Annotated in this window: 41 protein-coding genes (1 of these 41 running past the window's edge); 20 read left to right on the top strand and 21 right to left on the bottom strand. The window is 65.6% G+C overall.

Annotated features, from left to right (window positions below):
* The first annotated feature begins 395 nt into the window (after positions 1–395).
* A complete protein-coding gene (locus HV675_RS16585) occupies positions 396–845 on the top strand; it encodes a YciI family protein (RefSeq protein WP_175112011.1) in 450 nt (149 codons plus the stop codon).
* A gap of 281 nt (positions 846–1,126) precedes the next feature.
* Here HV675_RS16585 and HV675_RS16580 read toward each other — a convergent pair whose 3' ends face one another.
* From HV675_RS16580 to HV675_RS16555, 6 genes are all read right to left on the bottom strand, one after another.
* On the bottom strand, positions 1,127–3,034 hold the full coding sequence (locus HV675_RS16580) for a tetratricopeptide repeat protein (protein WP_175112010.1): 1,908 nt from the start codon (positions 3,032–3,034) through the stop codon (positions 1,127–1,129).
* A 224-nt stretch (positions 3,035–3,258) separates the two neighbouring features.
* Positions 3,259–4,455: a cytochrome P450 gene (locus HV675_RS16575; RefSeq protein WP_175112009.1), complete on the bottom strand. Its 1,197-nt coding sequence runs from the start codon at positions 4,453–4,455 to the stop codon at positions 3,259–3,261.
* 188 nt (positions 4,456–4,643) lie between these two features.
* Positions 4,644–5,861: an MFS transporter gene (locus HV675_RS16570; protein ID WP_175112008.1), complete on the bottom strand. Its 1,218-nt coding sequence runs from the start codon at positions 5,859–5,861 to the stop codon at positions 4,644–4,646.
* A gap of 267 nt (positions 5,862–6,128) precedes the next feature.
* The gene (locus HV675_RS16565) at positions 6,129–6,485 is read right to left on the bottom strand and encodes a superinfection immunity protein (protein WP_175112007.1); all 357 of its coding nucleotides are present in this window, start codon (positions 6,483–6,485) and stop codon (positions 6,129–6,131) included.
* Positions 6,486–6,691: 206 nt separating this feature from the next.
* On the bottom strand, positions 6,692–8,047 hold the full coding sequence (locus HV675_RS16560; RefSeq protein ID WP_175112006.1) for a TAXI family TRAP transporter solute-binding subunit: 1,356 nt from the start codon (positions 8,045–8,047) through the stop codon (positions 6,692–6,694).
* A 159-nt stretch (positions 8,048–8,206) separates the two neighbouring features.
* Positions 8,207–9,031 carry an alpha/beta fold hydrolase gene (locus tag HV675_RS16555; protein WP_175112005.1) on the bottom strand — a complete coding sequence of 275 codons (825 nt, stop codon included), beginning with the start codon at positions 9,029–9,031 and terminating at the stop codon, positions 8,207–8,209.
* Positions 9,032–9,404: 373 nt separating this feature from the next.
* On the opposite strand from HV675_RS16555, the gene HV675_RS16550 reads away from it, so the two are divergent.
* Positions 9,405–9,665 (top strand): hypothetical protein, encoded by a 261-nt coding sequence (locus HV675_RS16550; protein WP_175112016.1) that lies wholly within the window; start codon positions 9,405–9,407, stop codon positions 9,663–9,665.
* A 141-nt stretch (positions 9,666–9,806) separates the two neighbouring features.
* Here HV675_RS16550 and HV675_RS16545 read toward each other — a convergent pair whose 3' ends face one another.
* Together HV675_RS16545 and HV675_RS16540 are read right to left on the bottom strand one after the other, a co-directional pair.
* Positions 9,807–10,169, bottom strand: a complete 363-nt coding sequence (locus HV675_RS16545; RefSeq protein WP_175112004.1) for a hypothetical protein — start codon at positions 10,167–10,169, stop codon at positions 9,807–9,809.
* 230 nt (positions 10,170–10,399) lie between these two features.
* Positions 10,400–11,803 carry a dienelactone hydrolase family protein gene (locus tag HV675_RS16540; RefSeq protein WP_175112003.1) on the bottom strand — a complete coding sequence of 468 codons (1,404 nt, stop codon included), beginning with the start codon at positions 11,801–11,803 and terminating at the stop codon, positions 10,400–10,402.
* A gap of 724 nt (positions 11,804–12,527) precedes the next feature.
* On the opposite strand from HV675_RS16540, the gene HV675_RS16535 reads away from it, so the two are divergent.
* Positions 12,528–12,986, top strand: a complete 459-nt coding sequence (locus HV675_RS16535; protein WP_175112002.1) for a GNAT family N-acetyltransferase — start codon at positions 12,528–12,530, stop codon at positions 12,984–12,986.
* A 98-nt stretch (positions 12,987–13,084) separates the two neighbouring features.
* Here the strand turns inward: HV675_RS16535 and HV675_RS16530 are convergent, their stop codons facing one another.
* The 3 genes from HV675_RS16530 to HV675_RS16520 all read right to left on the bottom strand — a co-directional run bounded on the left by HV675_RS16530 (position 13,085) and on the right by HV675_RS16520 (position 15,742).
* Positions 13,085–13,963, bottom strand: a complete 879-nt coding sequence (locus HV675_RS16530) for an alpha/beta fold hydrolase (protein WP_175112001.1) — start codon at positions 13,961–13,963, stop codon at positions 13,085–13,087.
* A 491-nt stretch (positions 13,964–14,454) separates the two neighbouring features.
* Positions 14,455–14,772, bottom strand: a complete 318-nt coding sequence (locus HV675_RS16525) for a TFIIB-type zinc ribbon-containing protein (RefSeq protein ID WP_175112000.1) — start codon at positions 14,770–14,772, stop codon at positions 14,455–14,457.
* Positions 14,773–14,947: 175 nt separating this feature from the next.
* The gene (locus HV675_RS16520) at positions 14,948–15,742 is read right to left on the bottom strand and encodes a TerC family protein (RefSeq protein WP_175111999.1); all 795 of its coding nucleotides are present in this window, start codon (positions 15,740–15,742) and stop codon (positions 14,948–14,950) included.
* A gap of 151 nt (positions 15,743–15,893) precedes the next feature.
* Here HV675_RS16520 and HV675_RS16515 point away from each other — a divergent pair, with 151 nt between their 5' ends.
* The gene (locus HV675_RS16515; RefSeq protein WP_175111998.1) at positions 15,894–16,775 is read left to right on the top strand and encodes a LysR family transcriptional regulator; all 882 of its coding nucleotides are present in this window, start codon (positions 15,894–15,896) and stop codon (positions 16,773–16,775) included.
* 298 nt (positions 16,776–17,073) lie between these two features.
* Here the strand turns inward: HV675_RS16515 and HV675_RS16510 are convergent, their stop codons facing one another.
* Complete coding sequence (locus HV675_RS16510) at positions 17,074–17,643, bottom strand: TerB family tellurite resistance protein (RefSeq protein WP_246270322.1); 570 nt, start codon at positions 17,641–17,643, stop codon at positions 17,074–17,076.
* Between the two features lie 77 nt (positions 17,644–17,720).
* Here HV675_RS16510 and HV675_RS16505 point away from each other — a divergent pair, with 77 nt between their 5' ends.
* A complete protein-coding gene (locus tag HV675_RS16505; RefSeq protein ID WP_175111997.1) occupies positions 17,721–17,942 on the top strand; it encodes a hypothetical protein in 222 nt (73 codons plus the stop codon).
* Between the two features lie 239 nt (positions 17,943–18,181).
* On the opposite strand, the gene HV675_RS16500 is transcribed toward HV675_RS16505, so the two are convergent.
* From HV675_RS16500 to HV675_RS16470, 7 genes are read right to left on the bottom strand one after another with little or no spacing between them, the layout of a single operon-like run.
* Positions 18,182–18,916 (bottom strand): hypothetical protein, encoded by a 735-nt coding sequence (locus tag HV675_RS16500; protein WP_175111996.1) that lies wholly within the window; start codon positions 18,914–18,916, stop codon positions 18,182–18,184.
* A 45-nt stretch (positions 18,917–18,961) separates the two neighbouring features.
* A complete protein-coding gene (locus HV675_RS16495) occupies positions 18,962–20,050 on the bottom strand; it encodes an asparaginase domain-containing protein (RefSeq protein ID WP_175111995.1) in 1,089 nt (362 codons plus the stop codon).
* Between the two features lie 57 nt (positions 20,051–20,107).
* Positions 20,108–20,917: a formyl transferase gene (locus HV675_RS16490; protein ID WP_175111994.1), complete on the bottom strand. Its 810-nt coding sequence runs from the start codon at positions 20,915–20,917 to the stop codon at positions 20,108–20,110.
* Between the two features lie 2 nt (positions 20,918–20,919).
* On the bottom strand, positions 20,920–21,153 hold the full coding sequence (locus tag HV675_RS16485) for an MbtH family protein (protein ID WP_175111993.1): 234 nt from the start codon (positions 21,151–21,153) through the stop codon (positions 20,920–20,922).
* Entirely contained in the window at positions 21,153–24,437 is a 3,285-nt protein-coding gene (locus HV675_RS16480) for a non-ribosomal peptide synthetase (protein WP_175111992.1), read from the bottom strand. Before HV675_RS16480 ends, HV675_RS16485 begins: the two co-directional genes overlap by 1 nt.
* Positions 24,434–31,213 (bottom strand): non-ribosomal peptide synthetase, encoded by a 6,780-nt coding sequence (locus HV675_RS16475; protein WP_175111991.1) that lies wholly within the window; start codon positions 31,211–31,213, stop codon positions 24,434–24,436. The genes HV675_RS16480 and HV675_RS16475 overlap by 4 nt, the downstream gene beginning before the upstream one ends.
* A 36-nt stretch (positions 31,214–31,249) precedes the next feature.
* Positions 31,250–31,780 carry a hypothetical protein gene (locus HV675_RS16470; protein ID WP_175111990.1) on the bottom strand — a complete coding sequence of 177 codons (531 nt, stop codon included), beginning with the start codon at positions 31,778–31,780 and terminating at the stop codon, positions 31,250–31,252.
* Between the two features lie 572 nt (positions 31,781–32,352).
* Here HV675_RS16470 and sbnA point away from each other — a divergent pair.
* From sbnA to groL, 4 genes are all read left to right on the top strand, one after another.
* Positions 32,353–33,354 (top strand): 2,3-diaminopropionate biosynthesis protein SbnA, encoded by a 1,002-nt coding sequence (sbnA, locus tag HV675_RS16465; protein WP_175111989.1) that lies wholly within the window; start codon positions 32,353–32,355, stop codon positions 33,352–33,354.
* Complete coding sequence (gene sbnB, locus HV675_RS16460) at positions 33,347–34,417, top strand: 2,3-diaminopropionate biosynthesis protein SbnB (protein WP_175111988.1); 1,071 nt, start codon at positions 33,347–33,349, stop codon at positions 34,415–34,417. The genes sbnA and sbnB overlap by 8 nt, the downstream gene beginning before the upstream one ends.
* Positions 34,418–35,156: 739 nt before the next feature.
* On the top strand, positions 35,157–35,447 hold the full coding sequence (gene groES, locus HV675_RS16455; RefSeq protein WP_175111987.1) for a co-chaperone GroES: 291 nt from the start codon (positions 35,157–35,159) through the stop codon (positions 35,445–35,447).
* 43 nt (positions 35,448–35,490) lie between these two features.
* Positions 35,491–37,131: a chaperonin GroEL gene (groL, locus tag HV675_RS16450; RefSeq protein ID WP_175111986.1), complete on the top strand. Its 1,641-nt coding sequence runs from the start codon at positions 35,491–35,493 to the stop codon at positions 37,129–37,131.
* 218 nt (positions 37,132–37,349) lie between these two features.
* Here groL and thiD read toward each other — a convergent pair whose 3' ends face one another.
* Positions 37,350–38,216, bottom strand: coding sequence for a bifunctional hydroxymethylpyrimidine kinase/phosphomethylpyrimidine kinase (gene thiD, locus HV675_RS16445; protein WP_175111985.1), 867 nt, complete (start codon positions 38,214–38,216; stop codon positions 37,350–37,352).
* A gap of 264 nt (positions 38,217–38,480) precedes the next feature.
* Between thiD and HV675_RS16440 the strand changes: the two genes are divergently transcribed.
* The 9 genes from HV675_RS16440 to HV675_RS16400 all read left to right on the top strand — a co-directional run bounded on the left by HV675_RS16440 (position 38,481) and on the right by HV675_RS16400 (position 46,562).
* On the top strand, positions 38,481–38,651 hold the full coding sequence (locus tag HV675_RS16440) for a rubredoxin (protein WP_008342674.1): 171 nt from the start codon (positions 38,481–38,483) through the stop codon (positions 38,649–38,651).
* A gap of 255 nt (positions 38,652–38,906) precedes the next feature.
* On the top strand, positions 38,907–40,592 hold the full coding sequence (locus tag HV675_RS32500) for a FimL-related protein (RefSeq protein ID WP_343056792.1): 1,686 nt from the start codon (positions 38,907–38,909) through the stop codon (positions 40,590–40,592).
* Between the two features lie 177 nt (positions 40,593–40,769).
* Entirely contained in the window at positions 40,770–41,348 is a 579-nt protein-coding gene (locus HV675_RS16430) for a YqgE/AlgH family protein (RefSeq protein WP_175111984.1), read from the top strand.
* Complete coding sequence (ruvX, locus tag HV675_RS16425; RefSeq protein WP_175111983.1) at positions 41,345–41,776, top strand: Holliday junction resolvase RuvX; 432 nt, start codon at positions 41,345–41,347, stop codon at positions 41,774–41,776. The genes HV675_RS16430 and ruvX overlap by 4 nt, the downstream gene beginning before the upstream one ends.
* Positions 41,773–42,318: a bifunctional pyr operon transcriptional regulator/uracil phosphoribosyltransferase PyrR gene (pyrR, locus tag HV675_RS16420; RefSeq protein ID WP_175111982.1), complete on the top strand. Its 546-nt coding sequence runs from the start codon at positions 41,773–41,775 to the stop codon at positions 42,316–42,318. Before ruvX ends, pyrR begins: the two co-directional genes overlap by 4 nt.
* Positions 42,319–42,515: 197 nt before the next feature.
* Entirely contained in the window at positions 42,516–43,547 is a 1,032-nt protein-coding gene (locus tag HV675_RS16415) for an aspartate carbamoyltransferase catalytic subunit (protein WP_175111981.1), read from the top strand.
* 92 nt (positions 43,548–43,639) lie between these two features.
* Complete coding sequence (locus HV675_RS16410) at positions 43,640–44,917, top strand: dihydroorotase (protein ID WP_175111980.1); 1,278 nt, start codon at positions 43,640–43,642, stop codon at positions 44,915–44,917.
* Positions 44,918–44,944: 27 nt separating this feature from the next.
* Positions 44,945–45,796, top strand: a complete 852-nt coding sequence (locus HV675_RS16405; RefSeq protein WP_175111979.1) for a lysophospholipid acyltransferase family protein — start codon at positions 44,945–44,947, stop codon at positions 45,794–45,796.
* A 139-nt stretch (positions 45,797–45,935) separates the two neighbouring features.
* On the top strand, positions 45,936–46,562 hold the full coding sequence (locus HV675_RS16400; RefSeq protein WP_175111978.1) for a phosphatase PAP2 family protein: 627 nt from the start codon (positions 45,936–45,938) through the stop codon (positions 46,560–46,562).
* A gap of 24 nt (positions 46,563–46,586) precedes the next feature.
* Here HV675_RS16400 and HV675_RS16395 read toward each other — a convergent pair whose 3' ends face one another.
* On the bottom strand, positions 46,587–47,441 hold the full coding sequence (locus tag HV675_RS16395) for a symmetrical bis(5'-nucleosyl)-tetraphosphatase (RefSeq protein ID WP_175111977.1): 855 nt from the start codon (positions 47,439–47,441) through the stop codon (positions 46,587–46,589).
* Positions 47,442–47,801: 360 nt separating this feature from the next.
* Here HV675_RS16395 and rfbB point away from each other — a divergent pair, with 360 nt between their 5' ends.
* Complete coding sequence (rfbB, locus tag HV675_RS16390) at positions 47,802–48,866, top strand: dTDP-glucose 4,6-dehydratase (RefSeq protein ID WP_175111976.1); 1,065 nt, start codon at positions 47,802–47,804, stop codon at positions 48,864–48,866.
* Positions 48,867–48,904: 38 nt separating this feature from the next.
* Positions 48,905–49,327: the beginning of a glucose-1-phosphate thymidylyltransferase RfbA gene (rfbA, locus tag HV675_RS16385; protein ID WP_175112014.1), read on the top strand. Its footprint extends 471 nt past the window's final position; 423 of the gene's 894 nt are visible here — the first part of the coding sequence; it begins with the start codon at positions 48,905–48,907; its stop codon lies off the right edge, out of view.

Raw genomic sequence — 49,327 nt, 5'->3', positions numbered from 1 at the left:
CGCTGTGCCGGCACGCGGCTCGCGTGCACGGCTGCGCGGAGCGTGGCGCTTGCGGCGTTTGCGGCGCTCGCACGCGCATCGGGCGCGGCCAGGCGGCCCGCGCGGAGTCGATACCCATTTGTGTGGCTCCCTGTCGGTTCGAGCGCATCAACCTCGTGCGCCGCGTCTGTCCTTGAACGTGCGGGCCGGCGAAATCCGTCGCTGATTGGCGCGCGGCCCACGCTACCCGCCGGATTGTCGCGCGTTGTCGCGCGACATGTCGATTTCGGCGAAGCTCGTTCGTCGCAGTAATGAAAGCATGCGGCGCGGTGCGCGACCCGGTTGGAGGCCCCGACCCGGCTCCGGCATCGCGCCGATGCCGCGCCACCGCAACCCACTCGTCAAGGAGGACGAACATGCGCGTCATGGTGATGGTGAAAGCAACGCAGGAATCAGAGGCGGGCAAGCTCCCCAGCACCGCGTTGCTGGCGGCGATGGGCCGCTTCAACGAGGAACTGGTGAAGGCCGGCGTGATGGTGGCGGGCGAGGGCTTGCAGCCGAGCGCGCGCGGCAGGCGCGTGCGCTTTGCGGGCAGCGCGCGCAGCGTCAGCGACGGACCGTTCGCGCAGGTCGGCGAGCTCGTCGCGGGGTTCTGGCTCTGGCAGGTCGCGTCGATGGACGAAGCAGTCGAATGGGTCAAGCGCTGCCCGAACCCGATGGAGAGCGAATCGGAGATCGAGATCCGGCCGCTTTTCGAAGCCGCGGATTTCGGCGATGCGATGACGCCCGAGCTGCGCGAGCAGGAAGCGCGGCTGCGCGACGCGGCGGAGCGCAACGCGCACGGCGAGCGCTCCGGCGGTCGATAGGCGAGCGGCATGTGGTGCGCCGCGGGCGACGCCCCGGGTGACGCGCGAGGGCGACGTGCAGGGGCGACGTGCAGGAGCGACATGCAGGGCGACGTGCAGGGGCGACATGCAGGGGCGACATGCAGGGGCGACATGCAGGGGCGACATGCAGGGGCGACATGCAGGGGCGACATGCAGGGGCGACGTGCAGGAGCGACATGCAGCGTCGACTTGCGGTCGATGCGCCGGGCGACATGCAATGCGCTGCGTGCATGCACAACCCGCGGCGCCGCGCCCGGCAATCAGCGCTGTTCGAGGGCCGCCCGCATCGCCTCGACCACCTGCGCCCAGTTGCCCGGTTCTGTCTGCCGGAACGCGCGCACGTTTTCCGGATACCACGACGACGCGCGACCGCTGCGCTCGCGCGTCCAGCGCCATTCGTTGTCGGTGGCCGGCAGCATCACCCAGCACGGCTTGCCGAGCGCGCCGGCCAGATGCGCGAGCGCCGTATCGACGCAGATCAGCAGATCGAGTTGCGCGACGACCGCCGCCGTGTCCGCGAAGTCCGTCAGGTCCGCGGCGAGCGGCAGGATCGGCCGGTCGGCCGGCGCGAAGCGCGCTTCGTCCTCGCCCGCGCCTTTTTGCAGGCTGACGAAGTGGGTATCGGCAAGCGTCCACAGCGGCGCGAGCGTGTCGAGCGACGGCAGCGAGCGCTTGTGGTCGTTGACGTGCTTCGGGTTGCCTTTCCAGACTAGACCGATCTTGCGGCCGGCAAGGCCCGCGAGCCGGCCGCGCCAGGCGTCGACGAGGGCGGCGTCGGCGGTGATGAACTGCGCGGGCGGTGGTGTTCTGTTGTGCAGCAGGCCCGGCACGCTCAGCAGGAAGGTCCAGTAGTCGTACGAACCTTGCGCGACCGCGGTGTGCGTATCGAGCACCGCATCGATGCCGTCGACGCTCGCGAACAGCCGGCTCAACGCCGGCGGACACGCGAAGGCGAGGTGCGCGACGCCTTGATCTTTCAACAACCGGATATAGCGGCCGAACTGCAGCGCGTCGCCGAAGCCCTGTTCGCGCCAGATCAGCAAGGACTTGCCGTTGAGCGGCTCGCCTTGCCAGCGCGGGCAGGCGACATCCGGCGTTCGCGCGCGCTTTTGCGTATCGCTGCGCGCGTGACGCGCTTCATAAAGTGGCCAGCCTTCTTCGTAGCGTTGTTCCTGCAGCAGCAGCGTGGCGAGGCCGAATTTCGCGGACGCGAGTTCAGGCGCGCTGCCGAGCGCGCGGCGATACGCGGCCTCGGCTTCGTCGATGCGGCCCTGCCGGTACAGCGCGATGCCGAGCGTGTGCAGCGCGTGGGGATCGTCGTCGCGAAACGCGAGCGCGGTGCGGCAGGCTGCCTCGGCATCGACGTTGCGATCGGATTCGATCAGCGTGCCCGCGAGGCTCGTATGCAGCTCGGGCAGATGCGGCGCGAGCCGCAGCGCCTGCCGCAGCGATGCCTCCGCTTCATCGAAGCGTCTGAGCAGATTCAGCAGCGAGCCGAGATGGTGATGCGCCTGCACGAGGTCAGGCTGCGCGACGAGCGCGGCCCGATACATGACTTCGGCTTCCTGCAGCCGTTCGCGGTCGATCAGCAGTTTGCCGAGATTGAAATACGCTTCGCCGTACTCGGGATTGCCGGCTAGCGCCTGCACATACGCGGCCTGTGCTTCATCGAGGCGGCGCGCTTCGTGCAGCAGCGCGCCGAGGTTGTTGTGCGCGGTCGCGAGATTCGGGCGCAGCTCGATGGTCCTGCGATAGGCCGCCTCCGCTTCCGGCAGACGGCCGGCGCGATGCAGCAGCAGCCCGAGGTTGTAGTGCGCCTCGACGTAGTCCGCGCGGCACGCGATGGCCGCGCGAAAGCTCGCTTCCGCTTCGGCGACGCGTCCGGCACGCCGCTCGAGGCTGCCGAGATTGCAGTGCGCTTCCGCGAAATCGGGATTGTCTTCGAGCGCACGCCGCCAGAAGCGTTCGGCGTCTTCCAGTTGCTCGAGATTTTGCGCGCATACGCCCGCCAGATTGAACGCCGCCGCGCGCGTCGGGCTCGCTGCGGCGTGCTGGAGGATCGGTTGCAGCGCCGAGAGTGCGTCGGCGAAACGCTGGTTCGAGAACAGCAGGGCGGCAGCCTGCAGGTATTGCGCGTCGGTGCGCGGCGAATCGGAAGACGGCGTCATAAGCGAGCGGGCGTGGCGCGAAGGAAAGGCCCTTGAAAGGGCGTGAGGACGGATTATCGCCTGTGTGCCTTTCTGGTGCCTTCCGCTAGCGGTTTTTGTCGGTGCCGGTGCTGTTTCGATGCCAACGCCAACGCCAACACCGGTCGCCCTTGCCGCCGATGGACGGCGCGCCGCGCGCCACCCGCGTTCACACCTGCTATGCGCGCGTATCACGCGCGCCGCCATTACCAGTGCGCGGTCAACGATTCCACGCCGCGCAGGCTGCTGCGGCCATTCCATTGCAGATTGTCGAGCCCGCTGAGCGTCAGGCGCGGCAGCCGCGTCAGCAGTACGCCAAGCGCGGTCTCCAGTTCCAGCATGGCGAGGCGATAACCGAGACAGTGGTGCACGCCGCCGCCGAACGTGATCACGCGCGTGAGCTCGCGATCGATATCGAGCTGATCGGGACGATCGAACTTCGCCGGGTCGCGGTTCGCCGCGCCGAGCGACAGGTAGACGATGGTGTTCTTCGGCACCGCAATGCCGGCGATTTCCATGTCTTCGCTCGCGGTGCGGCCCGACGCCTGCGCGGAGCCGTCATAGCGCAGGCATTCGAGGATCGCATTGGGCAGCTTCGTCATGTCCTGCTTGAGCGCATCGAACTGCTGCGGATGCCGCTGCAGCGCGATCAGCGCGTTGCCGATCATGTTCGATGTGGTTTCGTGACCGCCGAGGTAGAGCAGGATGACATTCGCGACAATTTCATCGTGCGTGAGCGTATCGCCGTTTTCCTCGACGGTGAGCAGCATCGAGATCAGATCGGTGCCGGTCTGCTCGCGGCGCGCTTCGACCACCTCGGAGAAGTAACGCTCGAGTGTCAGGTATGCGTCGTTGGAGGTGGCGAGCTGCGCCGCATCGACCGGCGCGGTGTCGAGCATCTTCGCCACATGCGCAATCGCACGGCCGAGTTTTTCAGCGTGCTCGACCGGCACATTCAGCATCCGGCAGATGATTTCAATCGGAAACTGCTTCGCGTAGACGGACATGATGTCCGCCGTGCCGCCGCTTTCGAACCGGTCGATGAGGCGCTGCGCGCTCGCCTGTGCGATGTCGCGCAGCGTTTCGATTTGCCTTGCGTTGAATGCTTTCATCATCAGCCCGCGCAGGCGGGTATGCACGGGCGGGTTCATCAGCAGGAACATGCGGCTGAAGCCCCGCAGCACCGGCTGGCGCGCCCCCTCTTCGCCGTAGCGCACGCGCACGGAATTTTCGAAATTGTGGACCATGCGCCGGTCGTGCAGCACCTTGTCGACAATATCGTAATGGCCGGAAATCATCGAATCCGTCCCGATCGGCACGAGCGGCCCTTCCGCGCGCAGCGCTTCAAAGACGGGGTAGGGGTCGGCAACGAACGATGGCGTGGCGAGGTCGGCAAGTTTCATGAGCGCGGGCGATGACGGTCGCAGAACAGGTGGAGCACCACCGATACAGACGAGAACGTTCGATCGCGCGGCCTATTCCCTGTTTTCCCCGTTTCGTCTGCTTCTCCTGTTTCCTCTGTTTCGCACGGAAGATCCATCGAGCCCGGCCCGGCCGCGCACGAGCGGCAGCGGCACGGCGCTCATGAATGTCATTCGCGCAGCGCATTGCCGTCGAAGCGCGCGAGATGCTTGCCGCGCAACAGAATACCGAGCGCGACGATGACGAGCGCGATGGTCGCCGCCGCGAACAGCAGCGTTGCGTGCCGGATATCGGTGCGCTGCGTCGCAATGCCGAGACCGATGATCGGCAGCGAAATCGCGACATAGAGCACGACGAAGTATGCCGACGTGACGGCCGCCCGTGCATCCGCCGGGCTGCGCGCGGTGAGTTCGCCGAGCCCGGCGCGAAAGCTCGCGCCCTGGCCCAGACCGGCGAGCACGGTGCCCGCGAGCAATGCGCTGCTGGCGCTGGCGGCGGCGCTGAGCGCGACGAGCAGCAGGCCCGCGATCAGACCGATGCAACCGGCGGGCTGTCTCCAGCGCGGGGCGAACCGGCTTTGAACGGTCTGGCCGAGCGCGGATGAAGCGAACAGCAGAAACACGACGAGGCCGATTGCGACATTGCTGTGAAAACCGAGCGCGCTGCGCATCAGCTGCGGCGCGACCGCGGCGAAAAAGCCGACCACCACGAAGCCCGCGAAACCCGACAGTGCGGCCGGCACGAACACGCCGCGCACCGGTTTGGGCAAGCCGATACGTTGCATGCGCAACTTTGCATGGGCCGCGACGCGCGCGGTTTCGGGCACGCTGCGCACCGCGAGCAGCGCGATGCCGACGAGCACGAGATGCACCGCGTAAGGCATGCGCAGCGGCGCGGGCAGATACTCGACGATCAGGCCGCCGGCCACCGGGCCGCAGCCAAGGCCGAGCATATTGGATGCGGTCGCCGCGAGCGTCGCCGCATTGCGCCACGCGGCCGGTGCGGCTTCGATCACCGCGACGGTCGCGGTGCCGGTGAAGATGCCGGCCGAGACGCCGGATAGCAGGCGCCCCGCCATCAGCCCGGGCAGACTGCTGCTCGCAAGAAACACAATCGCCGACGCGGCGGACGCGAGCAGCCCATAGGTGAGCATCCGTTTGCGGCCCAGCTGATCCGACCAGTTGCCGACCAGCAGCAACGCAGCCAGCACGCCGAACGCATACGACGCGTAGATCACGGTGATGGTGGTGGGGGTGAAACCGTACGCGGCCACATAGTAGCGATAGACCGCGGTGGGAAGCGTCGTGCCCATCATGTTGATGACGAACGCGAGCGCGACAAGCAGGAAAGCGGTGGACGTGCGCGGCGTGCCGGAAGCGGTTTGCATCGAATACCAGTCTGTTTGAAAGACAAGGCATTCGATTATCGTCAAGGAATCGATTCCCTGCTGGGCGCCGCACATGAAGCTTGCGAGTTTTAAGGAATGGCGGGTGGCGCGAGCGCAAAAGAAAAGCGGAGAAAAACAAAAACGGCCGGGAGGACTGGCGTCCCGGCCGTGCATCGTATGAGTGAAACCTGGCTTTCGCCGCGCGCGATACCGCGGCGTGCAACCAACGGTGTGCGTGTCGCGTATCGCCCGTGACAGCCCAACGCGTTACTTGAACGTGCAGTTACTGCGCGGCTTCACACGGCGCCCTTCGGCAATCCGCGCTTCGACCAGCGCTGCCTGAAACGGCGCGCAACCTTGCACGTGCGCGATCAGCTTGTCCACGGTGCCACGCGCGATCAGCACGCGGCTCGACCGCGCGATGTGCGTCAGATGGTTCGCGCCATCCGGCGCGCGTGCCGCGCGCAGCGCCGCGAACCAGCCGATTACTGTCCAGCCGAGAAATACGTTGATCAGCGTGATGGCGAACGCATTGCTATGTTCGCGCGCATCCGCTTCGAGGGACGGCACCAGATAAACGACCAGCGCGCCGATCAGTCCAATCGCTTCGACATATTTCACCATTGCCCACCTCATCCTTCCGGTTGATGTTCCTGTGCGCGGCTTTTAAGCGGACGCAACAGCGTTCAATGCAATGTAGGGCAGTTCGGTGCGGCAACGATAGCGAGGTGAGCGCAAATCACAATCGCGGATTCGCGAACAATCCGGCTGCACGGCTGCACGGCTGCACGTTGTGTGGCCGGGCGGTGCGCGCAAGAAACGGAAAACGGCTAGTGAACGGACGACGGGCCGGCGTGCGCGGCAATTTGCCCGATCCGGCTGCGCACGACGGCGATTGCCTGCTTCAATGCGTAAACATCCTGAAAGTAACGCTGCGGCAGCCGGATTTGCCCGGCATGCGCGTCGATGCTTTCGATCTCGTCGCGCCATTGCGCGATTTGCGCGGCGGATGGCTGAGTGGTTTTCCAGATTTCGTCTTCGAGCGACTTCAGCTCGCGATACCAGACGACGAGGCGCTTCTTGATGCGCGACTCGAGCATGCGCGGCAGCGCCTGCAGCAGACCGACCAGCAGGGCGAGAAACGGCACGAGGATCAGCAGGCGGCGTTCGATGAAGCTCGCCAGCCAGAACGGCAGGTAGCGCTGCAGAAACGGCGGCCCGGACTTGAAGTAGCGCGCGCTTTCGTCGGTGACCGGAAATTCGGCGGTGTTCAGATTCGGAAACGCGCCGACCGGCGTGAAATAGTCTTCGCCGCCATGCACGGTCTTCGCTACTTCCAGCAACACGGACACGAGCGCCGGATGCAGCGAGTCTTTCGCGACCAGTTGCGCGGTCGCGGCAAGCAGCGTGACGTCGGCCGGCGGAAGATCGTTCGCGATGCTCGTCGAGCCGCGCGGATACACAATCTTCGCGAGCGATGGGAATTTCTGCACCAGCGCGTCGGCTTGGACGAAGTTCATCAGCTTCAGGTTGCTGTTCAGCAGCGTTTGCTGCATCGGCGCATCGGGACGGCCGATAAAGAACGCCGCATCGAGCGTGCCGTTTTCGAGGCTGCGGTATGCCTCGTTCGCGTCCATTTCGACGAGCGTCGAGTTGCTGCCCGTGACTTCGGCGAAGCCGAGCAGCACCTGCGCGACATGCAGCAGTCCGCTGCCCGGCACGCCGATCGAGATGCGCTTGCCGCGCAACTGCGAGAGCCGGTCGATCGTCGCGGCGCCGCGGTAGAACACCCAGATCGGTTCGTACGACACCGCGGCGATAGTCTGCAGATCGTCCGTATCCTTCGGACGGACCGTGCCTGACTGGATAAAGCCGACCTGGTATTCGCTCGACGGGTCCGTGAGCCGCTGATAGTTTTCGACCGAACCCGACGACGCGCGGATATCGAGTGTGATGCCCTTGCGTTTGAGCAGCGGTGCGTAACGATCGGCAAAGCCGCGATAGATGCCGCCGTCCGCACCGGTCGTGATCACGATCCGGCTATGGAACGCGGGCTCGGCGATCGACCACGCGGCCCAGACCAGCGCGCCAAGTGCGAGCAGCGCGACGACGATCATCAACCGGCGGCGCGCAGGCGTGTTTTCTGCGGATTGAATGCGGTGCAACGCGGAGTCGCGTTTTGTCATTGTGACTTCCCGGTGTCGGCGTATGCGCTATGTGATGCCGCGTTCTTGTGCCTGCGGCGAAGATCATAACGTATCGCGTTGCCGGGATTGCACGGCGGCGTTTGCGCCGCGGGTTCGCATGGCGCGTCGCTGCGACGCCCCGCACGCGCACCCGCACGGTCACGTAAAGAAGCCGATCAGTGCGTGCGCTACCGCTTGCGGATTGTTCTCGGTCGGAATATGGCCCGCGGCGGCAATTCGTACGAGCGTCGTGTGCGGAATCTCGCGCACGAAACGCTCCGCGTACTCGACCTTTTGAAACGCGTCGTCCTCGCCCCACACCAGCAGCTTCGGCACGGCCGATGCGCGCAGCGCCGGCACGAGCTCGAGCGTGTAGCGCGCATCGGCCGCGCGTGCGAGCGCGAGCCACGAGCGGGCGACGCGCGGGTCGGTCCACGGCTCCAGGTACTCGGCGATTTCCTGCTCCGACGCGGGGCGCGCGAGCGCCGCGATCACCGATGTGCGGCGAGCGGCGAGGATGTCGCCGGCGGTGGTGGCGGCGGCGACCGCGGGGTCGCGATAGCGCGCGACGCTCGGCGCCGGCCATGAATCGAACATCACGCCGTTCACGAGCGCAAGGCGGCTCACATCGATCTGGCCGTCGACCAGCAACTGTTGCGCAATGCCGCCGCCGATGTCATGCCCGGCGACGTACACCGGGCCATCGATAGCGAGCGCGTGCAGAAAGCGCACGACCCATGCGGCAAGCGCCGGCACCGTCGCGTGTTCGACGTCGAGCTCGCCGGACGAGCGCCCGAGCCCCGGCAGGTCCACGGCGATCGGCCGCAGCCCGGCCGCCGCGAGGTCTTCGAGCACCGGCTGCCAGACGCGGCTCCAGTAGGTGCCGTGCAACAGCACGACGGCGGGCCTTGCGCTGTTCGTGTCCGCGCCGGCGGTCAGATAGCTGGCGGCAACGCCGTCCACGTCGACAGATTTCCGTTCCATGTGCCCAAGCCTCCTTTGCGATGGCGCAACGTGTATCGAACGAACCGCTTCACGCAGCCGGCGCCGAGCCCGATCGCACGACCAGTTTGGTGACGGCTGGTGAGGCCATGGTTCGATGTGGTGCGACAGCCCAACTATAGTCAATTGTTGACATCAATGACAAGAATGAACTTTCGATGCCGGCCGCGCCGGATGCGGGCGTTCCGCGCCGCGGCAAGGCCGCGCGGTGCTGCGACGATGGATTGATGGGGAACCCGCTAACAGTCATTTGCTCCATGACGTCATAAAGCATCGCGAAGCAACGCATGCCGACAGACAATTCGGCGTTTTGCTGTGTCAGAAACGAGCCCCATTTGAGGTTAGACTGTCCCTTATGAACAAGTGCCGTTACTGCGACAAAATTCGTGACGAATGGGATTGCCACGGCCCGGAATGCCGCGCGGCGATCGCCAAGGCGCTACGCAGGCAGCGTCAGGGTTTGCCGATGGTGCCGAAGGTGATTCGTAACGAAATTCCCGCTGGCGCGAGCGCCGGCGAGGTCATCGCGCGGCTGTCGCATCAGCGGTTGCGTGCGCGCCGCGGCAATGAAGAGCGGCGCGAACGCAAGGAAATCGACCCGCCCGACGCGGATTGATCGGCGCGTGTCACGCGCGGCGGCTGCCGGCCATGCACGCTTTGCCTGCGCCGCGCCGCTCGACGATCGACCGCTGCGCATAATTTACCGGTCGACCGTCATCTATTGGAATGTGGCTTGCGCGCGCAACGCGCCGGCCGGTCACTTTTTCGTCGCGTCGAGCTCTCGGGTTTGCCCGGTTGCGATCTGTTCGGCAATCTGCCGCATTTGCAGCGTGTGCAAGTCGTCGCTGCGCGGCACTACGTCGGTCGTCTGATCGATCGCGCGATCCTGCGAGGTAGTCGCATACACAATGAGTTCGGCGCCCGCATCGCCGGTGTACGCGCTGCTGACGGCCCGAAACATGGTTTGCGCTTTCCGCTTGAATGTGGATAGGGACGGGCCGTTCGTTGCGGTGGCGGCGGATCGATCCGGCGACGTCGCGGCGATATCCGGCGTGGCCAGCGATAGCGCCAGCATGGCGGCCACGACGGCGCATGGGGCGATGAGGTCGAGCTTTATCATGCATCCTCGGCAAGGTAAGCGGCTGCGGCTCGCGCTTCTGACACGCGCTGCCTGACGGTGTGACGATGATCAGTTTCAATGATTCCCATGCCGGAAGGTCAAGCGGTTTACATCTGATTTTTCTGCCAGACACGCACGATATTTGCTGCGCCACTCGGCAGAGTGCGCGCTTACGGCCGTCGGGGTGCAATACCGCGCGCATCGGTCAGCGCCTGCGCTGAACTTCGGCGTTACTTGCCGCGCCAGACGACGTCGTTGTCGACCGCATACAGCCTGCAATCTTCGTGTCCGTTTGCGCACTGAACGAGTGCGCTATTGATCGGGTCGACTCCCGATGACACACCCCACGCGCCGTCTGGCGCGATCGCGAATGCGCGCGGCCGGCGCATCGCGAGAAACCTGCTGTATGCAATGCGGCCTTGCGCATTCAGATAGGGAACGGCGCCTGTCGCCGCGAGCGGCGCGAACCGCGTGGCCGGCGGCGCGGCGGCGAGCCGCGGCCAGACGACGGTGTTGTCCACCGCATACAACTGGCAATACTGCGCGGTCTGCCAGCAGCGCTTGAGTGCCGCATCGGATGGATCGAAACCGCCCGACGCCCATGAGCCGTTGGTCATACCGATCGCAATCGCGCGCGGCAGCGGTGCGGCAAGAAAGCCGCGGTAAAGTTTTTCCTTCTGATCGTCGTTCAGGTACGGAATGGCGCTCAGGTCGTTCAGATCCGCATAGGTAGTGGCGGCCGGCGCGTGACCGGGCAGGTACTGCGGGTCGGTTTCGGCAGCGGGCATGCCGATGCTGCGCAGGAATGCATCGGCCTTTTGCACCCACAGCGGCAGGCCCGCGCCCGATGCGGTCATCGCATGCGCGTCTTTCTGGAACGCGCCATAGTCGACCAGTTCCGCGCGGCCGCCCGCCGCCGTGTATTGCGCGTACATCTGCCGCCACGTCGCGGTCGCGAAAGTCTGATCGTTGTCGCCGTAGAACCAGATCGAGCGCAAGTGCGTGTGCGCGCCCAGTTGCGCGGCGCCGCGGATCAGGCTCGCGTCAGGCGTCTCGCAGTCGGATTCTTTCACGCCGCCTGCGAAATCGAGCAGCCCCTTCACATCGGATAGCTGGGCGGCGGTCAGCGTGCCGAAAGCAAGCGTGTTCCAGCCGCCCATGCTCTTGCCCGCGACGACGATATGCGATGCGTCGACGCCCGGCTGCTGTTTGACGAAATCGAGCACCTTCCGGATGTCGTGCGCCGCGTCGAGCCCGCTGCCGGTAACGTCGCAGCCATGCGGACGCAGGTAGCCGCCCGAGCCGGCGTAGCCGCGCATCATCGGCATCGCGACCGCATAGCCGCGCGACAGGAAGTAGTAAGGGATGAACGGGTCCGCGACGCGCGGCGCGCTCGCCGGATCGTGCGACGCGCCGTGATTGATCAGCGCGAGCGGAAACGGTCCGCCGCGCGACGGCATATAAAGCGTCACTTGCAGACGCACCGGCGGCGATGTGTCGACCGGCACGGTCAGCACGCGTTCGTTCAGCGGCGCGGCGGGCGTGTTGAGCGCGTCGTCCGACGATGCCGCACAGGCGGTGTGTACGACGGCCAGTGCCGCGCACAGAAGAAAGGCGTTGAGGGGTCGCGTCATCGGGCGACGCATTGCAGTGTTTTCAGGTTCGGTTGCGTTCGATCCGGGGCTATCGCGATTGATCCGGAAGGGAATTGGAAGCGGTTCGCCGCAAAGGCGCGCGAATGCCTCCGGGAGCGGACGATCGCTCCGAACACGTATATCGGCGGGTTGGGGCGAAACTTGAAACCGGACGAGCTTTTTCTGGCGCGTGGCGGTGATGGTTGCGCGTTCAACCGTCACGCGTGGCATGACGCTGCACGCCGGCGCATGCGTGCGCGCACGCGGCTGCGGCTATGCCTGCCGGAGCCGCCGGTCCGGCCGGTCTCGCGATCGACGGATCAACGCCGGTGTGAGCGGTGTCGCAACACAAGCAGATGCAGCGCGACGCTGACGACGATGGCCAGTGAACCGATCGTTTCGAGCAGAGCGGACATCATGGTCTCCTGAAGTCGGGAAGGCGGCCGGCAAACTGACAAACGGGCCGCCACCGGCCAGCGCGTTCATCGCGCCGGCCAGCAGTCCCGCGCCGGAAACCAGAAGAAATGAATGCATCTCGTCGATGCTATCGACGAAGTTTCGCACTCACAATCTGGCATTTCCAATGCTAGACTTCGGCAAAACCGAAGCGGCCAGGAACCGCGAGGAACCGACCGACGAACCGGCAATCAGCCGGCTGGCAAGTTGGCAAACGCAGCGCGCGTCAGCGCGAATCGTGAATACGTGCATCGGGGAGAAGCATCGAATGGACGTGCGTGCGCTGGAAGAAGCGGATCTCGAACTCGTCTGCCGGCATCGCGAACAGATGTTTCGCGAGGCAGGTCGCGACGACGCGGTGCTGCAATCCATGACCGTGCACTTTCGCGAGTGGCTGCGGCCGCGTTTGCGCGATCGCAGCTACTTCGGCTATGTGCTGAGCGACGCGCATCAGCCGGTCGCGGGCATCGGCCTGATGCTGATCGACTGGCCGCCGCATCCGTCGCATCCGGTTTCGGACCGGCGCGGATATGTGCTGAACGTCTATGTCGAACCTGCGTACCGCAGACGCGGACTCGCGCGCGAACTGATGCAGCTGGCCGAAGCGGAATTCGCAAGACGCGGCATGCAGTTCGCGATTCTTCACGCAACCGACGCCGGCCGCGATCTGTACGCGGGCCTCGGCTGGAGCGCGACCACCGAGATGGCCAAGCCGATTGCCGGTTAAGGCGCGGTGCGCTCGCTGCCGCGTGTGCTCGCCGGGCTCATTGGGCTATCGCGGTTTTTGCGTTTGCGTCGCCGAATGGTTGCCCCTGCAACGAACGCTTACGCGTGTGACATGTGTTCGATCAGAAACCCGCTGACGACTTCGAGAAACTGCTCGGGCTCTTCCGAGAACATGAGGTGGCCGGCATGATCGAATTCGACGAAGCGCGCGCCCGGTATGCCGCGTGCGATCGCGCGGCTCGCGCGCGGCGGGCAGACCCAGTCGTGACGCCCGGCGATCGCCAGCGTCGGCGCCGCGATGCGATTGAGCTCCGCACGCAGATCGTAGGACGGTGCGATCGTGTGCATGAAATGCCGCATCATGTCGATGTCCGGCGTGGTCGAGGTGAATATGCGCGCGAAAACATCCGGATGCGACGGCGCAGTGTGCAGCGGCCCGACCCGTTTGATGAAATCGTCGATGATCTGCGGCGTGAGATCGCCGCTGCCGATGCGCGCCATTATCGCGAGCGCCTCAGGGTCGCCGCGCGATGCGAGCGTCGGCGCCGGGTTGCCCGGGTCGTCCGGAAGCGCACGCATGGCCGGCGAACTGGCACACAGAATCAGGCCCTGCACGAGCGCGGGGTGACGCAACGCCGTATGCATCGCGACAAAGCCGCCCGCGGAGTGTCCGAGCACGAACGCGCGCTCGATATCGAGCAGATCGCATAGCGCGGCGATGTCGTCGGCCATCTGCTCGAGCGTGCACGACGCGAGCGCCGGCCGGCCCGAGCGCCCCTGGCCGCGCAGGTCGACGTAGATCACCTGCGCCTCGTCGCGTAGCGGGCCGAGCCCGTCGCGCAGGTACGCATGATCGAAGCCGAGGCCGCCGTGCAGTGCGATGACGGTCGGCTTGTCGACAAGACCCGCGGCCGACGTCCGTTGGCCGGTGCCTTCGATGTCGAAGTAGAGATGGGTGTCGTTCAGCTTTACGCGCATGGAGGAAGTCCTTGAAGGGGAAAACGCCGCGACCGGTGCGATGGCGTGGGGCGCCGCCGCGGCCAGTACGGTTGCGTCAGTCGGGACTTAGGGCGCGAAAACCGCGGGGCGGTTCCGGCGCGCGGCGTGAAGATCGAAAGTTTAATGTTTGGGGGTGCTACACCCTCGCTGCAAGGCGGTTGCAATGTCGGCTGCAACGCCTGCTGCAACTCGATCCATGCACGCAACGCAGGCCGAACCGGCAGGCGGCGCGCGACGAAACGCCTGACACGCGGCGACGGCGCGGCGCAGCGGCGGCGACGGGCCGTTTGCGATCCGCGGCGTGCGATTTTCGGCGTGCATGATGCGCCGTAAGCCGAAAAAAAAGGCCGGCAAATGCCGGCCAAATAGCTCTAGCCTTGTCCATGGGCCTGGCGGCTAGAGCCAGAGGGGCTTGCTACGATCGCATGGGCGCCCGCTTGTCGTGCAGTGCGCGGTCGCGCCATGCGCCGTCAGTCGAAATCGAAGATGTCGAAGAGCGAACGCTTCTTCCTGTACCCGCCGTGCTCGTGACGGTAGTCGCCACGATGCCGTTCGTCGTAGCGGCGCTCGCCGTCGTAGTGCGGCCGGGCGCGCTGAAGCTCGTGCGCGTCGTCGTTGCGCGAGCGCGCGTCGGCGCGAGCCGGCGGCGCATCGCCGACCTGCGCGACGAGCTTGTCGAGTTCGCCGCGATCGAGCCAGACGCCGCGGCAATCCGGGCAGTAGTCGATCTCGATCGACTGGCGCTCGGTCATCAGCAGGTCAGGCGTTTTGCAGACAGGGCACTTCATGGCTTGGCTCCTTCATTTCCAGTACCGCTTGCGATGTGTTCAATGTAGCGCGCGGCGTGCTGCGGAAAAATCTGGTTTAACCGAGGTTTGACTTCGTCTATTCCGCACCTCGGCGGGCGTCGACCGTCGACCGCCGACGGTCGCGCTTTCGGGCGGATCGCGCCGCGGCTGCGGGTTATCGTCCGGTGCGCCGCACGTCATGTTCGCCATCGCGCTTGACGTCGCTCGTGTCCGCGCTGCGCCGCGACTTTGCGCGGCGCGCGAGCATGTTCATCCCTTCGACGAAAGCCGAGAACGCCATCGCCGCATAGATGTAGCCCTTCGGCACATGGGTGCCGAAACCTTCGGCCATCAGCGCCATGCCGATCACGAGCAGGAACGCGAGCGCGAGCATCACGATGGTCGGATTGCGTTCGATAAAGCGCGACAGCGGCCCGGCGGCGAACAGCATGGCGGTGACCGCGGCGATCACGGCGATGAACATGATCGGCACGTGTTCGGTCATGCCGACCGCGGTGATGATGCTGTCGACCGAAAACACGAGGTCGAGCAGCAGAATCTGGCTGATCGCGGCCCACGCGGTCAGCGTGCCGGCCGCGCTTGCGGTTCCTTGCGCGGCGCCGTCATGCGCGACGTGATGGTGCATCTCGCGCGTCGCCTTCCAGACGAGGAACAGGCCGCCTGCAATCAGGATCACATCGCGCCAGGAGAACGCGTGGCCGAACAGATCGAAGGCGGGTTCGGTCAGGCGTGCGATCCATGCGACCGTTGCGAGCAGTCCGAGCCGCAGCACGAGCGCAAGCAGAATGCCGAGGCGCCGCGCGCGGTCGCGCTGCGCCGGCGGCAGCTTGTTGCTGAGGATCGAGATGAAGATCAGGTTGTCGATGCCCAGCACGACTTCCATCACGACGAGCGTGACGAGCGCGGCCCACACGGCGGGGTCGGCGGCAAGAGCGAGCAGGTAGTCCATAACGGTTCGCAGTCTGAAGAAAGGGTGGGTAGCGAGGTGCGCGCGCCGGGGTGGGTTCGGGTGCGTCAGGATCCATCATCGGCTACTTTGAGATTCGAAGAAATCAGACATAATCGGAAATCGACATCGGTTTTTCCGAAGCGAGGTCCGTATGCTGAACTTTCGCCATCTGTACTACTTTTGGGTCGTGGTGAAGGAGGGCGGTTTTGCCCGTGCGGCGGAGCGTCTCGATATGGCGGTGCAGACGATCAGCGCGCAGGTCCGCGAGCTCGAAAAGTCGATGGGCCGCCAGCTGCTGAAGCCGGCGGGGCGCGGCGTGACGATGACCGAAGCCGGGCAGACCGCGTTCGGGCACGCGGAGCAGATTTTTCACCTCGGCGCGACGCTCGTCGACGAGGTACGCGAGGCGGCGAACGAGCCGGCTGCGCGTCTTGCGGTGGGTTTGTCGGACGGCATCTCCAAGCTTGCCGCGCATGCGCTGCTCGCGCCGGTGCTCGATACACCCGCGCTGCGGCTGCTGTGCCACGAGGGCGAACACGGCGAGCTGCTCGCGGAGCTCGCGCAGCATCGGCTCGATCTGGTGCTCGCGTGCCAGCCCGCGCCGCATAACTCCGACCTGCGTGTATTCAGCGAGCGCATCGCCGAATCGCCGGTCGACTGGTACGGGCCGGCTGCGCTCGTGCGCAAATCGGGCCGGGCGCACTTTCCGGCGTGCCTCGCGGAACTGCCGGTGCTGTTGCCGACCGGCCACGCCGCGCTGCGCGCGCGCCTCGAGCGCTGGTTCGAGTCGGCGGGGGTGCGGCCGAAGGTGGTCGGCGAGTTCGAAGACAGCGCGCTGATGGCGGTGTTCGCCGCGCGCGGCCTCGGCGTGTTCCCGCTTGCGGAGCTGGGCGCCGACGATCTGTCGCTGCTGCGCGGGCTGCGCTGGCTGGGCCGCGCGCAGGACGTCGTGGAGGAGATTCACGCGATCCGCTCGCGGCGCGGTCAGCATCATCCGCTGGCGTTGCGGGTGCTGGCTGCGCCGCGGGACTGAATTCCGGCGCTGCGCCGTGACGGAGCGCGAGGCTCGCGGGCCGTGCGGTGAGCCGGGCCGAGGGCGATGCTTAGTTGATGTCGGTTGCAGGCGTGAGGCCCTGAGGCCCTGAAGCCCTGAAGCCCTGAAGCCCCGAAGCCCCGAAGCCCCGAAGCCCCGAAGCCCCGAAGCCCCGAAGCCCCGAAGCCCCGAAGCCCCCAAGCCCCCAACCCCCAAGCCCCAAGCCCCAAGCCCCAAGCCCCAAGCCCCAAGCCCGGGCACAAACGCGCTGCGCCGCTCCCATGCCCGGCACGCCGCATTACATCGCGATTGCCGTGCGGTGTGGGCGCCATGCTTCGAGCATCGCGGCCAGCAGGGCGATCTCGCCATCGGCGAGATAGTCGTCGGCTACCGAAACCGAGAGACACAGGCGCAGCACTTTGCGGCGCAGCGCGGGGTCGTCGACTTCGGCCATCAGCGTGGTGAGCAGGTCGCCGTCGAGGTCGCCCGCCGTGTCGGCCCATGACGGCGGCGCGAGCAGCCGGTCTTCGCACAATGCCTGCACGATCGCCGGGAATTCGCCGGGCGCGAGCCCGAGTTCGCGCGACACATTGAGCCGGTCGAGCGCGCGGTCTTCCGAGCTGCAGACGTGTCCGTCCGCGATCAGGGCCAGCGCGACGAGACGGGCGGCGGCTTCGGGGCTGTTGCGGGAATAGGTGCGCATGGCGCGACTCCTTGTTAGCGGACGATTCCGCAGTAGTGGAGCGCCCAGTTTCGCGGACACGCGGAATCGAATAAACCTGCAAAGGAAGAAGCCGAGCTTCGGAAAAACCGAAGTGACGTCAACCGGATCGGCGAGCGTGTCCGGATAGCCGCGCGCCGCATTCATCGGTTAATCTCTTGCGGTGCGCGCGGCGGCCGAATGCGTCCGGCGGCGCGCAGCGACCCTGAAACAACGAAAACACAATGCCTGCTACTCCTGAACATCCGAAGCCGACGAAGAAACCGTCGCATGCGACGCTGTACGCGCTCACCTGGCTCGTTGGCCTCGGCACCCTCGCGCTGGGCGCCGGCGCGCTGTACTGGTATGTGGCCGTCGAGCGCAATGAACTGCCGTGGGGCGCGTTGCTGCTGATTCCCTGCGTCGCGGTCATCGCGGCCGTGACGTTTCGCAGCCACTTCAAGTGACTCGCCGCCGCCGTCCTGACCTGAACGATGTACGCGCATCAGGCCGCGGCTTTTGTTAGTTGCCCGCCGCGTACCAGGGGAAATCCCTGGGTGAGCCCGCAGGCGCAGCGCTCGGCTGTTATCGGGTAAGGCAGGCCGCTCGCTGGTCTGGCAGGGGCTTGTCGATTACGCGAGGTGTCCGTATGCCGCACGCGGCCGCGCGGCGGGGCGCGCATGCCCCGCCGCCCGCGCGTTCTCGCTCAGATGAGCGAGACTCCAGTGGCAGGGACGTACATGAAGCAATAGAACGTGTAAGCGACGACGATGTCGTTAGGGTTCCCTTGCAGCAGCGGACCCTGGTTCACCGTCCAGTTGGCGGTGGGTGGCCACGTGATCGGATTGCCTGCAAAGTCGAAGTTCGTTACCTGATCGCCGCCGTCTTTCTGCGACCATGAATCGAACTGCGCCGTTGCATCGCACCGCGCCCAGTGGTAGTCGCCGGGCCAGCCGACCGACGTATCGCCGGGCGAGATCATCAGCGCAACGTAGTGACCGACGCCGTTTTGCGCTTTCGCATGCTGCGCCAGTTCTTCTTTTGTCACCGCGCCGAGATTCACGAGCCCATCGAGCTGTGCGCCTTTGACCACGTCGGGTCCGCTGGGCGGCGACGTGAGGAAGTAGCCGTGCATGCGCCCCGGCTGCGCGAACGAGTTCGACGCCATGTTCGTCGAATAGTTATAGCAGTTGTTGTTCGTCTGGAACCTGAACGACATGAAGTAACCCTCGCAATTGCTTGCCGGGTCGTATGCGAGCGACGTGCCGACGACCGTGGGCGCATATTGCGGCACCTGCTTGCCGCCGGGCACGGTCACGTAGTGCGGCGCGATCTGTTGCTCGGCCAGCGCCTTCATGCCGGGCTCGAGCACCGCGTAGCGCGAATCGTCCTCGTGGACCATGCCGCTCAGTTTGTAACGTGCATAAGGTTTCATCAACATGTCTAAGATCTCCTTCGGTTGGGGTTGGCGCGCGTTCGGCGTGGCCTACGCGTTTGCAGTCGAGGGCAGGGTGATTTCTCCGGCGATGTTGGTTTGCATCGCGGCCTTGATGCTGGCAGGCGGCAGAATGAGGGCCGTCACGCAAGCCAGCTTCGCAAGCGATGCCGACGGCACCATGTCGTACGCGCTGATCGCGCCGACGCCGGCGAGGCCAGTTGCATACGCGCCGATGTTGACGGTGCCGGTCAGCACCTGCGTGTTGGCCATCAGTACGATGCCGGCGTCGTTCGCTCTCGACAGCACTTGCAGGAATGCCGGATCGGACGGCCCGTTGCCTTCTCCGAACGCCTCGATGACCACGCCTTTCGTCGAGGGCGTGCTGCCGTTGATCATCGCGTTCGCGAGCGATGCGGTGATACCCGGATAGAAGATCATCGTGATGATGGCAAAGTTCGGCATCACCTGAGCCTGTGTGGCGAGTTGCGCACTGAGTGCGGAGAGGTTGGCGGGGTTGCTGAGCGAGACGTTCCACGCGGGGGCCGGCAAGACCAGTTGCGACTGGATCGTGGTCTCTGTGCCTACCGTGCCGAGCGGCGGAAAATTGGGCGACGCGAATGCCGCGAACTGGTTCGCATTGACCTTCACCGAGCGGTTGCCGCGCAACAGCAGCGAGTCGAAGTAAAGCAGGCTTTCGGGAATCGACGTCGTACCGGCGAGCACGATCGCACCTGTCAGATTCGGTAGTGCGTCGTTCACGGTGGCTTCGAGTGGGATCTGCGAACCGGAGAACACGACGGGCTTGGAAAGCCCAGGCAGCAGGAACGACATCGCGGCGGCGCTGAACGCCATCGTATCGGTGCCGTGCAGCACGACGAAGCCGTCGTAATCGGCATAGACGGCAACCAGCGCGTTGGCGATCGTGATCCAGTCGGACGGCGTCATGTTCGAACTGTCGAGCGGTTGCTCGAACCACGCGACCGTGTACTGGAGTCCCGCATAACCGGCCACGGTTCCGTTCTCGAGGCCCGGCATGGACTGGACGAGCGCCTCGAACTGAGGCCCCGGCATCGGCGCGAGCGGCGAACCCGTGCACCCTATCGTGCCGCCTGTGTACAGTACATAAACCTTCGACATGGTCATCCTCGCTCAGTGCGTGTGGTGGGCGGCATTGCGCCGGACTGCGCGTGGCCGTTACAGCGCGTTGGTCGACGCGTCCGGCTGTGGAATGCCGAGTCTTCCGCGCCTGCGCCTTAGCCAGAAGCGCAGGTCGTGAAACAGGTTGCGGTCGCGGGTGTAATACTGGCGGCCGCCCGGAGGCTGCGGTTTGCGCGGCAGCGGCACGCCGGCCTGCAGTGCGTCGAGCAGGTCGACGAGCCGATGGATGGCCGCCTTTTCGGCGCGGCAATAGAGTGTCTCGGCGCTGTCGCCCGGCTCCAGCCGCGGCACGACGTGCTCGATGATGTCGCCGGTATCGACGCCGGCGTCCACGAAGTGGATGGTCGAGCCGATCCGCTCGAATGCGCGTTCGTAAAGCGCAAAGAAGAAGCAATGGTTGCCGCGATACCAGGGCAGGAAGCCGCCGTGGATGTTCACGGTCGTGTTTGCCGCGTCCAGCGTGCGGCGCGACAGGATGCTCGTGCAGATCACGATCGTCACGTCGGGCGCCCGCTCGCCGAGCAGCGAGACCACCTCGCGCTGGTTGATCCAGTCCACGGTCAGATCGGGCGTGACCGGCCACGCCGGCGCATCCGGCGCGAGCGCGAAATAGTTCTCGCGATACGCGTCGAGGCCGGTCAGGCGCCGGCGGCAGCGGTGATAGGCGAGCGCCGCCCAGTCGATCCAGCGCCTTCTGCGCCAGAGCCGCCGATGCTGGCTGCGGGACGGTTCGACGACCAGCGCGGCGAGCCCGAAGCGCTGGTTCAATTGCGCGGCGAGATAGCGGTGATGCGCATCATCCGACGTGAGCAATGCGATCCGCAGCGGCGAGCGGGTGGTTGACACGATCAGGCGCCCATTGCACGGCGCAGCGACAGCGGACGCATGTCGGTCCACACCTCGCGGATGTGGGCCAGACACCGATCGCGGCCGCCTTCGACGCCCGTTTCCCGCCAGCCTTGCGGCGGGCTGGTCTGCGCGCTCCACAGCGAATACTGCTGTTCGTCGTTGACGACCACCTTGTAGCGCGGGCCGTCGTCGTTGCGGTCGCTGCCGTCGATCGCGCTTTTGCTGTCGTTCATCACGTGGGTTCTCCGTTATCACCTGCTGTCTGGTGTTGCGTCGACTCGCCGGCTTCGGACTGGCCGTGCGCGAGTTCCGCTTCAAGGATTGCCGTCGCGAGTCCCGCGACGGTCGGCGCCTCGAACAGCCGGCGCAGAGGAAGCGCAATGCCGAGCCGGGCGCGGATCCGGGCGACGACGCGCGTCGCGAGCAGCGAGTGGCCGCCCAGATCGAAAAAGTTGTCGTGCATGCCGATCGGATCGACCTTGAGCACCTCCCGCCAGATCGCCGCCAACGCGTTTTCAAGCGATGTTTCCGGCTGCGCGCTCGGGCCGGCTGCGGGCGCGGCGTCGAGGCGCTCCGCAGCCCATTGCGGCGCGGGAAGCGCCGCGCGGTCGATCTTGCCGCTCGGCGTGAGCGGCCACGCGTCGAGCGCGACGAACGCAGCCGGCACCATGGGCTCCGGCAGCCGCTCGCGACAATGACGCCGCAGCGCGCGCACGTCGCATTCGATGCCCTCGCTGCCGAGCAGATAGGCGACGACACACCGGCCTCCGCCAGGGTCCGGCTGGTCGACGACGGCCGCGTCCCGTATGCCGTCGGCCTCGCGCAGGACGGCTTCGATCTCGGCGGGCTCGACGCGAACGCCGCGCACCTTGATCTGCCTGTCGAGGCGCCCGAGGTATTCGATGGCTCCATCGCCGCGTCGCCGCGCGAGGTCGCCGGTGCGATACATGCGTGCGTCTCGCAGCGGCGCATGAGGGTCGGGCAGAAAGCTTGCCGCGGTCGCGTCGGGGCGCCCGAGATAGCCGCGCGCGAGCACACAGCCGCCGATGTACAGCTCGCCGGGGACGCGCTCAGGTACAGGCGCGCCGTGCCGATCGAGCACATAGAGGCGGGCACCGGCAATCGCGCGGCCGATCGGCGGCTGCTCGGGCCAGTCGTCGGGTGGGCCGGCAAGCGTCCATTCGGACACCACATGCGTTTCCGTTGGCCCGTACTGGTTGCGCAGCACGCCGATGCGGTGGCGCCGCGCGAACTGCCTCAGTTGCGGCGATATCTGCAGTTGTTCGCCGGCCGTCACGATGTCGCGCAAGGCCAGTTCAGATGAGTGCGAGGTTTCCGCTGCGGCGGCGGCGAGCGCCTGGAGCGCGACGGCCGGCAGGAAGATGCGCTCGATCCGATCGGCCGCGAGGCGCTCGAGCAGCGCGAGCGGATCGCGCCGTTCGTCCTCGCTTGCAAGCACGAGGGTTGCGCCCGCAACGAGTGTCGAGAAGATTTCCTGTGCGGACACGTCGAAATTGAGCGACGTGAACTGCAATACGCGCGCCGGCGCCGGTGATGTGTCGTGCTGCCACGCAATCAGATTGGCAAGCGGCCCGTGCGGCATCGCTACGCCCTTCGGCCGTCCGGTCGACCCGGACGTGTACAGCACATAGGCGAGCGCGGCGCGAGGCACGGCGGCGAGCGCAACCGGCGACGCGTCGTTCGCTTGCGCATCGACGGGCACCAGGTGCGGAACCGGAAACGGCGGCTGCGTGCCGTCCGTGATCACGAGTGCGAGCGCTGCGTCAGCGCAGATGTCCGCGAGCCGGTTCCCGGGATAGGTGGGATCGAGCGGCACATAGCAACCGCCTGCCTTCAATACCGCGAGGACCGCGACGACCTGCTCGATCGAACGGCCGATGTAGATGCCGACCGGCACGTCCGGGCCGACCGCGCGCGCGGCCAGCCGGTGGGCGAGACGTTGTGCGCGTCGCTCGAGTTCGCCATAGGTGAGCGTGCGTTCGCCCTGCACGAGCGCGACGGCCGACGGCGTGCGTTCGGCCTGCGCGGCGACGCGCAGGTGGACCAGTTCAGGCTCGTCCACTGCCGGCCACGGCGATGCCGCGATAGCGAGTACCGCGGCGTGTTCGTCTGCGTCGAACAACGGCAGGGTGCCGACCGGCTGGCCCGGGTTGGCGAGCGCCGCGCGAAGCAGTGTCGTGAAGTGCTGTGCGAGCTGCTCGACGGTCGCCGCATCGAAGAGATCGGTTGCGTATTCGATGATGCCGCGCAGTCTGCCGCGCACTTCGATCATCGACAGATGAAGATCGAACTTGGCCGTGCCGATTCCGATCTCGCGGTAGCTATCGTTGTCGTCCTCTTCACCGCGGCCGGCTTCGTCGAACGCGTTGAGCACGAACATCACCTGGAACAGCGGGTTGTGGTTCAACGCGCGCTGCGGCCGCAGTTCCTCGACCAGCCGCTCGAACGGCATGTCCTGCTGCGCGTAGGCGGCCAGTGTGGTCTCGCGCAGGCGCGCAAGCAGTTCGCGAAAGTCCTGCGTATCGTCGATCCGGCTGCGCAGGACGAGCGTATTGGCAAAGAAGCCGATCAGCGCTTCGAGTTCGACACGCGTGCGGTTCGCGATCGGCGTGCCGACGACGATATCGCGTTCGTTGCTATAGCGGGCAAGCAATAGCTTGAACGCCGCAAGGAGCACCATGAACGGCGTGGCGCCTTCGCGCTGCGCGAAGCTTCGCACCGCCTGCGTAAGCGCTGTGTCCAGCGAGAAATTGTGAAGGGCGCCCCGATAGGTGGGCACCGCCGGGCGAGGGCGGTCGGTGGGAAGTTCGAGTAGCGGCGGCGCGTCTTCGAGCTGGGATCGCCAGAACGCGAGTTGCCGTTCGAACGGCTCGCCTTTGAGCGATTCGCGCTGCCAGATCGTGAAATCCGCGTACTGAACGGATAACGGCGTGAGCGATGCCGCGCGTTCTTCCACGAAGGCCACGTAAAGCGCGCTCAGTTCACGGAACAGCACGCGCATCGACCAGCCGTCGGCGACGATATGGTGAATGGTCAGCACGAGCTGATGTTCGTCGGGCGCAAGGTGGATTGCGTGGACGCGGAAGAGCGGCGCGCGACCGAGGTCGAACGGTCGTGCCGCCTGCGCGACGGCGAGTGTCTGCGCAGCGGCCGCGCGGTCGTGGCGGGGCACACTCGAGAGATCGGTTGTTTCGAGCGGCGCCGCGGCGGCGGGCGTGACGATCTGTACCGGTTCGCCGGCCTCGACGGCGAAGTGCGTACGCAGCGTTTCGTGCCGCGCGATCAGCGCGTCGAGTGCGCGTCTGAGCGCGACGAGCGACATCGCGCCTTGCCACGGGACGATGTCGTACATGTTGTACACCGGCTGGCCGGGCTGGAGCTGATCGAGAAACCACAACCGCTCCTGTGCGAACGACAGCGGAAACATGAACACGTCCGGCAAGCCGGTATCGTGTGCGCCATATTCCGGCGAGATGTCTGCCGCGGCCTCGTTCATCGGATTTCACCGTTCGCCGCGACCGGGTGACGTGCGCGATACGCTGCGCGCGGCACGCTGACGAGGGCCGGGCCCGTGGTGGCGGCCGTGCCTTGCGCGCGAACCTGATCGACGGAGCGCGCAAGGTCGGCGACGGTCGGCATCTCGAAGATCGTGCGCAGCGGCACTTCCACGCGCAGCTCGTCGCGCAGTCGCGAGATCACCTGGGTCGCCAGTAGCGAATGACCGCCGATATTGAAGAAGTGGTCCGTGCGTCCGATGCGTTCGATGCCGAGAATGCGGCTCCAGATGGCCGCCACTGCGTGCTCGGTTTCGCTTTGCGGCGGTTCGTGAGCGGGGCGGCCGGTTCGCGAGGCGTCGGCGGGCGCGGGCAGTATCGCGCGGTCGAGCTTGCCGTTCGCCGTGATCGGGATCGAGTCGATCAATACGAAATGCGCGGGCACCATGTACTCGGGCAATAGCCGTCTGCAGTGACGGCGCAGCGCGTCGTCGTCGGGCGGCGTCGCGGCGTCGAGCGGCACGACGTACGAGACGAGCTGTCGATCGTTGCGATCGTTCCGGCATAGCGTGACCGTCGTTCGCACACCCGGACAACTAAGGAGCGCCGCGTCCACTTCGCCGGGCTCGATCCGGTAGCCGCGGATTTTTACCTGGCCGTCGGCGCGTGCGATGAATTCGAGCGTGCCGTCCGCGCGCAGGCGCACGAGGTCGCCGGAACGGTACAGCCGCGCGCCGGGTTCGGTACCGAACGAATCGGGAATGAAGCGCTCCGCCGTGAGATCCGGACGGCCGGCATAGCCGCGCGCGACGCACGCGCCGCCGATCATCAGTTCGCCGATCGCGCCTTTGGGCGCAAGCCGCCCGAGCCGGTCGACGACGTAGAGCCGCGCATGCGGCAGCGCCGGTGCGAGCGACAGCGGCTCGCGTGGCGCCGGTGCGTCGGTGAGCGTCTGAACCGAGCAGAACACGGTGGTTTCGGTGGGGCCGTAGGTGTGCTTGAAGACCGGAATCTGCGATTCGGCCATCGCCGCCCGCACCTTTGCCGGCTCGACGACGTCGCCGCCCACCAGCAGCAGGCGTACGCCACGCCACGCGTCCGGCCGATGCGCGGCCGTCTGGTTGAACAGCGCCGCGGTCTGATAGATCACGCTCACGCGACGCGCCGCGAGCGTCGCGGCGAGGTTGGCCGGGACCAGCAGTTCATCGCGCGCGATACCGACCAGACAGGCGCCCGCGGTGAGCGCGCCCCAGCATTCGTAGGCCATCACGTCGAATGCGGGACTGGAACTTTGCGCGACGCGGTCGTGCGGCTCGATGCTGGCGGACGCCATCGCATCGAGCAGCCACAGCAACTGGCGATGTTCGATCATGACGCCCTTCGGCGTGCCGGTCGATCCCGATGTGAAGATGATTTGCGCGAGTTGCGCGGGGGCGTTGCAGCACTCGGGCGCTTGCGCCGGATACGATGCGAGGCCCGCTTCTTCGGCTTCGAGATCGAGCAGCGCAACCGGCGTCGCGAGCGGGAATTCGTGGGCGCGTGCGGTGACGACCAGATCGACCTGCGCGTCGGCGAGCATACCGGCGAGACGCTCGGGCGGGTTGCCCATGTCGAGCGCGACGAATGCGCCGCCGGCTTTCCACACCGCGAGCATCGCGACGACGAGCGCCGCCGAGCGGTCGAGCCACAGGCCGACGCGCACGTCGGGCCCGACTCCGCGTTCGCGCAGCAGCCGGGCGAGGCGGTCGGTCCGCGCGTCGAGTTCGCCGTAGGTGAGCGTTGCGTCCGCGAATTCGAGCGCGCGAGCATCGGGTGTCGCCGCGGCCGCGCGCGCAACGAGTCCGTCGATGGTCGGGCCCGCGGTTGCGGCGGCAGGCGCCGCGGCTGGCTGCGCGAGGCCGGCGAGCAGTTGCGCGCGCTCGTCCGCGCCGAGGAAGTCGAGCTGCGCGACCGGCGCATCCGGGCGCTCGGCGATCGCGCCGATCAGGTTCGCCAGATGCGCGGCCATTGCCGAGAGGGTTGCTGCATCGAACAGATCGCTGCTGTATTCGATCGCGCCGGCGAGCGTGTCGCCGGCTTCGGCGAGTGCGATCGTCAGGTCGAACTTCGACGTGCCGGTCAGCAGGTCGGGCGGGTGGTCGGCGGGCGCGTGCGGCTCTTCGTCCTGTGCGGCGGCGGTCCCGGTCGCGGCCTGGAAGAGCAGCATCACCTGAAACAGCGGGTTGTGCCCGAGCGTGCGTTCCGGTTGCAGCGCTTCGACGAGCCGTTCGAACGGCAGGTCCTGGTGCGCATAGGCCGCCAGTGTCGTTTCGCGTACGTCCGACAGCAGCGTGCGGAACGGCGCGTGGTCGTCGATGCGCGTGCGCAGCGCGAGCGTGTTCACGAAGAAGCCGATCAGATCCTCGAACTCGGCGCGCGTGCGGTTGGCGATCGGCGTGCCGATCACGATGTCGTTTTCTCCGCTATAGCGGCACAGCAGCAGTTGCACGACCGCGGCGAGCGCCATGAACAGCGTGGCGCCCTGTTGCTGGGCGAGCGTGCGCAGCGCGGCGGTGCGGTGGCGATCGATGGTGAACGGGAGCAGTCCGCCGCGATAGCTTTGCACGGGCGGGCGCGGTCGGTCGGTGGGCAGCGCGAGCAGGGCCGGGGCGCCGTCGAGCTGTTCGCGCCAGAAGGCGAGCTGGGTGTCGAGGGTGCGGTCGTCGAGCTGTGAGCGCTGCCAGAGCGCGAAGTCGGCGTACTGGATGGGCAGCGGCGCGAGCGGCGAAGGCTGGTTGGCGGCGAAGGCGGTATAGAGCGCGCCGAGCTCGCGATAGAGCACGGCCATCGACCAGCCGTCGGAGACGATGTGATGCAGCGTGAGCAGCAGCAGGTGGTCGTCGTGGCCGACGATGACGAGGCGCGCGCGCAGCAGCGGAGCGCAGCCGAGGTCGAAGGCCCGGGTGGCCTCATCGGTGGCGAGGGTGTGGGCGGCGGTTTCGCGTTCGGCCACGGGCAGGGTGAGCAGGCTGTGAACAGCGAGGGGCACGCTCAGCGTGTTTTCGACAAACTGCCTGGGTTTGTCGTCGACGACGGCAAAGCGGGTGCGCAGGGTTTCATGCCGGCGCACGATTTCGTTGATGGCGCGCTCGAGCGTGGCGACGTGCAACGGGGCGCGGATGCGCAGCGCGAACGGCACGTTGTAGAGCGCACTGCGCGGATGCAGCTGATCGAAGAACCATAGCCGTTCCTGCGCAAACGACAGCGGCGCGCAGCGTGCCGCCGCGGCGGGCTCGGCAGCGGCAGGAGCGGCGAGCATGCGAGCGAGCAGCGCGCGTTTGTCGGCCGCGCTCATCGTGTCGATCGACGCGGCATCGGTCGAGGCCGCGGCGTTTGCGCCGTCGCGCGCGCCGGTCAATTGCTGGCGCAACGCCGCGTCGATCGCATCGCCGGTATGTTGCGCGTCGGCCGATGGCGTCAGCGCGCGAAACAGTTCGTCCAGCGTTGCCGCATCCGAGGGACTGCGCGCTGCCGCCGGTTGCGCGCTTGCCCGTGCGCGGTCGATCGTTGCTGCCAGGCCGGCGACCGTCGGCGCTTCGAATACGGCCCGCAGCGGCAGTTCGACTGCGAGACGGTCGCGCAGTCGCGAAACGAGCCGCGCGGCGAGCAGCGAATGTCCACCGACTTCAAAGAAGCTCCGGTGGATGTCGATCGTTCCGGTCTCCAGCAGTTCCGCCCAGATCTTCGCGATGACCTGCTCAGTCGCCGTGCGCGGCGGTTCGCTCGGTGCGCGCGCCGGCGCGGGTTGCGTCGCGAGCGCGGTACGGTCGATCTTGCCGTTCGGCGTGACGGGCAGCGTCGCGTGGACGTGCAATGTCGAAGGCATCATGTAGCCGGGCAAGCGTTCGCGCAGGTAGCGGCGCACCGCTTCCTCGTCGAGCGTTGGGCCGGCCGGCGCGACGTGCGCTTCGAGGCGTCGTTCGGCGCCTTCTCCTCGCGCAAGCACGGCGGCGTTGCCGACACCCGGCGCGCCGCCGAGCACGGCTTCGATTTCTCCAGGCTCGATCCGGAAGCCGCGGATTTTCAACTGGTTGTCCGCGCGTGCGAGGAATTCGAGCATACCGTCGGCCCTCATCCGGACGACGTCACCGGACCGGTACAGACGCGCTCCCGGCTCGCCCGAGAACGGATCCGGCACGAAACGCTCGGCGGTGAGATCGGGGCGTCCGACGTAGCCTCGCGCGAGCCCGTCACCGCCGATGTACAGTTCTCCCGCCACGCCGGGCGGCACGGGCTCGCCGAGCGCGTCGAGCACATAGAGGCGGGTGTTGATGCACGGTCGTCCGATGGGGACGCGCGAACCCGACGGATCGTATCCGCCCGTCGATGCCCAGATTGTGGCTTCGGTCGGGCCGTAACCGTTGAACAGGCGCCGTCCTTCGGACCAGCGAGCCGCGACGGCCGGCTCGACGGCTTCGCCCGCCATGATCAGCAGCGCGAGGTCGGGCAGATCGGCTGCCGGTGTCATCGCGCATGCGGCCGGTGGGAGCACGGCGGCCGTGATGCGTTCGCTGCGCAGCAGCGTCGCGAGCGACGGGCCGGGCGCGCGTGCATCGGGCGGCGCAAAGGTGAGGTGGGCGCCGGCGGAGAACGCCAGCACCATCTCGAAGATCGACGCGTCGAAGCCGATCGTCGCGAAGTGCAGTACGCGGTCGGCCGGCGTGAGGCGCAACAGTACCCGCTGGTTGAACACCACGCGTGCGAGTCCCTGATGCGTGAGCGCGACGCCCTTCGGCGTGCCCGTCGAGCCCGACGTGAAGACGATGTACGCGCAGTGTGCGGGAGACAGATGCGGCGTGCGCGCCGGCTGCGGATGAGCAGCGTTGCCGGAGGCCGGATCGAGCAACTCGATACCTGCTTCGATCCAGTCGTGCGGCTCCCGCGGGTCGGCCAGCACGATCCGGACTCCTGCGTCTTTTGTCATGGCCGTCAGACGGCGACAAGGCAGCGACGGGTCGAGCGGCACATAGACTGCGCCCGCCTGCAGGACGCCGATAAACGCGACCGCGAGCGCCGCGGACGGCCGCAGGCACACGCCGACCCGGTCCTCGGGACCGATGTGTCGGGCCGCGAGCGCTGCCGCGATGCCGCGGGCTCGCCGGTTCAGCTCGCGGTAGCTGAGCCGTCCGTCCGGCGCCTCGAGCGCGATATGTTCGGGAAGCGAGTCGGCGATCCGCGCAAACCATTCCGGGAACGGCAAATCGGGCTCATACGGGTAGCGCGGACCATTCCAGTCATGGACAAGCGCGTGGCGCGCGGCTGCCGACAGCAGCGGCAGCCGTTCGACCGGCCAATCCGGTTGGGTGGCGATCGCGGCGAGCAGTGTCTGAAACTGCGCGGCCATGCCGGCGATCGTCGCGTCGTCGAACAGGTCGCGGCTGAACTCGAACACGCCGGTCAATTCGGCGTCGCCTTCGATGATCGCAAGCGCGAGGTCGAAGCGCGCCATGCCGTTGCGCGACACGCCCTGGTCATCGGGCATCGCCGGTTCCGCCGCGCGTCTTGCGGGCGCTTCGCCGTTTGTCTGAAGCGCGAACAGGACCTGAAACAGCGGGTTGTAGGCAAGGCTGCGCTCGGGTTGCAGCGCTTCGACGAGGCGTTCGAACGGCAGGTCCTGGTGCGCATAGGCCGCCAGTGTCGTTTCGCGTATCTCCGACAGCAATGTGCGGAACGGCGTGCGGTGATCGATGCGCGTGCGCAGCGCAAGCGTGTTCACGAAGAAGCCGATCAGGTCCTCGGTTTCCTCGCGGGTGCGGTTGGCGATCGGCGTGCCGATCACGATGTCTTGCTGTCCGGTGATGCGAGCCAGAAAGATCGCGAACGCATTCAGCAGCGCCATGAACAGCGTGGCGCCCTGTTGCTGGGCGAGCGTGCGCAGCGCGGCGGTGCGGTGGCGGTCGATGGTGAACGGGAGCAGTCCGCCGCGATAGCTTTGCACGGGCGGGCGCGGTCGGTCGGTGGGCAGCGCGAGCAGGGCCGGGGCGCCGTCGAGCTGTTCGCGCCAGAAGGCGAGCTGGGTGTCGAGGGTGCGGTCGTCGAGCTGTGAGCGCTGCCAGAGCGCGAAGTCGGCGTACTGGATGGGCAGCGGCGCGAGCGGCGAAGGCTGGTTGGCGGCGAAGGCGGTATAGAGCGCGCCGAGCTCGCGATAGAGCACGGCCATCGACCAGCCGTCGGAGACGATGTGATGCAGCGTGAGCAGCAGCAGGTGGTCGTCGTGGCCGACGATGACGAGGCGCGCGCGCAGCAGCGGAGCGCAGCCGAGGTCGAAGGCCCGGGTGGCCTCATCGGTGGCGAGGGTGTGGGCGGCGGTTTCGCGTTCGGCCACGGGCAGGGTGAGCAGGCTGTGAACAGCGAGGGGCACGCTCAGCGTGTTTTCGACAAACTGCCTGGGTTTGTCGTCGACGACGGCAAAGCGGGTGCGCAGGGTTTCATGCCGGCGCACGATTTCGTTGATGGCGCGCTCGAGCGTGGCGACGTGCAACGGGGCGCGGATGCGCAGCGCGAACGGCACGTTGTAGAGCGCACTGCGCGGATGCAGCTGATCGAAGAACCATAGCCGTTCCTGCGCAAACGACAGCGGCGCCGATTCCGCGTGCTGCCTGCGCGGGATAGTGTCGCGTTCCCCATGGGCGCGGGCGATCAGCCGCTGCTCCAGCGCGTGACGTTGTTCGGCTGTGAGCGCGTCGACGCGCGACGCGTGGCCCGTTTCGTCCGTGACCTGCGAGTTGTTATGGTTCATGGTTCCGTCACTGCTGCGGCGGCGCAGCCGAGGTTGTCAATTCGAGGGTTGCAAGCTCGAGAAATAGGCTGCCCACGCAATGCTCTCGCCGAACGCGCAGAGTTGCTGGGGGCCGATGCTGTGGATATCGGGGCGCGCGAAGATCGCCTTCAACTCGTCGATGTAGCGTGAATAGGCGAACGCGATCTTTGCGCGCTGCCGCTCAGGCGCACTGAGTTGACGCACCATGCGCAGGTGCTCGGCCATCGCCTCGCAGCGTTCGAGTTCCTGGCCGGGCGCGCCATACGCGGCCAGCTTCCTCTGCAAGTCGTAATCGGCTTCCGCGACAGCCTGGCGGATTTCCACCGGGTTCCAGGCCGCTTCCAGTTTGTCGTACAGGTTCCGGTACGACGACATGAATGCCTCCTGAAGCGATGCCGCAGCGGTCGGCGAGCCGGCGGGAACAGTCATGTCGGCGGACGCAGGCGCCGTTTCGGCGCCCGCTCGCGGTTCTGTCATGTCCGGGGATTTTTCCGGCGCGCTCTGTCTGGTCCGCGCTTTACCCATTCCACCCTCTTCGTCGGTCACGGTTTTATCTCCTCATTTAAAAGCGATATATCGCTTCGGGCTTATTTATAATCCCGGCCGGAGATTATTGCAATTCGCTGATTGGCATAAAAATCCGCTTCGCATGGAGAGAAATGCGCGCGCTATGGAATTAACATAAAATCGCTATCTTATGCTGGAAAGGTTTTATGCCGGTTTTAACAGGCATTGCGAATCCGGCTTTGCATTTCTCATATCGATTTGTGGGTTGCGTAATTCGCTGTTTAGGTATAACACTAATTGGCACCCGCAAACCAGCGCCGGGCGGCGCATGGACGATACACGAAGCATGTCGCTGGAAGGCGCCGGTCGTTGGCCCTGAATCCGTTACATGCCGCGGCGTTCAAGGCCAATAGTATTGGCGCATAGAATGACGAGAAAAATCTTAACGGTTTAGAAACATTTTAAGAACGAATGTCCTGCTTCCTGAAATGACACGTCAATCGATTGAGAATGCATCGATGGGGATAATATTTAAATGATCGAGCGGTGAAATTTACATTACGGATTTGTGAATCGCCGCGCTGACAGCTCACCTTTTTTGGGGTTATCGCATGTTCGTCGACAGACCAAGCGAACTGATGGTCGGGGATGTCTTTATTCGTCTGCGCGGCATCGTCCGACATGAACCGGTGCATCTGAAGATCGAAGGCTTCAGCTCCGGTGGATCGATCAAGACCAAGACTGCGCGGCATATGCTCGACCAGTTCGAGGCGCGCGCGCCGGCGCGGAGCAATCAGCGGATCATCGAGAGCTCGTCGGGAAATCTCGGCCTCGCGCTCAGCATGATTGCCGCCGAACGCGGGTATCGCTTCATCTGCGTGAGCGATCCGAACCTGTCGCCGCAGACGCACAAGCTGATGCTCGCGTTCGGCGCCGAAGTCGTCATCGTGGACAGGCAGGACCAGAACGGCGGCTTTCTCGGCACCCGCATCGCGTATATCCAGCAGCGGCTGGAAGAAGATGCGGGGCTGGTTTGGCTCAACCAGTACACGAGTCCCGACAACCCGGGCGCGCATATGCGTTTCACCGGCCCGGAAATCTTCAACGCCTTTCGCCATGTCGACTTCCTGTTTGTCGGTGCGGGCACGACCGGCACGCTGGGCGGCGTGTCGAGGTACGCCCGGCAGCATTCGCCGGGCACGACGATCATTGCCGTCGATTCCGTCGGGTCGGTCACGTTCGGTGCGCCGTCGGGGCGACGGTTTATCCCGGGCCTTGGAACCAGCAGCCGTCCGCCGATTGCCGAGGACGTCACGATGGACGCACTCGAGATGATCGACGAAGCGGACAGCATCCTGATGTGCCGCCGCCTTGCTGCGCAAGGTCTGCTCGTCGGCGGCTCGACCGGCACTGTACTGGCGGCCGCGGCCCGGTGGGAGGGGCGCATATCGGCCGGGGCGGTCGTCGTCGCGATTTCCCCGGACCTCGGCGACCGCTATGTCGACACCATTTACGACAACGCGTGGGTCGACGCCCGTTTCGAGGGTTTGCTCGATGGTTGCGGGTCGGCGGCCGCGGCCGCGTCGCCATTCTGGGAGCGGCGCCATGGCTGATGTCGTCGTGTCACAGGCCGATGCGGCCGCGCTGGGTGTCGATGCCGTTGCGGACCTGTTCGCGTTCGGGATCATTCCCGGCGACGTGGTGTCCGACATCGTCACGTCGTCGTTTGCGGCGTTGGTCGAGATCGTCCGAGACGCTTATCTTGCGCACGCGGACGGCGTCGCGCACAACCCGCCGAGTACTTTCCTGCGCTTCGCGGACCGGCCGCGAGACCGCATCATCGCGCTTCCCGCCGACCTGGGCGCCGGTATCGGGTTGGCCGGCATCAAGTGGATCGCCAGTTGGCCGGAGAACGTGGAATACGGGCTCCCGCGCGCGTCGGCGCTGCTCGTGCTGAATCGCCGCGAGACCGGCTATCCGTTGTGCCTGATGGAGGCGTCGATCATCAGTGCGGCGCGCACGGCGGCATCGGCGGTGCTCGGGCTCAGGCATCTGGGGGAGGGACGGCTGCCGTCGCGACCGAAGCTCGGGTTCGTCGGCTGTGGCGTGATCGCGCGCAACATTCTCGACATGATCGTCGCGTGCGGTTTCGAGCCCGCAACGGTTTGCGCCTACGATCTCGCGCCGGAGGATGCCCGGCGCATGCTCGAGCGTGCCGGGCCGTCGGCCGCGCCCGAGCCGGCCGGCTCGGTCGAGGAGATCGTGCGTGGCAGCGACGCGATTGTCTTCGCGACGACCGCGGCGCGTCCGTATGTCATGGAGCCGCACTGGTTCGAGCATGCCCCGGTGGTGCTCAACATTTCGCTGCGAGACCTTGCACCCGAGGTGATCCTCGCGGCCGACAACGTGGTCGACGACGTCGATCATTGTCTGCAGGCCGATACGTCGCCGCATCTCGCCGAGCAGCAGTCGGGGCATCGCCGCTTCATTACCGGAACGATAGCCGGCGCGGTACGCGGCGAACTCAGTTTCAACGCGGAACGGCCGGTCGTGTATTCGCCTTTCGGCATGGGAATTCTCGATCTCGCCGTTGGACGTTTTGTCGACGGTGAGGCGCGCCGTTCCGGTCGAATCATTCAGATTCCTAACTTCTTCGCTGAGAAAACGCGTTGGTGAGATCGTGCGTGTTTTGTACGCGCAGGCCGTCATTGGCGGTTGCCACTGCGGCAAGCCGTATTCGATGAGGTTCCCACCTCCGTGCCTTATCTAGCCGCGCGTCTTTTGATGCGTGCGGCTGCGGCATGCCCTTCGCGCATGCCGCAGCCGATCCGACCTTGCGCGCGATTCATGTCGAGGCGCCGTGCCCACTGGCCTCGGGCTGCTTGTCGCAAACGATCGCATGAACGATGCACGCCGATACGTATCTGCCGGGCAACCGCGCGAGCACACGATCGATATCGCAGCCAATCTCAAGGCGATGGCTTGTGTGGAGTCGGCAGAAGGTCGATTGAGCGCTTCTGAGGTGCGGAACCGACCGACGAAGCCGATGCTGGCAGGCGATATACGGGTTTTCCCGTACGGGAGCCCGGCAAGGCTATAAAGGCTTGCAAGTGGTAATCGCACGCGCAAACGCAGACGGCGTGGTCTGCGCCTCAATTCACCATAACCTTTTGTTTTCGTGCTGATTTTTTGGCTGTATCGATGTTCGGCACGCACCCGAAAGGGCCAACATCAAGCGGACAAAGTTCAAAGTTGAGTGAATCTCGACGGGCGTTGTCACGCTTCTTGAATTTGTCACTGCCCCTCCATATAATTAGCACTCGTCGCACTCGAGTGCTAACAAATTTCTCCGGCTGGGCTCTCCGGCCGGGTTTTCCTCAGCGTTCTTCAGTCTCAACCCAAGAGAGGAGTATGTATGAACCTTCGTCCTTTGCATGATCGCGTGATCGTCAAGCGTCTTGATCAGGAAACCAAGACCGCTTCGGGCATCGTGATCCCCGACGCCGCAGCGGAAAAGCCGGATCAAGGCGAGATTCTCGCAGTCGGCCCGGGTAAGCGTGACGACAAGGGCAGCCTGATCGTGCTCGACGTGAAAGTGGGCGATCGCGTCCTGTTCGGCAAGTACGCCGGCCAGACCGTCAAGGTCGACGGTCAGGAACTGCTGGTGATGCGCGAAGAAGACATCATGGCTGTGGTGAACAAGTAAGTTCACGTCCCAGTTCATTCAAAAGCATTCAAGGAGTTAGAAGATGGCAGCTAAAGACGTCGTATTCGGCGATTCCGCTCGCGCGAAGATGGTCGAGGGCGTGAACATTCTCGCCAACGCAGTGAAGGTCACGCTCGGTCCGAAGGGCCGCAATGTCGTGCTCGAGCGCAGCTTCGGCGGCCCGACGGTCACCAAGGACGGTGTGTCGGTCGCGAAGGAAATCGAGCTGAAGGACAAGCTCCAGAACATGGGCGCGCAAATGGTCAAGGAAGTCGCTTCCAAGACCAGCGACAACGCCGGCGACGGCACGACCACGGCGACCGTGCTCGCCCAGTCGATCGTCCGCGAAGGCATGAAGTACGTCGCATCGGGCATGAACCCGATGGACCTGAAGCGCGGTATCGACAAGGCAGTCGGCGCAGCCATCGAAGAACTGCGCAAGATCAGCAAGCCGTGCACGACGAACAAGGAAATCGCGCAAGTCGGCTCGATCTCGGCGAACAGCGACACGTCGATCGGCGAGCGCATCGCTGAAGCGATGGACAAGGTCGGCAAGGAAGGCGTGATCACCGTCGAAGACGGCAAGTCGCTGCAAGACGAACTCGACGTCGTCGAAGGCATGCAGTTCGACCGCGGCTATCTGTCGCCGTACTTCATCAACAATCCGGACAAGCAGGTCGCCGTTCTGGAAAACCCGTTCGTGCTGCTGCACGACAAGAAGGTGTCGAACATTCGCGATCTGCTGCCGGTGCTCGAGCAAGTCGCGAAGGCTGGCCGTCCGCTGCTGATCATCGCTGAAGACGTCGAAGGCGAAGCGCTCGCTACGCTCGTCGTCAACAACATCCGCGGCATCCTGAAGACGGTTGCCGTGAAGGCCCCGGGCTTCGGCGACCGTCGCAAGGCGATGCTGGAAGACATCGCGATCCTGACCGGCGGTCAGGTGATCGCGGAAGAAACCGGCCTGTCGCTCGAAAAGGCCACGCTGCAAGAGCTGGGTCAAGCCAAGCGTATCGAAGTGGGCAAGGAAAACACGACGATTATCGACGGCGCTGGCGAAGGCGCAAGCATCGAAGCGCGCGTGAAGCAGGTGCGCACGCAGATCGAAGAAGCGACGTCGGACTACGACCGTGAAAAGCTGCAGGAACGCGTGGCAAAGCTGGCCGGCGGCGTGGCGGTGATCAAGGTCGGCGCTGCGACCGAAGTCGAAATGAAGGAAAAGAAGGCACGTGTCGAAGACGCACTGCACGCTACGCGCGCAGCCGTTGAAGAAGGCATCGTGGCGGGCGGCGGTGTTGCGCTGATCCGCGCGCGTGCTGCGATCTCGGGCGTGAAGGGCGACAACGCCGATCAGGACGCCGGCATCAAGATCGTGCTGCGTGCGATGGAAGAGCCGCTGCGCCAGATCGTCGCGAACGGCGGCGAAGAAGCGAGCGTCGTGGTGGCGGCGGTGGCTGGCGGCAAGGGCAACTACGGCTACAACGCGGCGACCGGCGAGTATGTCGACATGGTCGAAGCAGGCGTGGTCGATCCGACCAAGGTGACGCGCACCGCGCTGCAAAATGCAGCTTCGGTCGCAGGCCTGCTGCTGACGACGGACGCAGCCGTGTGCGAACTGCCGAAGGAAGACGCACCGATGCCGGGCGGCATGCCGGGCGGTATGGGCGGCATGGGCATGGACATGTAATTCGGCGTCAAGCCGGAACGCATGTGAGGAACGCGCTGCGAGGCGCGTTCCTCAAGAAAAAACCCGCAGCGTGAGTTTTTCACGTTGCGGGTTTTTTTATGCGAGCGCGCTTCGCGTGTTGTTGGTCGGTGGATCGGTGGGGCAACGGGTCGTGGATCAGTGACTCATCGAGCGCGGCGTGTGAACATGCGAGGCCGCGCTCTCGCGCCCCGGCGCGTTCAGTGCCGCGCTTCTCCGGGCGGCGGTGCATCGCCTTTGGCGCCCGCCGCGGGCGTTTCTTCATCGTTGTCGCGCGCCCAGAAAAAGCGGTCCGGCAGATACGCACCCATGCCAGGCCGAAACGCGTTCTGTACCGCCTGAAACAGATATTCCTGCGCTTCGCGCACCGCTTCCGCTGGCTCCTGGCCGTTCGCGAGCAACGCGGCAATCGCCGCGCCGAGTGTATCGGTTATGCCGGTTACGCGATGCGTGCCGCGATCCCACAAGTCCTGACGCAACTGGCCGTCCTCGCAGAAAAGCGTGTTGACGAGCCGATGCGTGCCGGTTTCCATCGACAGGATGTATTCGCATCCCTGCGACAGCAAATGCGACACCGCCGCGTCGAGCGTCGGCGCTTCCGCATCGCCGTCCGGCTGCGCGAGCGCGAGCAGCGTCGCGTGATCGGCGACGAGCAGCGTGGTTTGCGGCGCCAGCAGGTCGGCAATTGCCTCGCGCAGTTCGTCGGCGGCAAGCACGTGCTCGTCATCGAGCGTGAAGTCCGGCGCGAGGATCAGCGGGATATCGTCGTAGTCGGCGACCACTTCCGCAATTGCGCTCACCACTTCGGCACGCGCGGCTGCGCCGACCTTGAATGCGGCGATCGGCATGTCTTCCAGCAGCATGCGCGCTTGGGTCGCGACGACTTCCGGGTCCAGCGCGGTGACTTCGTCGCAATTGGCCGAGTCGCGCACGGTGTAACCGGTCAGGACCGTGACGCCATGACAGCCCATGCTGGCCAGCGTCATCAGGTCGGCTTGCAGGCCGGAGCCGCCGGTGGGGTCGGAAAGGCCGAAAGTGAGGACGATCGGAGGGGTGTCGCTGGGCATGAAAAGTGGGTGGGTAAGTGAAGCAACGTGTGAACGCAAATGCGCGAGGCGCCGTCTTCGCCGCCAGTTGCACTGCGACGCGTATGGCCGACTCAATTATGCGGCTTTATCCTGCGGCGGGGCGGTTTTTCGCACCGGGCCGCGGCTGCGCCGGAATGACGCGATGCGGCAGCGCATAACGCACGCGCCTTACGCTAGGCATGCGGGCGGCAAAACGGTACCATCATGGCTCCCGTTTCAACGGACTTTTCGACGCGTAAAAGAATGGAATATAGAAGCTGGATGTGCCTGATCTGCGGCTGGATTTATGACGAAGAAGCCGGCCTGCCGGACGAAGGAATCGCGCCGGGCACGCGCTGGGAGGACGTGCCGATTAACTGGACCTGCCCCGAGTGCGGGGCGCGCAAGGAAGACTTCGAAATGGTCCAGATCTGACCGGTCTGACGGTTGTTATCGCGGGTTGGTTGTCGCGAAGTCAAGCATCGTCGCGCGCATGCCGGGTGCCGGCTCACGCAAATGGACGTCAATGCTGCGGCGTGTAGCAAGCCACAGCAAGCACGCCCGCTGCAACCCGTGCATCGGCGCCGTGCCCGGTCCAGCATCGGTTTCGGTCTGTCGGCGTTCCCGCACACGTGCCCAATGACACCTTCATCGACACCTTCGTCCGCGCCCGGTAACACCCTCGAAGCCTTGCCCAATCCCCGCGGCGGTGCCGTGCGTGCGGCGGAAAGCGCGCTCGCCGACGCGATATCGGCACATGACGAACACCGCGACGCCGCGTTGCCCGTGTTGCATGCCGCGCATGCGCTTCGCGAAGCGGGATGGCGTGCCGCGCATCGATTTGCGGACGCGCTGGTATTGGCTTCGCCGCTCGCCACCGATGCCGCGGACACTTCGGTCGCCACGGTCGCCGCTCATGCGTCCGGCGCGCGCGCCGCGGACAATCCGGTGCGCACCGCATTCGGTGCCGCGCTGCGCGCGTTCGCCGCGGCGCTCGGCCGGCGCAACCTGCAGGAACTGGCCTGTTCGCCGTCTCTTTATGCGCACTTTCGTGCGCTTTCGGCGCTGATTGCGCAACACACGCCCGGCTTCACCGTCGCGTTCGAAGATCTTGCGCTCGCGGGCAGGCCGGTTCCGCCCGCGACGCTGCATGCGCATTCCGCGCAACGGCTTGCGCATATTCGCGCCCGCTACGAGGAAGCGTTGCTACCGGTTTTGCGGGCGCAGGATACGGCCGAAGGCGCGATGTCGGTGGCAACGCTCGTCGTCAAGGCTGCGCTCGATGAACTCGAGGCGTGCATCGCGCAACTCGCCGGTTCGGATCCGTACGATTTCTGGCGGCTCGCGGCCGGTTGCGCCCGCGCGCTGCGCGTGAGCGGTCACTTATCCGCAGACCCCGATGCACGGCGCTTTTTCGCGCGGTGCAACCTCGCGCTAGCCGACCAGGCGCGCGGCATCCAGTTCGCGCCGCGCTCGCTGGTGCGCGCGACACTGGCGCTGCTGTGGCGCGACTACGCGCTGTTCGGTGCGGCGGCGGAAGACACCGAACCGGTCGAACTGCTGCGCGACTATGGTCTGACGGTGGTCTGGCACGTGGCGGGCACGGCGGCGTCGGAGGCTTTGTGGGAGGCGGAGGCCGCGGAGTCGGCCGCGGGCGGTTCCGGCGCGGTGCATCCCCGCGCGGAAGGTCTGAATGCAAACCACGCTGGGCAAAGCCCGACGAGTGCGGCGCATGTCGGGGCGGGCATTGGCGCTGACACCCGCCAACCGGACGACGGCCAAACAGACGATAGCCAATCGAACGACGGCCAATCGAACGACGGCCAATCGAACGACGGTCAACTGGACAAAAACCAGCCGGACGACCGCCAGAATACCCAAACCGCCCCGCCCGCCACTCCCCGGGCCCAACCCTCCGCCGCCCGGCCGGCGCCGACCCGCGACCTGGGCGTGCTCACCGTCCATGCAAACGCCTACGAAGATTTTCTTCAGACCGCGGATGCCTCGATTGCCGCCCTCTCGGAACACGCTCGCGCTGCCGATAACCCGCACAAGGCCGACGCGAGCGCGGCGCTGCAAGCGGGCGATGCCGCGTACCGGCTCGGTGCATCCGCGTGCGCGCTTGGGCTCGGCCATGTCGCGCTGCTCTCCGATGCGCTCGGTCTCGCGTGGCGGCGGCGCGCGCATGCGGGCGCCGTGCTGCCTGCTGGACGGCACGTGACGATCGAAGCGCCGGATGCGGCGGCGCTCGAGCAAGCCGCACTCGCGTTGCGCGCGATGTTGCACCAGATCGCGGCGGGTATTGCGCCGCCGCAATCGGGCAGTGCGCTCGCTACGCTGACGCGCGCGATCGAACTGGGCGGCGCCGCTGTGTGAAGCACCACGCACAATGCATTCGCCACCGGGCGGATGCGCCGTCGGCGACCCGTAAGTGCGTGTTAGAGTGCAGCTATGATTCGCCGTCCGTGGGGTGCGGCCCAAACGTTGCGCGACGCATGACGCGCAATGCACATGCGGTCTGCAGTTCCACTCGTCTTTGCTAGAATTTGACCTATGTCCATGAGTTCCGATCGCATCAATCTCACCAACCAGTTCCTGATCGCCATGCCGAACATGGCGGATCCGACCTTTTCAGGAACGGTGGTCTATCTTTGCGATCACAGCGAGCGCGGCGCACTCGGCCTTGTCATCAACCGGCCGACCGATATCGATCTGGAAGCGCTCTTCAATCGCATCGATCTGAAGCTCGAAATCGAACCCCTGTTGCATGTACCCGTCTATTTCGGCGGCCCGGTGCAAACCGAGCGCGGCTTCGTGCTGCATGACGCCGGGCAGGGCAGCGCTTACACGTCGTCGATGCAGGTGCCGGGCGGCCTCGAGATGACCACGTCGAAAGATGTGCTCGAGGCGGTCGCGAACGGCAAGGGCCCGGAGCGCTTCCTGCTGACGCTTGGCCATGCGGGCTGGGGCGCGGGCCAGCTCGAGGAAGAAATCTCGAAGAACGGCTGGCTCACGGTCGAGGCCGACCCGAAGATCGTTTTCGACGTACCTGCCGAAGGCCGTTTCGAAGCGGCACTCGCGCTGCTCGGCGTATCGCTGTCGATGCTTTCGGGCGAAGCAGGCCACGCATGAGTGGTGCGGCCGAACGTGAAGCGACGCTGCTTGCGTTCGACTATGGCGAAAAACGCATCGGCGTCGCCGTCGGCAATTCCCTGACGAAAAGTGCACGGCCGCTCGTGGTCGTGCAGAATCGCAACCGCGAGTACCGCTTTGCCGAACTCGGCCGGTTGATCGGCGAGTGGAAGCCGGACGCGCTCGTGGTCGGCTTGCCGATGCATCCGGACGGAACCCCGCATGCGATGACGCAACAGGCCAGGCGCTTTGGCAATCAGCTGAACGGCCGTTTCAACCTGCCGGTGACCTGGGTCGACGAGCGCTACTCGTCGGTCGAAGCCGAAGCCTCGATGCGCAACGGCTCCGCGCGTACGGATCTGCTCGACGCCGAAGCGGCCTGCATCATCCTCCAGCAGTACTTCGAAGAAACCGAACTACGCAGATGAGCCAGACCCTCAGTTCCCTTGACGCGGAAGCGCTTTATCGCACGGTGCTCGAAGCGATTCGCGCGGCCTATGGCGACGCGCTCGGCCATCCGGGCGAGCCCGGCGGCGCGGTGCTCGCCGGCATTTACAGCGGCGGTGTATGGCTTGCCGAGCGTCTCGCGCGCGATCTGAACGTGGCGCGGTTCGGCGTCGTCAACGTTGCGCTGCATCGCGACGACTATGCGAAGAAGGGCCTGCATTCGCAGGCGAGTCCGACGTCGCTGCCATTCGATGTCGGCAACCAGCGCATCGTGCTGGTCGACGATGTGCTGTACACCGGCCGCACGGTGCGCGCGGCGCTCAACGAACTGTACGATTACGGCCGGCCCGCATCGGTGGAACTCGCGGTGCTGGTGGACCGCGGCGGACGCGAGCTGCCGTTCGCGGCGCGCTTCGTCGGCGCGGTCGTCGAGGTGCCCGCCGATGCGACGCTGGTGCTCGCGCGCCATGGAGAGCCCGGCGAACAGCACTTCACGTTTCACACTGAAGCGCGGGCAGATTGAAGCCTGTGCGCAACCCGCTGCGAAACGTGTCGCCGGATGCGACCGATGCGGGACCCATGCCGCGCGATCTGCCACGTCGCGAAGTAGATGACTCGCCACAAGCCTCACGGCGCGCGCCGCGCCACGCCGCACGCGCCGCGCACTCGCGAGCGCCGCGTACCGCGTCTTTGCCGCGTCACGTTTGATTCAGGACCACGATGAACAAGCCCAACCCGGTCACCCAGGACACCACCCAGCGCGCCGCCGAGGCGCGGCATTTTCGTTACGGTTTCCTGAAGGGTAATCCGCAGCTCACGAAAAACGGCGAGCTCAAACATCTGCTGACGATCGAAGGCCTGCCGCGCGCGATCGTCAATCACATTCTCGACACGGCCGAGCAGTTCGTCAGCGTGACGGATCGCGAGGTGAAGAAGGTGCCGCTGTTGCGCGGCAAGTCGGTGTTCAACCTGTTCTTCGAAAACTCGACGCGCACGCGCACCACGTTCGAGATTGCCGCGAAGCGGCTCTCGGCGGACGTGATCAACCTGAACATCAACGCGTCATCGACCAGCAAGGGCGAGTCGCTGCTCGATACGATCAACAACCTGTCCGCGATGCATGCGGATATGTTCGTCGTGCGCCATGCGTCGAGCGGTGCGCCGTATCTGATCGCCGAGCACTGCGCGCCGCACGTGCATGTGATCAACGCGGGCGACGGGCGCCACGCGCACCCGACGCAGGGCCTGCTCGACATGTACACGATTCGCCATTACAAGCGCGATTTCACGAACCTGCGCGTGGCGATCGTCGGCGACATTCTGCATTCACGCGTCGCGCGCTCGGACATTCATGCGCTGACCACGCTCGGCGTGCCCGAAGTGCGCGCGATCGGTCCGCGCACGCTGTTGCCGGGCGGGCTCGAGCAGATGGGCGTGCGGGTGTTCCACAACCTCGACGAAGGATTGCAGGATGTCGACGTGATCATCATGCTGCGTCTGCAGAACGAGCGGATGAGCGGCGCGCTGCTGCCTTCCGCGCAGGAGTATTTCAAGAGCTGGGGACTCACGCCCGAGCGGCTCGCGCTCGCGAAGCCCGACGCGATCGTGATGCACCCGGGGCCGATGAACCGTGGCGTTGAAATCGATTCGCAGGTCGCGGACGGTCCGCAGTCGGTCATTCTCAATCAGGTGACGTTCGGCATCGCGGTACGCATGGCGGTGATGGGCATCGTCGCGGGGAATAACGATTAACTGCGACGACTGATGCGCACGCAACGATCGGATACGACGTGCCGGCGGCGCATACGCAGCATCGCAACGGACAACGCACAAGAAGGCAGCGCATGAAGATTCATATCGCGGGCGGCACGCTGATCGATCCGGTGGCCGGCACCGAACAGCAGCAGGACATTTTTATCGCAGCGGGCAAGATCGTCGCGCTCGGCGGCGCACCCGCCGATTTCCACGCGGCGAAGACCCTCGATGCGCGCGGCCTGACGGTCGCGCCGGGTCTGGTGGATCTGTCGGCGCGGCTGCGTGAGCCCGGTTACGAGCACCGGGCGACGCTCGAATCCGAAATGGCGGCGGCGCTCGCGGGCGGCGTGACGAGTCTTGTGTGTCCGCCGGATACGGACCCGGTGCTCGATGAACCGGGCCTCGTCGAAATGCTGAAGTTTCGTGCGCGCAATCTGAATCAGGCGCATGTGTATCCGCTTGGCGCGCTGACAGTCGGCCTGAAAGGACAGGTGATCACCGAGATGGTCGAGCTGACCGAAGCGGGCTGCATCGGCTTTTCGCAGGCGGACACGCCGGTCGTCGATACGCAGGTGCTGCTGCGCGCGCTGCAATACGCGAACACGTATGGCTTTACCGTATGGCTGCGTCCGCAGGATGCCTATCTTGCGCAGGGCGGCGTGGCCGCGAGCGGCGCGCTCGCGTCGCGGCTGGGTCTGTCCGGCGTGCCGGTATCGGCCGAAACGATCGCGCTGCATACTATTTTCGAGCTCGTGCGCGTGACCGGCGCGCGCGTGCATCTGTCGCATCTGTCGTCGGCGGCTGGCATCGAGCTGATGCGCGCGGCGAAAGCGGAAGGTTTGCCGGTTAGCTGCGATGTGACGATCAATCATGTGCATCTGATCGATGTCGATATCGGTTACTTCGATGCGCAATTCCGTCTCGATCCGCCGCTGCGCTCGCAGCGCGATCGCGAAGCGATTCGCGCGGGGCTCGCCGATGGCACGATCGACGCAATATGCTCGGACCACACGCCGGTCGACGACGACGAAAAGTTGCTGCCTTTCGCGGAAGCGACGCCGGGCGCGACGGGCCTCGAACTGCTGCTGTCGCTCACCGTGAAGTGGGCCGACGAAGCGGGCGTGCCGCTCGCGCAGGCGTTCAAGCGCATCACCACGGCGCCGGCCGGCGTGCTTAAGCTGGCGGCGGGCCGCATCGAAGTGGGCGCCACGGCGGACCTGTGCGTATTCGATCGCGGCGGATACTGGCGGGTCGAGCCGCGCGCGCTGAAAAGCCAGGGGCATAACACACCGTTTCTCGGTTACGAAGTGCCGGCACGCGTACGGGCAACCGTCGTGTCCGGACAGCTGGCGTTCGAACAGCGTTAAAGCCAGCGTGCACGGAAGACTTTCACGATGAAGCTCGCGCTCCGCAAGATACGACTCCTGGTTCATCTGCTGCATGGCATGTGGGTTGTTGCCACGCGTTTCCCGAAGGCCACCGTGCAACAGCGCGACGCACTGAACCGCGCATGGTCGCTGCGGTTTCTGCAACTCGCGGGGATGCGCCTCGTGGTGCACAACGACGCAGCGCGACTCGACGAAGGCGTGCTTGTCGTCAGCAATCACATTTCGTGGATCGACATCTATGTGATCAACGCGTGGCGGCCGACGCGTTTCGTGTCGAAAGCGGAGGTGCGTCAATGGCCGGTGGTCGGCTGGCTCGCGGAGCAGCTCGGCACCGTGTTCCTGCAGCGCGAGAAACGCAGCGACGCGAAACGCATCATGCATGAGCTTGCAGATCATCTCGTGGCCGGCCACGCGATCTGCGTGTTCCCGGAAGGGACGACCAGCGACGGACGCGAATTGCTGCCGTTCCACGCGAACCTGTTTCAGGCGACCGTATCCGCGTCGCGGCCCGTGCAGCCGATCTGCCTTTACTATGAGGATGCGCACGGCAACCAGTCGACGGCGCCTGCGTATATCGACGACCTGTCGCTTGGCGAATCGCTCGATGCGCTGTTGCGCGGCGCGCCGTTGACGGCGCATGTGTATGTTTGCGATCCGCTTGCGCCCGGTGCGGAACGGCGTGTGCTAGCGGCAGAAGCGCAGGCGGCGGTGCAGCAGGCGCTTGACCGTCTGCAGCCGGTGACGGCGAGGCCTGCGCGCGAGGCCGTGGGTGTGCAGCCGCCGGAACCGCGCGTTGACGTGCCGCACGCTTCTCACGCCGGCGACGCGCCCGCGGCGAACGGGCCGCTCACGCAATAACGCTTGCAGCGCGGCTGCATCGGTTCAACCGCGGGCAGCCTGATTGAATTGTATTGAACGAGGCGGCGCGATCGAACGTCCCGCGTCCGCGGGTGTCCGATCGTACAGACACCCCCACCCGATCGAGTACCTTCTGCCGATGTTCGACAATCCCGATTTCTTCCTCTGGACTATCTTCGCCAGCATTGGCGATGCCGCCTTCACGCTGCCGATCGCGCTCGTCTGCGCGATCTGGCTATGGTTCTCGGCGCGCCGCCAGGCCGCGCGCTGGATCGGGCTGCTCGCGATCGGTATGGCGCTGGTCGGCGCGACAAAAATTCTGTACGCCGGCTGCGGCATCGAAATTCCGTCGCTGAATTTCCGCGTGATCAGCGGTCACACCACGCTGTCGACGATGGTCTGGCCCGTGGCGGTCTCGCTGCTGTACCGTTGCGCGGGCGGGCGGGCGCGTTACGGCGTGATGCTGGGCTTGCTGATCGGCGCGGCGACGGCAGTGGCACGCGTGGTCGACGATGCGCATTCAGTGACGGAAGTGGTGGCCGGCTGGATGCTTGGTGGGGTGCTCGCGATTCTGTTTGTGCGCGGCTTCGTGCGTTCGGGTGTGCAGCTCGCCAAACCGCGTTTCGCGGCGCTGGGGCTGTTGCTCGTCGCGTCGGTCGCTTATGGCCGCCATGCGCCGATTCAGGAAGTGATTGAAGCGTATTCGCCGGGGGTATGCGCGCGGTTTTTTCCGGAGCTGGCCGCGCAGGTGCGCCAGAGGTTGTAGCGCAATCTGGTCGCGCCTTCGCGCTTATTCGACGTCCGCCGATGCGCGGCAGCCCGAGCAATCCATCTGCGTGACCGTGCGGAGCGCGGGCTCGCGCGTGAGTCTCACCGCCGATAGCTGATTGCCCCATACACAGCCGGAATCCAATCCGATCACGTTGTCGCGCATCAGCAGGCCGAGCGCGGCCCAATGGCCGAAGACGACGGTCACGTTTTCGGTGCGCCGCGCCGGCACATCGAACCACGGCATAAAGCCCGGCGGCGCGGAATCGAGGCCGCCGCTCGACGTGAAATCCATTGCGCCGTCCGCGTTGCAAAAGCGCATACGTGTCAAGGCGGTGCAGGTCAGACGCAGCCGGTCGATGCCCTTGAGGCTCGGCTTCCAGCGATTCGGCTCGTTGCCGTACAGGCCCGCCAGCGTTTCTTTCCAGTTCGGCGCACGCAGCGCGCGCTGCAATTCGTCGGCGAGTTCGAGCGTTAGCGTCGCGTCCCATTGCGGCGGCACGCCGGCATGCACGAGCAGCATGTCCTGGTCGAAATGCGCGATCGGGCGATGCCGGACCCATTCGAGCAGATCGTCGGCATCGGGCGCCGACAGAATGTCGTCGAGCGTGTCGCCTTTTTTCGGCTTGCGGATGCCGGCCGATATCGACAGCAGGTGCAGGTCGTGATTGCCGAGCACCGTGACCGCGCGGTCGCCGAGCGCGATCAGTTCGCGCAGCGTCGCGAGCGAGCCGGGGCCGCGGTTGACGATGTCGCCGGCGAACCACAGTGGGGTATCGTCGGACGGGGCGGCTTTTGCGAGCAGACGCTGGTACTCGTTGTGGCAGCCTTGCAGATCGCCGAAGGCGAGGGGAGCGGGCCTCGTGGAAGTGGTCATCTGAATTCGGTTCGGGTGAGCGTCACGGCAGTCGTTGCGTGTGCGGAAAAGCACCGACGCACGCGTCGTGTCCAGGCCTTAATGCCGGTGCGGCCGCTCGAGCGATGCGCGTTGCGTCGTGCGTGACGCACCACATAGTGGCACGGTCGCGCGGGTCGCCGTGAGTGCGCCGACTGCACCATATCGCGTGACATAATAGCTGGTTTTAAGAGGGCGCCATGATCGAAGACGCGAGTGGTGAGCTCGCCAGATACATGAGCGTTGGCAACGGAAGACACGCCGCGTGCGGCATCTGACCCGCGTGCTGCGTATTCATCGATCGAACGGCGTGGCCGCGCAATAGTTTTGCATGGGGGTAGCATGATCATCGTGACCGGGGGGGCGGGCTTTATCGGCGCCAATTTCGTGCTGGATTGGCTGCGCGATAGCGATGAGCCGATCGTCAACGTCGACAAACTGACGTATGCGGGCAATGCGGAAACACTGGCGCCGCTTGCTTCCGATGCCCGGCACATTTTCGCGCAGGTCGATATCTGCGATCGCGCGGCGCTCGATGCGCTGTTTGTCACGCATCGGCCGCGTGCGGTCCTGCATTTCGCGGCGGAAAGCCATGTGGACCGGTCGATCAACGGGCCTGGTGAATTCGTGCAGACCAACGTGGTCGGCACCTTCACGCTGCTCGAAGCAGCGCGCGCATACTGGGGCGGCCTCGCGGGCGAGGAGAAGGCCGCGTTCCGCTTCCTGCACGTGTCGACCGATGAGGTATTCGGCTCGCTCAACCCGGTCGATCCGGCTTTCAATGAGCATACGCCGTACGCGCCGAACAGCCCTTACTCGGCCAGCAAGGCGGGCTCGGACCATCTGGTGCGCGCATACCACCATACGTACGGTCTGCCGACGCTCACCACCAATTGCTCGAACAACTATGGGCCCTATCAGTTTCCCGAGAAGCTGATTCCGCTCACTATCATCAACGCGCTGGCGGGCAAGAAGCTGCCGGTCTACGGCGACGGCCAGAACGTGCGCGACTGGTTGTACGTCACCGATCACTGCGCGGCGATTCGCACGGTGCTGCAAAAGGGTGTGCCGGGCGAAACGTACAACATCGGCGGCTGGAACGAACAGGCGAACCTCGACGTCGTGCATACGCTATGCCGCACGCTCGATGAACTGCGTCCGGCGGCAGCGGGTACGTCGTACGCGGCGCAGATCGAGTTCGTGAAGGACCGGCCGGGGCATGACCGCCGCTATGCGATCGATGCGACGCGCATCGAACGTGAACTCGGCTGGCGGCCCGCGGAAACCTTCGAGACCGGTATCAGGAAGACCGTGCTCTGGTATCTCGAACATCCGGCGTGGATAGCAGGCGTCACGAGCGGCAGCTATCGGCACTGGATGGAAACGCACTATGCGGGAACGGTCTAAAGGGGACCATGGGGATGACACAACAAGTCGCACATCAGGTGAGACGTAAAGGCATCATTCTCGCGGGCGGGTCGGGCACGCGCCTGTATCCGATCACGCATGCAATTTCGAAGCAGCTGCTGCCGGTGTACGACAAGCCGATGATTTACTACCCGCTGTCGACGCTGATGCTGGCCGGCATTCGTGAGGTGCTGATCATTTCGACGCCGCAGGACACGCCACGCTTCGAAGCGATGCTCGGCGACGGCAGCCGCTGGGGCATGTCGATCCAGTACGCGGTGCAACCGTCTCCTGACGGGCTTGCGCAGGCGTTTGTGATTGGCCGGGAGTTTGTCGGCGGTGCACCGAGCGCGCTGATTCTCGGCGACAACATTTTTCATGGTCACGATCTCGCACGGCAACTGCGTGCAGCGAATGAGCGCACCGATTGCGCGACCGTGTTCGCGTATCACGTGAACGAT

The sequence above is a fragment of the Paraburkholderia solisilvae genome (genome assembly GCF_902859875.1).
Classification (GTDB): Bacteria; Pseudomonadota; Gammaproteobacteria; order Burkholderiales; family Burkholderiaceae; genus Paraburkholderia; species Paraburkholderia solisilvae.
This window is presented reverse-complemented; position numbering and strand designations above follow the sequence as displayed.

Coding starts and splice junctions, on each gene's coding strand:
- HV675_RS16585 (WP_175112011.1), top strand. CDS start 396: ATGCGCGTCATGGTGATGGTGAAAGCAACGCAGGAATCAGAGGCGGGC.
- HV675_RS16580 (WP_175112010.1), bottom strand. CDS start 3,034: ATGACGCCGTCTTCCGATTCGCCGCGCACCGACGCGCAATACCTGCAG.
- HV675_RS16575 (WP_175112009.1), bottom strand. CDS start 4,455: ATGAAACTTGCCGACCTCGCCACGCCATCGTTCGTTGCCGACCCCTAC.
- HV675_RS16570 (WP_175112008.1), bottom strand. CDS start 5,861: ATGCAAACCGCTTCCGGCACGCCGCGCACGTCCACCGCTTTCCTGCTT.
- HV675_RS16565 (WP_175112007.1), bottom strand. CDS start 6,485: ATGGTGAAATATGTCGAAGCGATTGGACTGATCGGCGCGCTGGTCGTT.
- HV675_RS16560 (WP_175112006.1), bottom strand. CDS start 8,047: ATGACAAAACGCGACTCCGCGTTGCACCGCATTCAATCCGCAGAAAAC.
- HV675_RS16555 (WP_175112005.1), bottom strand. CDS start 9,031: ATGGAACGGAAATCTGTCGACGTGGACGGCGTTGCCGCCAGCTATCTG.
- HV675_RS16550 (WP_175112016.1), top strand. CDS start 9,405: ATGAACAAGTGCCGTTACTGCGACAAAATTCGTGACGAATGGGATTGC.
- HV675_RS16545 (WP_175112004.1), bottom strand. CDS start 10,169: ATGATAAAGCTCGACCTCATCGCCCCATGCGCCGTCGTGGCCGCCATG.
- HV675_RS16540 (WP_175112003.1), bottom strand. CDS start 11,803: ATGACGCGACCCCTCAACGCCTTTCTTCTGTGCGCGGCACTGGCCGTC.
- HV675_RS16535 (WP_175112002.1), top strand. CDS start 12,528: ATGGACGTGCGTGCGCTGGAAGAAGCGGATCTCGAACTCGTCTGCCGG.
- HV675_RS16530 (WP_175112001.1), bottom strand. CDS start 13,963: ATGCGCGTAAAGCTGAACGACACCCATCTCTACTTCGACATCGAAGGC.
- HV675_RS16525 (WP_175112000.1), bottom strand. CDS start 14,772: ATGAAGTGCCCTGTCTGCAAAACGCCTGACCTGCTGATGACCGAGCGC.
- HV675_RS16520 (WP_175111999.1), bottom strand. CDS start 15,742: ATGGACTACCTGCTCGCTCTTGCCGCCGACCCCGCCGTGTGGGCCGCG.
- HV675_RS16515 (WP_175111998.1), top strand. CDS start 15,894: ATGCTGAACTTTCGCCATCTGTACTACTTTTGGGTCGTGGTGAAGGAG.
- HV675_RS16510 (WP_246270322.1), bottom strand. CDS start 17,643: ATGAATGCGGCGCGCGGCTATCCGGACACGCTCGCCGATCCGGTTGAC.
- HV675_RS16505 (WP_175111997.1), top strand. CDS start 17,721: ATGCCTGCTACTCCTGAACATCCGAAGCCGACGAAGAAACCGTCGCAT.
- HV675_RS16500 (WP_175111996.1), bottom strand. CDS start 18,916: ATGTTGATGAAACCTTATGCACGTTACAAACTGAGCGGCATGGTCCAC.
- HV675_RS16495 (WP_175111995.1), bottom strand. CDS start 20,050: ATGTCGAAGGTTTATGTACTGTACACAGGCGGCACGATAGGGTGCACG.
- HV675_RS16485 (WP_175111993.1), bottom strand. CDS start 21,153: ATGAACGACAGCAAAAGCGCGATCGACGGCAGCGACCGCAACGACGAC.
- HV675_RS16480 (WP_175111992.1), bottom strand. CDS start 24,437: ATGAACGAGGCCGCGGCAGACATCTCGCCGGAATATGGCGCACACGAT.
- HV675_RS16475 (WP_175111991.1), bottom strand. CDS start 31,213: ATGAACCATAACAACTCGCAGGTCACGGACGAAACGGGCCACGCGTCG.
- sbnA (WP_175111989.1), top strand. CDS start 32,353: ATGTTCGTCGACAGACCAAGCGAACTGATGGTCGGGGATGTCTTTATT.
- sbnB (WP_175111988.1), top strand. CDS start 33,347: ATGGCTGATGTCGTCGTGTCACAGGCCGATGCGGCCGCGCTGGGTGTC.
- groES (WP_175111987.1), top strand. CDS start 35,157: ATGAACCTTCGTCCTTTGCATGATCGCGTGATCGTCAAGCGTCTTGAT.
- groL (WP_175111986.1), top strand. CDS start 35,491: ATGGCAGCTAAAGACGTCGTATTCGGCGATTCCGCTCGCGCGAAGATG.
- thiD (WP_175111985.1), bottom strand. CDS start 38,216: ATGCCCAGCGACACCCCTCCGATCGTCCTCACTTTCGGCCTTTCCGAC.
- HV675_RS16440 (WP_008342674.1), top strand. CDS start 38,481: ATGGAATATAGAAGCTGGATGTGCCTGATCTGCGGCTGGATTTATGAC.
- HV675_RS16430 (WP_175111984.1), top strand. CDS start 40,770: ATGTCCATGAGTTCCGATCGCATCAATCTCACCAACCAGTTCCTGATC.
- ruvX (WP_175111983.1), top strand. CDS start 41,345: ATGAGTGGTGCGGCCGAACGTGAAGCGACGCTGCTTGCGTTCGACTAT.
- pyrR (WP_175111982.1), top strand. CDS start 41,773: ATGAGCCAGACCCTCAGTTCCCTTGACGCGGAAGCGCTTTATCGCACG.
- HV675_RS16415 (WP_175111981.1), top strand. CDS start 42,516: ATGAACAAGCCCAACCCGGTCACCCAGGACACCACCCAGCGCGCCGCC.
- HV675_RS16410 (WP_175111980.1), top strand. CDS start 43,640: ATGAAGATTCATATCGCGGGCGGCACGCTGATCGATCCGGTGGCCGGC.
- HV675_RS16405 (WP_175111979.1), top strand. CDS start 44,945: ATGAAGCTCGCGCTCCGCAAGATACGACTCCTGGTTCATCTGCTGCAT.
- HV675_RS16400 (WP_175111978.1), top strand. CDS start 45,936: ATGTTCGACAATCCCGATTTCTTCCTCTGGACTATCTTCGCCAGCATT.
- HV675_RS16395 (WP_175111977.1), bottom strand. CDS start 47,441: ATGACCACTTCCACGAGGCCCGCTCCCCTCGCCTTCGGCGATCTGCAA.
- rfbB (WP_175111976.1), top strand. CDS start 47,802: ATGATCATCGTGACCGGGGGGGCGGGCTTTATCGGCGCCAATTTCGTG.